The 54,378-nt window shown below is 68.0% G+C and carries 55 protein-coding genes, 2 tRNA genes and 4 pseudogenes; 29 read left to right on the top strand and 32 right to left on the bottom strand.

What is annotated here, in order from left to right:
• Positions 1-17: 17 nt before the first annotated feature.
• Positions 18-90 (bottom strand) — tRNA-Lys (locus ACZZ93_RS16305).
• A 131-nt stretch (positions 91-221) separates the two neighbouring features.
• A complete protein-coding gene (locus tag ACZZ93_RS16310; RefSeq protein ID WP_187250574.1) occupies positions 222-884 on the bottom strand; it encodes a fasciclin domain-containing protein in 663 nt (220 codons plus the stop codon).
• A 224-nt stretch (positions 885-1,108) separates the two neighbouring features.
• Here ACZZ93_RS16310 and sigK point away from each other — a divergent pair, with 224 nt between their 5' ends.
• The 4 genes and pseudogenes from sigK to ACZZ93_RS16330 all read left to right on the top strand — a co-directional run bounded on the left by sigK (position 1,109) and on the right by ACZZ93_RS16330 (position 4,261).
• On the top strand, positions 1,109-1,708 hold the full coding sequence (gene sigK, locus ACZZ93_RS16315) for an ECF RNA polymerase sigma factor SigK (protein ID WP_171821930.1): 600 nt from the start codon (positions 1,109-1,111) through the stop codon (positions 1,706-1,708).
• Positions 1,705-2,514 carry an anti-sigma factor gene (locus ACZZ93_RS16320; RefSeq protein ID WP_463511580.1) on the top strand — a complete coding sequence of 270 codons (810 nt, stop codon included), beginning with the start codon at positions 1,705-1,707 and terminating at the stop codon, positions 2,512-2,514. The genes sigK and ACZZ93_RS16320 overlap by 4 nt, the downstream gene beginning before the upstream one ends.
• 28 nt (positions 2,515-2,542) lie before the next feature.
• Positions 2,543-3,171, top strand: a pseudogene (locus ACZZ93_RS16325) (DNA-directed RNA polymerase subunit beta).
• Positions 3,172-3,376: 205 nt separating this feature from the next.
• Positions 3,377-4,261, top strand: coding sequence for an aminotransferase class IV (locus ACZZ93_RS16330; RefSeq protein WP_463511581.1), 885 nt, complete (start codon positions 3,377-3,379; stop codon positions 4,259-4,261).
• 161 nt (positions 4,262-4,422) lie between these two features.
• Here ACZZ93_RS16330 and ACZZ93_RS16335 read toward each other — a convergent pair whose 3' ends face one another.
• The 8 genes from ACZZ93_RS16335 to ACZZ93_RS16370 all read right to left on the bottom strand — a co-directional run bounded on the left by ACZZ93_RS16335 (position 4,423) and on the right by ACZZ93_RS16370 (position 13,675).
• Complete coding sequence (locus tag ACZZ93_RS16335; RefSeq protein WP_230100380.1) at positions 4,423-4,872, bottom strand: DUF559 domain-containing protein; 450 nt, start codon at positions 4,870-4,872, stop codon at positions 4,423-4,425.
• Between the two features lie 603 nt (positions 4,873-5,475).
• Entirely contained in the window at positions 5,476-6,255 is a 780-nt protein-coding gene (gene pstB, locus ACZZ93_RS16340; protein WP_045254296.1) for a phosphate ABC transporter ATP-binding protein PstB, read from the bottom strand.
• Positions 6,256-6,292: 37 nt separating this feature from the next.
• The gene (gene pstA / locus ACZZ93_RS16345) at positions 6,293-7,402 is read right to left on the bottom strand and encodes a phosphate ABC transporter permease PstA (RefSeq protein ID WP_053097332.1); all 1,110 of its coding nucleotides are present in this window, start codon (positions 7,400-7,402) and stop codon (positions 6,293-6,295) included.
• 1 nt (position 7,403) lies between these two features.
• Positions 7,404-8,372 (bottom strand): phosphate ABC transporter permease subunit PstC, encoded by a 969-nt coding sequence (gene pstC, locus ACZZ93_RS16350; protein ID WP_053097329.1) that lies wholly within the window; start codon positions 8,370-8,372, stop codon positions 7,404-7,406.
• Positions 8,373-8,501: 129 nt separating this feature from the next.
• Positions 8,502-9,605, bottom strand: a complete 1,104-nt coding sequence (pstS, locus tag ACZZ93_RS16355) for a phosphate ABC transporter substrate-binding protein PstS (RefSeq protein WP_053097327.1) — start codon at positions 9,603-9,605, stop codon at positions 8,502-8,504.
• A gap of 192 nt (positions 9,606-9,797) precedes the next feature.
• Complete coding sequence (locus ACZZ93_RS16360; RefSeq protein WP_463511582.1) at positions 9,798-10,775, bottom strand: NUDIX hydrolase; 978 nt, start codon at positions 10,773-10,775, stop codon at positions 9,798-9,800.
• On the bottom strand, positions 10,772-12,937 hold the full coding sequence (locus tag ACZZ93_RS16365; protein WP_463511583.1) for an RNA degradosome polyphosphate kinase: 2,166 nt from the start codon (positions 12,935-12,937) through the stop codon (positions 10,772-10,774). The genes ACZZ93_RS16360 and ACZZ93_RS16365 overlap by 4 nt, the downstream gene beginning before the upstream one ends.
• A 54-nt stretch (positions 12,938-12,991) precedes the next feature.
• A complete protein-coding gene (locus ACZZ93_RS16370) occupies positions 12,992-13,675 on the bottom strand; it encodes a winged helix-turn-helix transcriptional regulator (protein WP_053097321.1) in 684 nt (227 codons plus the stop codon).
• Positions 13,676-13,747: 72 nt separating this feature from the next.
• On the opposite strand from ACZZ93_RS16370, the gene ACZZ93_RS16375 reads away from it, so the two are divergent.
• The 3 genes from ACZZ93_RS16375 (at position 13,748) to ygfZ (ending at position 15,925) form a co-directional block, all read left to right on the top strand.
• Positions 13,748-14,035, top strand: coding sequence for a hypothetical protein (locus ACZZ93_RS16375; RefSeq protein ID WP_053099202.1), 288 nt, complete (start codon positions 13,748-13,750; stop codon positions 14,033-14,035).
• Positions 14,036-14,199: 164 nt separating this feature from the next.
• On the top strand, positions 14,200-14,802 hold the full coding sequence (locus ACZZ93_RS16380; RefSeq protein WP_053097319.1) for a nitrobindin family protein: 603 nt from the start codon (positions 14,200-14,202) through the stop codon (positions 14,800-14,802).
• Position 14,803: 1 nt separating this feature from the next.
• Positions 14,804-15,925, top strand: coding sequence for a CAF17-like 4Fe-4S cluster assembly/insertion protein YgfZ (gene ygfZ, locus ACZZ93_RS16385; protein ID WP_463511584.1), 1,122 nt, complete (start codon positions 14,804-14,806; stop codon positions 15,923-15,925).
• Between the two features lie 22 nt (positions 15,926-15,947).
• Here the strand turns inward: ygfZ and ACZZ93_RS16390 are convergent, their stop codons facing one another.
• Complete coding sequence (locus tag ACZZ93_RS16390; protein WP_463511585.1) at positions 15,948-16,772, bottom strand: methyltransferase domain-containing protein; 825 nt, start codon at positions 16,770-16,772, stop codon at positions 15,948-15,950.
• 60 nt (positions 16,773-16,832) lie between these two features.
• Here ACZZ93_RS16390 and ACZZ93_RS16395 point away from each other — a divergent pair, with 60 nt between their 5' ends.
• Positions 16,833-17,582: a phosphoglyceromutase gene (locus ACZZ93_RS16395; protein WP_187250566.1), complete on the top strand. Its 750-nt coding sequence runs from the start codon at positions 16,833-16,835 to the stop codon at positions 17,580-17,582.
• A 61-nt stretch (positions 17,583-17,643) separates the two neighbouring features.
• Here ACZZ93_RS16395 and phoU read toward each other — a convergent pair whose 3' ends face one another.
• Positions 17,644-18,342 (bottom strand): phosphate signaling complex protein PhoU, encoded by a 699-nt coding sequence (phoU, locus tag ACZZ93_RS16400; RefSeq protein WP_053097311.1) that lies wholly within the window; start codon positions 18,340-18,342, stop codon positions 17,644-17,646.
• Between the two features lie 668 nt (positions 18,343-19,010).
• Between phoU and ACZZ93_RS16405 the strand changes: the two are divergent.
• Positions 19,011-19,616 (top strand): annotated as a pseudogene (locus tag ACZZ93_RS16405) (sensor histidine kinase); the annotation flags it as partial.
• Positions 19,617-19,776: 160 nt separating this feature from the next.
• Complete coding sequence (locus ACZZ93_RS16410) at positions 19,777-20,460, top strand: response regulator transcription factor (RefSeq protein ID WP_053097307.1); 684 nt, start codon at positions 19,777-19,779, stop codon at positions 20,458-20,460.
• Between the two features lie 91 nt (positions 20,461-20,551).
• On the opposite strand, the gene ACZZ93_RS16415 is transcribed toward ACZZ93_RS16410, so the two are convergent.
• Complete coding sequence (locus ACZZ93_RS16415; protein ID WP_083569359.1) at positions 20,552-21,088, bottom strand: DNA modification methylase; 537 nt, start codon at positions 21,086-21,088, stop codon at positions 20,552-20,554.
• 136 nt (positions 21,089-21,224) lie between these two features.
• On the opposite strand from ACZZ93_RS16415, the gene ACZZ93_RS16420 reads away from it, so the two are divergent.
• The 6 genes and pseudogenes from ACZZ93_RS16420 (at position 21,225) to ACZZ93_RS16445 (ending at position 26,777) form a co-directional block, all read left to right on the top strand.
• Positions 21,225-21,707 (top strand): CarD family transcriptional regulator, encoded by a 483-nt coding sequence (locus tag ACZZ93_RS16420; RefSeq protein WP_053097304.1) that lies wholly within the window; start codon positions 21,225-21,227, stop codon positions 21,705-21,707.
• A gap of 72 nt (positions 21,708-21,779) precedes the next feature.
• The gene (gene ispD / locus ACZZ93_RS16425) at positions 21,780-22,979 is read left to right on the top strand and encodes a 2-C-methyl-D-erythritol 4-phosphate cytidylyltransferase (protein WP_463511762.1); all 1,200 of its coding nucleotides are present in this window, start codon (positions 21,780-21,782) and stop codon (positions 22,977-22,979) included.
• A 91-nt stretch (positions 22,980-23,070) separates the two neighbouring features.
• Positions 23,071-23,661: a short chain dehydrogenase gene (locus ACZZ93_RS16430; protein WP_056279884.1), complete on the top strand. Its 591-nt coding sequence runs from the start codon at positions 23,071-23,073 to the stop codon at positions 23,659-23,661.
• A gap of 61 nt (positions 23,662-23,722) precedes the next feature.
• Positions 23,723-25,125 (top strand): annotated as a pseudogene (gene cysS, locus ACZZ93_RS16435) (cysteine--tRNA ligase).
• Positions 25,118-26,125: a 23S rRNA (guanosine(2251)-2'-O)-methyltransferase RlmB gene (gene rlmB, locus ACZZ93_RS16440; protein ID WP_463511586.1), complete on the top strand. Its 1,008-nt coding sequence runs from the start codon at positions 25,118-25,120 to the stop codon at positions 26,123-26,125. Before cysS ends, rlmB begins: the two are co-directional and overlap by 8 nt.
• A 10-nt stretch (positions 26,126-26,135) precedes the next feature.
• Positions 26,136-26,777, top strand: a complete 642-nt coding sequence (locus ACZZ93_RS16445) for an NAD(P)-dependent oxidoreductase (protein ID WP_363521387.1) — start codon at positions 26,136-26,138, stop codon at positions 26,775-26,777.
• A gap of 2 nt (positions 26,778-26,779) precedes the next feature.
• Here the strand turns inward: ACZZ93_RS16445 and ACZZ93_RS16450 are convergent.
• Positions 26,780-28,082, bottom strand: a pseudogene (locus ACZZ93_RS16450) (DUF4032 domain-containing protein).
• 80 nt (positions 28,083-28,162) lie between these two features.
• Positions 28,163-29,266 (bottom strand): ABC transporter ATP-binding protein, encoded by a 1,104-nt coding sequence (locus tag ACZZ93_RS16455; protein ID WP_053097292.1) that lies wholly within the window; start codon positions 29,264-29,266, stop codon positions 28,163-28,165.
• Between the two features lie 229 nt (positions 29,267-29,495).
• Here ACZZ93_RS16455 and ACZZ93_RS16460 point away from each other — a divergent pair, with 229 nt between their 5' ends.
• On the top strand, positions 29,496-30,464 hold the full coding sequence (locus tag ACZZ93_RS16460) for a DsbA family protein (protein ID WP_463507718.1): 969 nt from the start codon (positions 29,496-29,498) through the stop codon (positions 30,462-30,464).
• A gap of 42 nt (positions 30,465-30,506) precedes the next feature.
• Positions 30,507-30,579 (top strand) — tRNA-Thr (locus ACZZ93_RS16465).
• Positions 30,580-30,651: 72 nt separating this feature from the next.
• On the opposite strand, the gene ACZZ93_RS16470 is transcribed toward ACZZ93_RS16465, so the two are convergent.
• Positions 30,652-31,758: a tyrosine-type recombinase/integrase gene (locus tag ACZZ93_RS16470; RefSeq protein ID WP_463499693.1), complete on the bottom strand. Its 1,107-nt coding sequence runs from the start codon at positions 31,756-31,758 to the stop codon at positions 30,652-30,654.
• Positions 31,759-31,925: 167 nt separating this feature from the next.
• On the opposite strand from ACZZ93_RS16470, the gene ACZZ93_RS16475 reads away from it, so the two are divergent.
• Together ACZZ93_RS16475 and ACZZ93_RS16480 are read left to right on the top strand one after the other, a co-directional pair.
• Positions 31,926-32,354, top strand: coding sequence for a hypothetical protein (locus ACZZ93_RS16475; protein ID WP_400341901.1), 429 nt, complete (start codon positions 31,926-31,928; stop codon positions 32,352-32,354).
• A gap of 9 nt (positions 32,355-32,363) precedes the next feature.
• A complete protein-coding gene (locus ACZZ93_RS16480) occupies positions 32,364-32,624 on the top strand; it encodes a hypothetical protein (protein ID WP_053097287.1) in 261 nt (86 codons plus the stop codon).
• A 71-nt stretch (positions 32,625-32,695) separates the two neighbouring features.
• Here ACZZ93_RS16480 and ACZZ93_RS16485 read toward each other — a convergent pair whose 3' ends face one another.
• Entirely contained in the window at positions 32,696-34,003 is a 1,308-nt protein-coding gene (locus ACZZ93_RS16485) for a hypothetical protein (protein WP_463499699.1), read from the bottom strand.
• 22 nt (positions 34,004-34,025) lie between these two features.
• Positions 34,026-34,349 carry a hypothetical protein gene (locus tag ACZZ93_RS16490; protein WP_053097283.1) on the bottom strand — a complete coding sequence of 108 codons (324 nt, stop codon included), beginning with the start codon at positions 34,347-34,349 and terminating at the stop codon, positions 34,026-34,028.
• Positions 34,350-34,418: 69 nt separating this feature from the next.
• Between ACZZ93_RS16490 and ACZZ93_RS16495 the strand changes: the two genes are divergently transcribed.
• Together ACZZ93_RS16495 and ACZZ93_RS16500 are read left to right on the top strand one after the other, a co-directional pair.
• On the top strand, positions 34,419-34,610 hold the full coding sequence (locus ACZZ93_RS16495) for a DUF3263 domain-containing protein (protein WP_463499701.1): 192 nt from the start codon (positions 34,419-34,421) through the stop codon (positions 34,608-34,610).
• 307 nt (positions 34,611-34,917) lie between these two features.
• Positions 34,918-35,871 carry an aldo/keto reductase gene (locus ACZZ93_RS16500; RefSeq protein ID WP_463499704.1) on the top strand — a complete coding sequence of 318 codons (954 nt, stop codon included), beginning with the start codon at positions 34,918-34,920 and terminating at the stop codon, positions 35,869-35,871.
• 26 nt (positions 35,872-35,897) lie between these two features.
• Here the strand turns inward: ACZZ93_RS16500 and ACZZ93_RS16505 are convergent, their stop codons facing one another.
• From ACZZ93_RS16505 to ACZZ93_RS16530, 6 genes are all read right to left on the bottom strand, one after another.
• Positions 35,898-36,590: a response regulator gene (locus ACZZ93_RS16505; RefSeq protein ID WP_463499706.1), complete on the bottom strand. Its 693-nt coding sequence runs from the start codon at positions 36,588-36,590 to the stop codon at positions 35,898-35,900.
• Positions 36,587-37,750: a sensor histidine kinase gene (locus ACZZ93_RS16510; RefSeq protein ID WP_463511587.1), complete on the bottom strand. Its 1,164-nt coding sequence runs from the start codon at positions 37,748-37,750 to the stop codon at positions 36,587-36,589. Before ACZZ93_RS16510 ends, ACZZ93_RS16505 begins: the two co-directional genes overlap by 4 nt.
• Positions 37,751-37,891: 141 nt before the next feature.
• The gene (locus ACZZ93_RS16515; protein WP_053097273.1) at positions 37,892-38,701 is read right to left on the bottom strand and encodes an ABC transporter permease; all 810 of its coding nucleotides are present in this window, start codon (positions 38,699-38,701) and stop codon (positions 37,892-37,894) included.
• Positions 38,698-39,609, bottom strand: a complete 912-nt coding sequence (locus ACZZ93_RS16520) for an ABC transporter ATP-binding protein (protein ID WP_053097271.1) — start codon at positions 39,607-39,609, stop codon at positions 38,698-38,700. Before ACZZ93_RS16520 ends, ACZZ93_RS16515 begins: the two co-directional genes overlap by 4 nt.
• A 103-nt stretch (positions 39,610-39,712) precedes the next feature.
• The gene (locus tag ACZZ93_RS16525) at positions 39,713-40,096 is read right to left on the bottom strand and encodes an MmcQ/YjbR family DNA-binding protein (RefSeq protein ID WP_056279896.1); all 384 of its coding nucleotides are present in this window, start codon (positions 40,094-40,096) and stop codon (positions 39,713-39,715) included.
• Positions 40,097-40,100: 4 nt separating this feature from the next.
• Positions 40,101-40,754: an SOS response-associated peptidase family protein gene (locus ACZZ93_RS16530; protein WP_056279898.1), complete on the bottom strand. Its 654-nt coding sequence runs from the start codon at positions 40,752-40,754 to the stop codon at positions 40,101-40,103.
• Between the two features lie 75 nt (positions 40,755-40,829).
• Between ACZZ93_RS16530 and ACZZ93_RS16535 the strand changes: the two genes are divergently transcribed.
• Positions 40,830-41,771, top strand: coding sequence for a DMT family transporter (locus tag ACZZ93_RS16535; protein ID WP_463511588.1), 942 nt, complete (start codon positions 40,830-40,832; stop codon positions 41,769-41,771).
• Between the two features lie 5 nt (positions 41,772-41,776).
• On the opposite strand, the gene ACZZ93_RS16540 is transcribed toward ACZZ93_RS16535, so the two are convergent.
• Both ACZZ93_RS16540 and msrB read right to left on the bottom strand, forming a co-directional pair.
• Positions 41,777-42,325 carry a nitroreductase family protein gene (locus tag ACZZ93_RS16540; protein WP_053097263.1) on the bottom strand — a complete coding sequence of 183 codons (549 nt, stop codon included), beginning with the start codon at positions 42,323-42,325 and terminating at the stop codon, positions 41,777-41,779.
• Positions 42,322-42,726 carry a peptide-methionine (R)-S-oxide reductase MsrB gene (gene msrB / locus ACZZ93_RS16545; RefSeq protein ID WP_285364169.1) on the bottom strand — a complete coding sequence of 135 codons (405 nt, stop codon included), beginning with the start codon at positions 42,724-42,726 and terminating at the stop codon, positions 42,322-42,324. The genes ACZZ93_RS16540 and msrB overlap by 4 nt, the downstream gene beginning before the upstream one ends.
• Before the next feature lie 69 nt (positions 42,727-42,795).
• On the opposite strand from msrB, the gene ACZZ93_RS16550 reads away from it, so the two are divergent.
• The 4 genes from ACZZ93_RS16550 to groL all read left to right on the top strand — a co-directional run bounded on the left by ACZZ93_RS16550 (position 42,796) and on the right by groL (position 46,444).
• Positions 42,796-43,788 (top strand): DUF2332 domain-containing protein, encoded by a 993-nt coding sequence (locus ACZZ93_RS16550; RefSeq protein ID WP_053097259.1) that lies wholly within the window; start codon positions 42,796-42,798, stop codon positions 43,786-43,788.
• A gap of 9 nt (positions 43,789-43,797) precedes the next feature.
• Positions 43,798-44,055: a DUF3263 domain-containing protein gene (locus tag ACZZ93_RS16555; RefSeq protein WP_053097256.1), complete on the top strand. Its 258-nt coding sequence runs from the start codon at positions 43,798-43,800 to the stop codon at positions 44,053-44,055.
• A gap of 69 nt (positions 44,056-44,124) precedes the next feature.
• Positions 44,125-44,703, top strand: coding sequence for a LytR C-terminal domain-containing protein (locus ACZZ93_RS16560; RefSeq protein ID WP_230100374.1), 579 nt, complete (start codon positions 44,125-44,127; stop codon positions 44,701-44,703).
• 121 nt (positions 44,704-44,824) lie between these two features.
• A complete protein-coding gene (gene groL, locus ACZZ93_RS16565; protein WP_053097253.1) occupies positions 44,825-46,444 on the top strand; it encodes a chaperonin GroEL in 1,620 nt (539 codons plus the stop codon).
• 75 nt (positions 46,445-46,519) lie between these two features.
• Here groL and ACZZ93_RS16570 read toward each other — a convergent pair whose 3' ends face one another.
• The 6 genes from ACZZ93_RS16570 to ACZZ93_RS16595 all read right to left on the bottom strand — a co-directional run bounded on the left by ACZZ93_RS16570 (position 46,520) and on the right by ACZZ93_RS16595 (position 53,122).
• Positions 46,520-46,807, bottom strand: a complete 288-nt coding sequence (locus tag ACZZ93_RS16570) for a WXG100 family type VII secretion target (RefSeq protein ID WP_056279906.1) — start codon at positions 46,805-46,807, stop codon at positions 46,520-46,522.
• Positions 46,808-46,932: 125 nt separating this feature from the next.
• Entirely contained in the window at positions 46,933-48,630 is a 1,698-nt protein-coding gene (locus tag ACZZ93_RS16575) for a sensor histidine kinase (protein ID WP_463499709.1), read from the bottom strand.
• Positions 48,631-48,686: 56 nt separating this feature from the next.
• Entirely contained in the window at positions 48,687-49,373 is a 687-nt protein-coding gene (locus tag ACZZ93_RS16580; RefSeq protein ID WP_053097249.1) for a response regulator transcription factor, read from the bottom strand.
• Between the two features lie 101 nt (positions 49,374-49,474).
• Positions 49,475-51,115, bottom strand: coding sequence for a DNA repair helicase XPB (locus ACZZ93_RS16585; RefSeq protein WP_056279908.1), 1,641 nt, complete (start codon positions 51,113-51,115; stop codon positions 49,475-49,477).
• A gap of 11 nt (positions 51,116-51,126) precedes the next feature.
• Positions 51,127-52,836, bottom strand: coding sequence for a helicase-associated domain-containing protein (locus ACZZ93_RS16590; RefSeq protein ID WP_463511589.1), 1,710 nt, complete (start codon positions 52,834-52,836; stop codon positions 51,127-51,129).
• Positions 52,837-52,846: 10 nt separating this feature from the next.
• Positions 52,847-53,122 (bottom strand): hypothetical protein, encoded by a 276-nt coding sequence (locus ACZZ93_RS16595; protein ID WP_053097244.1) that lies wholly within the window; start codon positions 53,120-53,122, stop codon positions 52,847-52,849.
• 139 nt (positions 53,123-53,261) lie between these two features.
• Between ACZZ93_RS16595 and ACZZ93_RS16600 the strand changes: the two genes are divergently transcribed.
• Both ACZZ93_RS16600 and ACZZ93_RS16605 read left to right on the top strand, forming a co-directional pair.
• Positions 53,262-53,642, top strand: coding sequence for a cold-shock protein (locus tag ACZZ93_RS16600; protein ID WP_053097241.1), 381 nt, complete (start codon positions 53,262-53,264; stop codon positions 53,640-53,642).
• A complete protein-coding gene (locus ACZZ93_RS16605) occupies positions 53,626-54,345 on the top strand; it encodes a DUF3027 domain-containing protein (protein ID WP_463499714.1) in 720 nt (239 codons plus the stop codon). The genes ACZZ93_RS16600 and ACZZ93_RS16605 overlap by 17 nt, the downstream gene beginning before the upstream one ends.
• Positions 54,346-54,378 lie beyond the last annotated feature (33 nt).

The raw sequence follows: 54,378 nt of genomic DNA on the forward strand, positions 1-54,378 counted from the left end.
GCCGACGGTGATAACGGTGGGCCCCGTGGGGCTCGAACCCACGACCCGCGGATTAAAAGTCCGATGCTCTGCCAACTGAGCTAGAGGCCCGCCCCTCCAGTCTAGGGCGCAAAGAAGGAGCCGCTGACGACGATGTCGTCAGCGGCTCCTTGCACCATCCCACCGACCTCCCCCGAGAGGTGAGATGGCTTACCGAGTGTCCGCCTCGGCGTTCCCGGGCCTTACTCGGCCGGGGGCATCAGAACCGTGTCCACGAGGTACACGGTGGCGTTCGCGGTCTGGACTCCACCGCAGATGACGGTCGCGTCGTTGACCATCAGGTCGTCGCCGCTGCCGGTGACCTCGACGTCTGCACCCTGCACGGTGGCGTGCGTTCCGACGATCTCATCGGGGGTCAGCTGTCCGGGGATCACGTGGTACGTCAGAATCGAGCTCAGCGTGGCGCTGTCCGTCTTGAGAGCCTCGATGGTGGCCGGGTCGATCTTCGCGAAGGCGTCATCGACCGGAGCGAAGACGGTGAACTCGTCGCCGTTGAGCGTGTCGACGAGGTCGACGTCGGGGTTCAGCTGTCCGCTGACTGCCGCCACCAGCGTGGTGAGCAGCGGGTTGTTCGATGCGGCGGTGGCGACCGGGTCGAGAGCCATGCCCTCGACGGAGCCTGCGCCGTCCGGCACAGCCTCTGCGTATGCGGCGCAGCCGGGGCCGACCAGGTTGGCGGCCGGGTCCATCGTCTCGGTCTCGGGAGCCATCGTCTCGGACGACTCGGGGGCCGTCGACTCTGCCGGCTCTTCGGTGGTGCCGCCCATGGAACATGCGGAGAGCAGGAATGCGCTCGCAAGGCCGAGGGTGATGGCTGCGGTGACCTTCTTCTTGGTGCTGAACATCTCAAGCTCCTTCAGAACACTGCCACGGCCTCTCCGTGGCGTTGACAGTCGTTCGGAGCCCCGTCGGGATCGGATGGGAGAAATCGCAAAGTTTTTTTCGAGTCGTCGAAATCCAATCCGTTCCGGGGGTCGGCCGCGAACATCATTCGACGAACCGCACTTAAGAGGACTCATTTCCGTCACTTTCGGGTGGCGGCTGCACGGGAAAGCGGGGTGGATGCGGCATGCTGTTAGAGATGGTCATCGACGGAATGGACGTACCGGAAGACGGTACGGCTCGGGATGCTGTCGCTGACCTGCTTCTGCGCATCGGCGACGGTGACCAGCGCGCGTTCGCGGAGCTCTACGACAGTCTGTCGTCCCGCGTCTTCGGCCTCATCCTCAGGGTTCTCGTCAATCGCTCGCAGAGCGAAGAGGTGCTTCAGGAAGTCTTCTTGGAGATCTGGCAATCCGCTACGAAGTTCGCTCCGAACAAGGGACAGGGAAGAACCTGGGTGATGACGATCGCGCACCGTCGTGCGGTCGACCGGGTTCGGGCGTCCCAGTCCAGTGCGGACCGAGACGTGCGAGCCGGGTTCAGGGACATCGGAGTCGCGCACGACAGTGTCGCGGAGACGGTGGAGCTGGGCATCGAGGGCGAGAAGGTCGTTCACGCACTCTCGGGCCTTCCTGAGGCTCAGCGCGAAGCTCTCGTCCTGGCCTACTACGGCGGTTACAGTCAAAACGAAGTGGCAGTGCTCGTCGGGGCACCGCTGGGGACGATCAAGACACGGATGCGAGATGGGCTCTCGCGTCTGAGGACAGCTATGGGGGTGACGGCATGAACGAGCAGGAATTCGCAGAACTCGCGGCAGGAGCGGCACTCGACGCGCTGTCGCCCGATGACCAGCAGCGCTATCACGCCGCTCTCGCAGCGCATCCCGAGTGGCAGAGCATCGTCGATGCGGATGCCGACAGCGCAGGATTCCTCGCCGACGGCGCAGCTCCGGTGGTTCCGTCGCCCGACATCCGCGCGACGCTGCTCGCACGGATCGCGGAGACACCGCAGAACGGCGACATCGTGATCGCCGATTCGACCCCTGACGCCCTGGCGGACGAGACGTCGGATGCCGCGCCTGCGGAGGACTCCGCTCCGACCGCTCTCGGTGGGGAAGCCGCGCCGAAGGCTCCGGCACACCGCCTCCGCTTCCTCTTCGCGCTCGCCGCGTGCCTCGCACTGCTCGTCGGTGTGGGAGCGGGCGCTGTCGCGATCAACACGTACATCAACCGTCCGGCCAGCGTCGTCGCTCTCGAGGACATCCAGTCGGCCGATGATGCTCAGCAGGCCAGCGTCTCTCTCGAGAGCGGTGGCACTGCGACCGCGCACTGGTCGGCGTCTCTCGGCAAGTCCGTGCTCGTGACCGACGGCATCCCGTCGCTCGCCGAGGGGGAGACCTACGAGCTCTGGTACGTCCGAGGCGACACCCCGGTGCCGGCAGGCGTGTTCGCGGCCGAAGACGGCGAAGCGACGGCAGTGCTCGCCGGAGAGATGCAGGCGGGCGACGTGATCGCGGTCACGGTGGAGCAGGACGGCGGTTCGCCCTCCGGCCTGCCGACGACCGACCCCGTCGTCGTGATTCCGACAGCCTGACCTCCCGGATCGCGCGTACCCTGGACTGATGCCTGAGCAGTTCTCCCGTCCGGTGCGCCGGCCCACCAGCGCCTTCGACAACATCGTCGGCAGTCACGATCCCGCCGAGGAGACGCGCATCGCGCACGCGACGGCATCCGCTCTGCTGACCCGTGTCCGTGCCGACGAGAGCGGTGTGAGCGCTGACAGACTCGTCGCCTTCACCGATGAGCACGGCATCGACGAGATCGCCGAGCTCTGGTCGAAGGCACCGTCCCGCACCCTGCCGGGCGCCCTCTGGCGGCTCTACATCCTGCAGCTGGCGATCCACGGCGACCCGCAGACCGCTGCCCTGCTCTACGAGCGCGGCAGGGTGGAACTGGCGTCGGTGGATGCCGTGATCGCCGGGGCGCCGGTGCCGGCGAACCCCGATGAGCTCGTCGCGCTGATCGACACGATCCTCCGTGGCGCGTTCCGGGGGACTTCGCGGTCGCCCTCGACCGAGCGGCGGCGTTCTGCCGGGTCCAGGCCTCGGGAGCGACGCACACAGCGGACGACTACGAGCCGACCGAGCCGTCGCGCGCCAGTGAGCTCACCACCCGCGCCCTGCGGCTGAGCAGCTATGCGCAGGACCTCTCGGCCTCTGCTGTGCTGTGGCGGTCCGGAGCCCTGGCCTGAGCGGACGCGTCCGGGGAGCGCAAGCCCTCGCGGACTCGCGACGGGTACGACCCGCGCCCGGGCATGAAAAGACCGGGCCGCAAAAACGCCTCTCGGCGGAAGGCCGCTCGCAGCGGCAAAAATTGGAGCCCGGGGTTATGCGGCCCGGCCACTCCATTGTAACAAGATCATGCTGCAGCTATTCCCGGGGCCCTAGGCTCGGATCATGACACGGCGCTTTGCTCTGATGATCGATCCTGCGGCGGCTGACGTCGACCGTTCCGACTTCGCAGAGACTTTCACTCTCGTCGATGCGGCCGCTCCGGCGCTCAGCGTGGGGGAGCTGAGCACGCAGCGCGGCGACGGAGTGTTCGAGTCGATCGGCGTGATCGACGGTCATGCGCAGGAGGTCGTGCCGCATCTCGAGAGGTTGGCTCACTCGGCGCAGCTGTGCGATCTGCCGCTTCCCAACCAGGCGCAGTGGCACCAGGCGATCGAGCGGGCCGCCGCACACTGCGAGCGGGGCGAGTACGTCATCAAGCTCATCCTCAGCCGAGGCGTCGAGCACGGCCCCACGCCGACGGCCTGGGTCACGGCGGCGCCGGCATCCGACTTCTCGACTGTGCGGGAACAGGGAGTCCGCGTCGTCACCCTCGACCGCGGATACGACCTCGACGTGGCCGAGAAAGCACCGTGGCTGCTGCTGGGCGCCAAGACGCTCTCCTACGCCGTGAACATGGCGGCGCTTCGCGAGGCGCATCGACGAGGAGCCGACGACGCCATCTTCCTATCGCGTGACGGCTTCGTGCTCGAGGCGCCGACCGCGTCGCTGATCCTGCGTGTCGGGGATCGCTTCGTGACACCGGCCCCGAACGGCGGCATCCTGCACGGCACGACGCAGCTGAGCGTCTACGACTACCTGGCCGGGAAGGGGCTCGTCGCAGAATACAGCCGAGTGCCGGCATCCGACCTTCCCCGGGCGGATGCCGCATGGCTGGTCTCGAGCGTCCGCCTCGCCGCCCCGATCACCGCCGTCGACGGAGTCGACATCCCGGTCGATCACGCCCTGACGGCCGAGCTGAACGACTACCTCCTCTCGCCCCGCGACTGAGGTGCCCCGCGACTGAGGTGCCGTGCGCCTGGCCCGACCGCCCGCTACGGGCACAACTTCGGAGCTCTCGACCGACCCGCCGCGCGCAGTCACCCGGATCGGCGCGTCGTCGACCGGCATCCGAAGTTGTGCCCGTAAATGGGGCGCTGATCCGAGAATGATCAGGGCCTGAGCGCCATCATTCCGACAATCGCTCGCTCGACGAGATCCCAGTCATGTATGACCATCGCATAGTCGAACCGAAGTGTGGCGTGCCCCCACGCTGCGGCCGTGGCGTCCCGGGTGAGATCGCGGTGTCGATGCGACTGTCCCTCATGATTCGCCTTGCCATCCGTCTCGATGAGAAGCCAATCATCGATCATGAGATCGACGATGCCGCTCGCGACGAACCGCACTTGGCAGCGGACGAACCATCCGTACTTGCGGAGTCGCAGCCGAACGAGTGACTCCAGGCCGCTGTCGGCATCCGCGCGGGAGAAGTCGATCAGGTCTCGTCCAAAGGTATCGACGTGCAGCCGCAGCCATCGCAGCCCATCGCCGTCGATCAGGCCGAGGCGGCGCGCGGACTCGAGCGCGACGAAGAACGCCTCGCCGCCGCGGCAGTGGAGCATCTGCAGCAGTATCCGAGGTGCCGAAGGGAGCCCGAACGTTCGCGAGGAAGCGCCTGAATCCCAATGACGGATGCAGGTGCACTCACGGCTGACGCCTGGGTGATGGTGTCTGTCTGCGCGAAGCCAGACGTGCAGAGCTGGATCCTCGAGAACCCAGATGCCGAGGTGCCGTGCTGCGCTGGCGCATCCCAGAGAGCCTCCATGCTCAGCAGCCTCGACGGCGCTCGCGCAGGCCGTGTCGGCAGCGTAGACCCCCCGTCGGATTCGACGGAGCTGCCCGCGCCGCACGTGAGCGTCGAGAGCCCGGCGTGAGCTTCTCGCCCGAAGGTCGCGCCAGGTCCAGATCTCGATCGATGATGAGCTGCACATCAGAGGAGCATCCGCGATCCCGATGCTCGTTCTCGACCATGATGCCGGCATCTGTGGACGCAATTCGTCCTGGCTCGTCTCTGCAGGATGAGTGCCGCGGTCTGGCCCCGGGCACCGATTCGGACTAAAACGACGAAACGCCGTGGGACCAGAGGGTCGCACGGCGTTTCGGACCAGCAGCTCCGAAGCTGTGCCCGCGAAGAACGGGCGCCCGGTCGAAGCTGAGGCGGATGCTTATCCGAAGCGACCCGAGACGTAGTCCTCGGTGGCCTGGACAGACGGAGTGGTGAACATCGTGCGGGTGTCGTCGTACTCGATGAGCTTGCCCGGCTTGCCGGTGCCCGCGATGTTGAAGAACGCCGTCTTGTCGGACACGCGGCTCGCCTGCTGCATGTTGTGCGTCACGATGACGACCGTGTACTGGGTCTTGATCTCGGCGATGAGCTCCTCGATCGCGAAGGTCGAGATCGGGTCGAGCGCCGAGCAGGGCTCGTCCATGAGGATCACGTCGGGGGAGACGGCGATGGCACGCGCGATGCAGAGACGCTGCTGCTGACCGCCGGACAGGCCGGAGCCCGGGCGGTCGAGGCGGTCCTTGACCTCGTTCCAGAGGTTCGCCCCACGCAGCGACTTCTCGACCAGGGCATCCTGGTCGCTCTTGGCCATGCGCGTGTTGTTGAGCTTGACGCCCGCGAGCACATTCTCCTTGATCGACATGGTCGGGAACGGGTTCGGGCGCTGGAAGACCATGCCGACCTGGCGGCGCACGAGCACGGGGTCGACCCCGGTGCCGTAGAGGTTCTTGCCGTCGATCAGCACCTCGCCCTCGACGCGCGCGCCGGGGATGACCTCATGCATGCGGTTCAGGGTGCGCAGGAACGTGGACTTGCCGCAGCCCGAGGGGCCGATGAAGGCCGTGACGGTGTTGGGCTTGATGTCGATGCTGACGCCTTCGACCGCGAGGAAGTCGCTGTAGTAGACGTTGAGGTCGTTGACTTCGATGCTCTTGGACACGTGAAATCCTTCTTCTTCTTCAGTCGGGTATGACGGCTCAGCGGCCGTTGATCTTGGGGGCGAACACCTTGGCGATGACGCGAGCCAGGAGGTTCAGCACCATCACGATGACGATCAGGGTGAGGGCGGCTGCCCAGGCCCGCTCGAGGTAGGCATCGACGGGGATGCCGGGGTATTTGGCCTGCATGTACGAGAACACCGGCAGTGTGGCCATCTGGCCGCTGAACATGTTCAGGTTCATGCCCTGCACGATTCCGACGGTGAGCAGCAGCGGGGCGGTCTCGCCGATCACTCGGGAGATGGCCAGCATGATGCTCGTCAGGATTCCGGCGATCGCGGTGGGCAGCACGACCTTGAGGATGGTGAGCCACTTCGGCACGCCGAGTGCGTAGGCCGCCTCGCGGAGCTCGTTCGGCACGATGCGCAGCAGCTCTTCCGAGCCGCGCACGACGACCGGGATCATCAGCACCGAGAGCGCGAGCGAACCCATGATGCCCATTCGCGTGCCCGGTCCGACGATGATCGAGAAGACCGAGTAGATGAAGAGACCGGCGACGATCGACGGGATGCCGGTCATGACGTCGACGAGGAAGGTGATGCCGCGCGCGAGCTTGCGGCCTTCGCCGTACTCGACGAGGTAGATCGAGGTCATCAGGCCGATCGGCACCGAGATGATCGTCGCGCCGAGGGTGATGAGCAGCGTGCCCCAGATGGCGTGCACCGCGCCGCCGCCCTCGCCGACGATATTGCGCATCGAGAAGCTGAAGAACTCTCCGTCGAACCGCATGAGGCCGTTGACGACCACGGTGTAGAGCAGCGAGATCAGGGGCAGGAGCGCGACCACGAAGGCGCCGGAGACCAGCGCCGTCATGAGACGGTCGATCGCGTGGCGACGGCTCTCGACCACGGTGGAGATCACCATGATGAGCACCATGTAGAACAGCAGGCCGACGACGAGCGTCAGCGCGATGTTGAAGTCGGCGGGGTCGTTGCCCACGTTCATGAAGGCGAAGATCGTCGCCGACACGACGAATGCGACCAGCAGCAGTGCCCAGGGGGCCCACTTGGGCAGGTGGCCGGCCGAGGTGATGTGCGTCGGGGCGACGACGGACGCGGGCGACGGTGAGGGCGTGAGAGTGGCGGTCATGTCAGTTGGCTCCCGAGAACTCGGCGCGGCGCGAGACGATCCAGCGGGCCACGAAGTTGACCGCGAAGGTGACGATGAAGAGGATCAGACCCGCGGCGATCAGCGTGTTGACGCCTTCGTCGTGGGCCTCGGGGAACCGCAGCGCGATGATCGCAGGGATCGTCGTGGGGTTCTCCGGGTTGATCAGGTTGAAGGTGACGATGCCGAGCGGCGAGAGCACGAGGGTCACTGCCATCGTCTCGCCGAGTGCGCGACCGAGACCGAGCATCGCGCCCGACACCATTCCGCTGCGTGCGAAGGGGAGCACGGCCATCCGGACCATCTCCCAGCGCGTGGCTCCCAGCGCGAGGGCCGCCTCTTCGTGAAGCTTCGGCGTCTGCAGGAAGACCTCGCGGCAGATCGCGGTCATGATCGGCAGGATCATCACCGCGAGCACCAGGGAGGCGGTGAGGATCGTCTTGCCGGTTCCGGAGGGCGTTCCGCTGAAGAGCGGGATGAAGCCGAGGTTCGTGTTCAGCCACTTGTAGAAGGGCACGAGCATCGGCGCGAAGGTGAGCGCTCCCCAGAGGCCGAAGACGACCGAGGGCACGGCGGCCAGCAGGTCGATGATGTAGCCGAGGACGCCGGCGAGGCGGCGAGGGGCGTAGTGCGAGATGAAGAGCGCGATGCCGATGGCGATCGGGGCGGCGATGACGAGGGCGATGAAGCTCGACCACAGCGTTCCGAAGACGAACGGCCACACCCACGACAGGAACGACTGCCCTTCGAGGATGTGGTTGTTGGAGGTGTCGGACGACAGCGCGGGGATCGCCTGCACGATGAGGAAGACGGCCACCGCGGCGAGGGTGACGAGGATGATGATTCCCGCCGCCAGCGCGGTGCCCGAGAAGACGAGGTCGCCGCGGCGGCGGGGAGCGGTGCGCGTCCCGGTGGAACGGGTGGTATCGGGACCCGTTGAGGTTGTGGTCATCGGAGCGACTCCAGGCTCTGAGGGACGTTCGGGGTTTTCATGCGGGTGCCCCCGCGGTGTCGGTCGAGTCCTACGACCGACACCACGGGGGCGTCGGGACCGGGGCTCAGCGGTGTGCTGAGCCGTCGATCACTCCGTGACGATCGCGTCGATCGCCGTGTTGATCTGCTCGCGCAGGCTGTCCGAGATCGGGGCGCTGCCCGCGGCCTCTGCTGCAGCGTCCTGGCCCTCGGCCGATGCGACGTACTGGAAGTACGCCTTCACGAGACCGGCGGTCTCGGCGTCGTCGTACTCGACGCAGCCGATGAGGTACGAGACGAGTGCGATCGGGTACGAGCCGGCGGGCGCTGCGGCCGGGTCGACGGCGTACGCGAGGTCGTGGTCGGAGCGACCCTCCTCGAGCGGGGATGCCTCGACGAGCGCTGCGGCTGCCTCGGCGGAGTACGCGACGTACTCGCCCTCGACCTCGACGGCGACCTGGCCCAGGTCAGCGGTGCGCGATGCGTCGGCGAAGCCGATGTAGCCGACACCGTTGGTGATCGCGTCGACGACGCCCGAGGTGCCGTCGCCGGCCTCACCGGTCGACAGCGGCCACTCGTCGCTGGCCTCGTAGGTCCACACGTCGGGGGCGACGGCGCTGAGGTACTTGGTGAAGGTCTCCTGCGTGCCCGACGCGTCTGCGCGGTGCACGGGGACGATCGCCTGGTCGGGAAGCTCCACGCCCTCGTTCTGCGAGGCGATGGCGGCGTCGTTCCAGTTGGTGATGGCGCCGGAGAAGATCTTCGCGATGGTCTGGCCGTCGAGGTTCAGCTCGTCGATGCCCTCGAGGTTGAACGCGACGGCGACGGGCGAGATGTAGACGGGGATCTCGACGATGTCGTCGGAGGTGCAGGAGCCGAAGCCGCCTGCAGCGAGCTCGTCGGCGTCGAACGCGCGGTCGGAGCCGATGAAGTTTGAGGAGCCGGCGATGAAGTTCTCGCGGCCGGTGCCCGAACCGGTGGCGGTGTAGTTCACCGTCGTGTCGGGGTTGGCGGTCTGGAATGCGGCGACCCAGGACTGCTGCGCGGCCTCCTGCGAGGAGGCGCCGGTGGCCTCGATCGTGCCGGAGAGCGTGGACTCGCTCGGGGCGTCGGTGGAGCCGCCGGTTCCGCCTTCGTTCGCGGCACAGCCGGCGAGTGCGAGAGCGGCAACGGCGCCGACGGCGCCGATACGTGCGATTCGGGAGATCTTCACTGTGGATCCTTCGATCTTTGATGGGTGGGGCCCGGTGCAGGGCACACAGTGACGCTATGTGCGGCGGTTAACGAGACTCTCCCGCGCAGGTGAACGGGAGGTGAACGGCACGCGTCTCTCTGGGGCATGTGAAAGGCCGCACCCGGAACCGGGTGCGGCCTTCCCACGGCTCGCAGCGCGAGCCGGTCGGTGTCACGCCTTGGGGATGTGCGTCTCGATCGCGATGATCCCCGACCCCGGATTCGACGCCGAGAGGTGGACGACCGAGAAGGCGGCCGGTTCGAGGTCGGCTGCGCTGCTCACATACGAGCCGCGGACGGTGCCGGTCGCCAGCGCGATCTCCGTCAGGATTCCGGGGAGGACCGGGCCATGGCTGCACAGCACCGCGGGCTTGCCGGAGCGCACGCGCCGGCCGACCACGGAACGCAGATCGTCGTCGCCGTCCTCCCACGCATCCTGACTGATCTTCGGGGTGGTGACGGTCTTGCGGTCGAGGGCTTTCGCGAGGGGCGCCACGGTCTGCATGCAGCGCACGGCATCGCTCGTGATGATCTTGCGCACACCGAAGGCCCGCAGCGGACCGACGATCGACTTCGCCTGCTGCTCGCCGCGGTCTGTCAGAGGCCGTGCAGCATCCGCCCCGTCCCAGTCCGAGCGCGAGACCGCCTTCGCATGACGCAGAGCGATGATCGGGAAGGTGCGCAGCACGCCGTCGTCGACGAGCTGCGTGAAGAAGTCGAGGATCTCGATGTCGACGGGGTAGCTCAGCCGGGCGCGGGCCTTCTTGACGCTCACCCATTCGAGGGCGGCGATCTCGCGATTGGGCACGAACGTCGAGGCGCGGATCGCGTCGGCCGTCGCCTCGGCCGCCCAGTAGTGCACGACCTTCTGCTTGCTCGACGGCAGGTGGTACCGACTGACGCCGACGGGCACGCCGAGGGAGACGCGGATGCCGGTCTCCTCATGCACCTCGCGCACCGCGGTCTCGGCGAGCATCTCGCCGGGATCCACCTTGCCCTTGGGGAGGGTGACGTCGCGGTACTTCGTGCGATGGATCAGGAGGATGCGCAGCTTGCCGTCGATGAGCCTCCACACGACCGCGCCGGCCGCATACACGGCCTTGTCCGTCCATTTCGACCGTGCGGTCTGGGTGCTCGTGTGCGCGCTCATCGAACCGCCCGTGCTCGACGACGCCGCTGGATCAACCCCATGGTCTTGTCCTGCAGGTCGACGAGGGGCTTGCCTGCGGCATCCTCGGCGTGGCGGGTCCAGACGCCGTCGGCTCCGAGGTGCCACGACGTGGTTCCCGGGTCCATGGCGAGATCGAAGAAATCGAGCAGATCCTTCATGTGGACCGGGTCGGTGACGCGCACCAGCGCCTCGACGCGGCGGTCGAGGTTGCGATGCATCATGTCGGCGCTGCCGATGTAGACCTGGGCATCGCCGTCGTTGTGGAATGCGAAGATGCGCGAGTGCTCGAGGTAACGGCCGAGGATGCTGCGGACGGTGATGTTGTCGCTGATGCCCTCGAGGTCGGTGCGCAGGCTGCAGATCCCTCGGACCCACACGTCGACCTTCACGCCGGCGGCGCTGGCGCGGTACAGAGCGTCGATGACCTCTTCGTCGACCATCGAGTTCACCTTGATGCGGATGCCGGCGGGCTTGCCGTCCTCGGCATTGCGGCGCTCGTGGTCGATCTGGCGCACCAGTCCCTTGCGCAGGTGGAGCGGCGCCACGAGCAGACGCTTGAACTTCTTCTCGATCGCGTAGCCGCTGAGCTCGTTGAACAGACGCGTGAGGTCCTTGCCCACCTGGGCGTCGGTGGTGAACAGCCCGAAGTCCTCGTAGATGCGGCTGGTCTTCGGGTTGTAGTTGCCCGTGCCGATGTGCGAGTAGTGGCGCAGCACGCCTTCCTCCTCGCGGATGACGAGGGCGAGCTTGCAGTGGGTCTTGAGTCCGACGAGGCCGTAGACGACGTGGACTCCCGCCTTCTCGAGCTTGCGCGCCCAGACGATGTTGTTGGCCTCGTCGAAGCGCGCCTTGACCTCGACCAGCGCCAGCACCTGCTTGCCGGACTCGGCGGCGTTGATCAGCGCCTCGACGATCGGGCTGTCACCCGAGGTGCGATAGAGCGTCTGCTTGATGGCCAGCACGTGCGGGTCGCGCGCCGCCTGCTCGAGGAACGCCACGACGCTGGTGGTGAACGACTCGTACGGGTGGTGCACGAGCACGTCCGACTTGCGGATCGCCTTGAAGATGTCGGCCCGCGTGTTGCTGCCGGTGGGCTGGAAGGCGACCGCGGTGGTGGGCAGATGCGGCGGGTAGCGGAGATCGGGTCGGTCGATGCGCGACAGGTCGAACAGGCCGCGCAGATCGAGCGGCCCGGGCAGCCGGTAGATCTCCTGGTCGGTGATCTCGAGCTCGCGCACGAGGAGGTCCATCGTGACCTCGTCCATGTCGTCCGTGATCTCGAGGCGGATGGGCGGGCCGAAGCGGCGCCGCAGCAGCTCGGCCTCGAGCGCCTGGATGAGGTTCTCGCTCTCGTCCTCCTCGATCTCCACGTCCTCGTTGCGGGTCAGGCGGAAGGCGTGGTGATCGAGGACCTCCATACCGGGGAAGAGGTCGCCGAGGTGGTTGGCGATCAGTTCCTCGAGCGTCAGGAAGCGCTTGATCTCGCCGGTTCCGGGCACCTCGACGAAGCGGGGAAGCATGGGCGGCACCTTGAGACGGGCGAACTCCTGGCGGCCGGTGCGGGCGTTGCGGATGCGGATGGCGAGGTTGAGCGACAGTCCCGAGATGTACGGGAAGGGGTGCGCGGGGTCGACCGCGAGCGGCATGAGGACGGGGAAGACCTGCGCGCCGAAGTACTCGGAGAGCTTGGACCGCTCGTCGTCGCTGAGCTCGGACCATTCGGTGATCTCGATGCCGGATTCGGCGAGAGCCGGTCGCACCAGCGACTTCCACGCGTCGGCGTGGCGCAGCTGCAGCGCGTGCGCCTCGCGAGCGATGTCGGCGAGGGCGTCGGCGGGGGAGCGGCCGATGTTGGTGGGCACGGCCAGGCCGGTCACGATGCGACGCTTGAGCCCGGCGACGCGGACCATGAAGAACTCATCGAGGTTGCTCGCGAAGATGGCGAGGAAGTTCGCGCGCTCGAGTTCGGGGAGTGAGGGATCCTCCGCCAGCTCGAGCACGCGCTGGTTGAACGCGAGCCAGCTCAGCTCACGATCGAGGTAGCGGTGGTCGGGGAGGAGCGCGTCCGGGGACTCGATGGCATCGAAGTCGTCATCTTCAGCGTCACCGAGACCTGCGTCGGCGAGTGCGGGATCGATCATGGGGTACATCTAAGCACCGTGAGGTGTCGCGCGCGTGAACTGACCTCTCGTGCGTCAGCGCGCAGCGGCGACCGGCTCCTCGTCGTAGACGTTGAATCGGTAGCCGACGTTGCGCACCGTGCCGATGATCTGCTCCTGGTCGCCCAGCTTCGCCCGCAGTCGACGGACGTGCACGTCGACCGTTCTGGTGCCGCCGAAGTAGTCGTATCCCCACACCTCGCTGAGCAGCTGCTCGCGGGTGAACACGCGAGAGGGGTGCGTGGCGAGGAAGTGCAGCAGCTGGAACTCCTTGTAGGTGAGGTCCAACGGGCGTCCGCGGAGCTTCGCCGAATAGGACTGCTCGTCGATCGTGACGCCCGACGCCTGTACGCGGGTCGGTTCGGCGACCTCGTCACGGCGTGCGAGTGCGAGCCTGACCCGCGCGTCGGTCTCGGCCGGCCCCGCAGTCGACAGCAGCACGTCGTCGATGCCCCACTCGCCCGAGAGGGCGCTCATGCCGCCCTCGGTGACGACGAGCAGCAGCGGGGCGTCCTGCCCTGTGGCCCGCAGCAGGCGGCAGAGGGACTTCGCCCCGACGAGATCGAGACGACCGTCGACGATCACGATGTCGTACTCGGGGGCGCTCACGAGTTGGGCGGGCTCGGCCGGGATCTGACGCACTCGATGGCTGAGGAGCTCGAGTGCGGGCAGGACCTGCTCCGAGACCGGAGCATTGGTCAACACCAGGACCTGGGCCACACGCACTCCTTCCGGACGGCGGGGTACGCCGTGCCGCAATGATACCGGGCGCTGATGGGTGACAATGGAGTCATGACGGATCCAGCGCTCGCACCGCGTAATGCTTTCGTCGGCGTGCTCATCGTCTGGGCCGTCGCCTTGGTGGCCGCTGTCGGCGTGGGCATCTTCGTCGCCGAGGAGTGGCGGGTGCCGTGGCTGCTCGTCGCGTTCGGCGCGATCGTGCTCCTCTCCTTCGCCGTGCAGCTGCAGTACGGGCGCACACAGGGCTTCATCTTCCGTGTGGGCGCCAGCACGATCGGCGCGCTGCTGCTGATGGGCGTGATCTCCGTCGGCTTCGGCCTGGCCGCACTCCTCACCTGATCCGCAGACGAGACACCGGGTCTACCGCAGGGTAAAGTGGTGGCCATGGATCTCATGGCGCTCGAACTCTTCTTCATCGGCCTCTTGGGCCTGGCGAGCCTCGCGATCGCCTTCGTCTCGGTCGTCGTGCTGAGAAACCTCTTCCGCGGCCAGCGCTGAGCATCGTGCTCGAGCTCCCCACCGATCTCCCCGCCGACCTCGCGCCGCTCTCGTGGCTCATCGGCGTCTGGGAGGGAACCGGCGTCATCGACTATCCGGTCGGCGACGAGCGTCTACAGGGTGAGTTCACGCATCGCGTGAGCTTCAGCCACGACGGCGGTCCGTTCCTCAACTACTCGGCCACTGCGACGTTCACCGGCGACGACCAGGCGGTCTCCCTCCCGCTCGTCGCCGAGACCGGTTTCTGGAGACTCAGCCGTCCGGCCACCGCCGCCGATCCCGGCCCCGGGCTGCTGCCGCCGCTGACCGAGCCGGTCACGCGCGGCGTCGACGACGTCGAGCAACTGCGCGCGGCATCGGGCGGATTCCCGATCGAGGTCTCTCTCGCACACGCCGACGGGACGCTCGAGCTCTACCTCGGCGAGATCAACGGTCCGCGCATCGACATCGCCTCCGACGCGATCGTCCGCGGTGCGGGTGCCAAGGAGTACGGCGCCGCGACGCGCATGTACGGACTCGTCGACAACCACCTGCTCTGGGCCTGGGACATCGCGGCTCTCGGCACTCCTATGCGGGCGCACGCGTCGGCACGATTGGCCAAGGTCTGACATGACCGGTTTCTCCGGCATCCCCGGCGCGGTGACCGGCGACGGCGGGATCGCCCACTTCGGCGACGCGTTCCGTGAGCAGCGTCGCCTCGCCTCAGGCGGGGCGATCGTGCCGCTCGACGACCGGACGGTCATCGAGGTCGCGGGCCCCGAACGACTCGGATGGTTGGATTCCATCACCTCGCAGTCCGTCGGTCGGCTCGCGCCCGGCGAGAGCACCGAGATGCTCGTGCTCGATCCCCAGGGGCGCGTCGAGCACGCCGCCGGCGTCCTCGACGACGGGGCATCGACCTGGCTCATCGCGGATGCCGGCGACGCCGAGGCGTTGGCGACCTGGCTGACGCGGATGAAGTTCCGCACACAGGCCACCGTCGCCGTGCGTCCCGATCTCGCGCTGCTCGGCTTCGTCGACGGAGGCGCGGCGGCTGAGCATGCGGCAGCTGCGGCATCCGCTCCTGCGGGCGCACCGCTGATCTGGACCGATCCGTGGCAGCGCGTGAGCGCGGGCGGTCACCAGTACGCCGAGGTCCTCGATCACCCGGGTGCAGACCTCGCCTGGAAGGTGGCCATCGCGACCGCCGAGGCAGCAGATGCGCTGGCAGCGACGCTCTCACCGGAAGAGGTCGCCGGACTCCTCGCCGCCGAGGCACTGCGCATCGCCGCCTGGCGACCGCGGTGGTCGGCCGAGGTCGACGAGCGCTCGCTGCCGCACGAGTCCGACTGGATCCGCACCGCCGTGCACCTCAACAAGGGCTGCTACCGCGGACAGGAGACCGTCGCGAAGGTCCACAACCTGGGTCACCCGCCGCGCAGGCTCGCGGCACTGCACCTCGACGGCAGCGAGGCCGTGCTGCCCGCGGTCGGCGATGCGGTGCTCGCGGGCGACGACGAGGTCGGTCACATCACGTCGGTCGCCCGGCACCATGAAGACGGACCCATCGCGCTCGCGATCCTGTCGCGTCGCACGCCGGTCGGCGATCTCGTCGTCCGCGCCGAGGGGGCCGACATCGCCGCGACGCAGCAGGTGATCGTGCCGGCGGATGCCGGTGCCACGGCCGACATCCCTCGTATCACCCGACTGTCCCGACGCCCGAGCGCACCGGATCCGCGCCAGGCGGGCTGACTCGCGGGGCGAGCAGTGCCCTTCACGGGAGCGGCGCGACCGCATCCCAGGGGAGCGTGAGCTCACCGAGTCGCCACCGGCTCTTGACGCCGAGCACGGGCCAGCCCTGCTCGCGCAGAGCGGCGACCGCGCCCAGGAATCTCTGCGTCGCTCCGAAGGTCGACAACGGCGCCGCACGGCTCCACTCGCGATCGAGGTCGACGAGCAGGGCGTGCACGCGCTCGCCGGGCACGTTGCGGTGGATCAGCGCTTTCGGCAGCCGCTCCGCGACGATGCTCGGATGCTCGAGATCCGCGAGACGCAGCGAGATCGTGAACCGGAGCGGCGATCCGGTCGGGTCGACGTCGACCCAGCTCGACACCCGACCGATCTCGTCGCAGGTGCCCTCGACGAGCAGGCCCTCGGGAGCGAGGCGCCCGGCCATCGTGCTCCAGGCCGCGGCGACATCGGACTCGTCGTACTGGCGGAGCACGTTCATCGCGCGGATCACCGCGGGGCGCCGCCCGGCAGGCAGAGGCACCTCGAATCCACCGCGAGCGAAGGAGACGCGCAGATCGGGCGAGAAGGCGGTGTTCCCTGCCTGCACCTCGACCAGCTGCTGAGTCGCGGTCGCGACTCTGACCGGATCGATCTCGAGGCCGCGCACCTCGGCATCCGCTCGCACGCGCTGCAGTCGGGTGGCGAGCTCGAAGGCGGTCACCCCGCTGGCGCCGTAGCCGAGGTCGATGACGAACGGATCCGCGGCGCGGCGGAACGCGGGGCTCACCGCGATCCAGCGGTCGTTGCGGCGCAGCCTGTTCGTCCCGGTGGTGCCGCGGGTCGGCCGACCGAGGGGAGATGACGCCATGCGTCAATCCTCGCAGGGCATGGGCGTGGACGCGTCCGGCTGCGCCGATAAACTGGGGCCATGACTTCGAAGCGCACCCTGATCCTGCTCCGTCACGGCCGGAGCGAGTGGAACGAACTGAACCTCTTCACCGGATGGGTGGACGTCCGCCTGAACGAGCAGGGCCGGAACGAGGCCCGCCGAGGCGGCGAGCTCCTGGCGGAGGCGGGCATCCTGCCCGACGTGCTGCACACCTCGCTGCTCAGCCGTGCGATCCAGACCGCGAACATCGCGCTCGACGCGGCCGACCGTCTGTGGATCCCGGTCACGCGCTCGTGGCGCCTCAACGAGCGTCACTACGGCGCTCTGCAGGGCAAGGACAAGGCGCAGACGCTCGAGGAGTTCGGTCCGGAGCAGTTCCAGCTGTGGCGCCGTTCGTTCGACGTGCCGCCGCCCGTGCTCGACGACGACAGCGAGTTCAGCCAGGTGAATGACGTGCGCTACGCCGACATCGACGGCGAGGTGCCGCGGACGGAGTCGCTGAAGCTCGTCATCGATCGCCTGCTGCCGTACTGGGACGACGCGATCGTCCCCGACCTCGAAGCAGGCAAGACGGTCCTCGTCACCGCGCACGGCAACTCGCTGCGCGGCCTCGTGAAGCACCTCGAGGGCATCAGCGACGATGACATCGCCGAGCTGAACATCCCCACCGGCATCCCGCTCGTGTACGAGCTCGACGAGAACAACGTCCCCACCGGTCCCGGCCGCTACCTCGACCCCGAGGCTGCCGCCGCCGGTGCTGCCGCCGTGGCAGCGCAGGGCAAGAAGTAACACCGCAGACGAAGGGGGCGGATGCTGACAGCATCCGCCCCCTTCGTCGTGTCATCGGCGCTCAGGCGTGGCCGAGCTCCTGCTGCTGCTCGACCGCGAGGGCGATGTCCTCCTCCTCGATGCGCCAGTCGCCGGTCGCCAGGTAGATGACCTTCTTGGCGACCGCGACCGCGTGGTCTGCGAAGCGCTCGTGGTAGCGGCTGGCGAGAGTCGCGTCGACGGTCGCCGTGGCCTCGCCCTTCCAGTTGTCGCTGAGCACCTTCTCGAAGACGCTGGCGTGCAGCTCGTCGATGTCGTCGTCGGTGTTGCGGATGGTGTCGGCCAGCTTCAGGTCCTGGGTTCGCAGCAGCTCGGAGAGCGTGCGCGAGATCTCGACGTCCAGCTCGCCCATCTTCGTGAAGGTGCCCTTGAGGCCCTTCGGGATCGCGCGCTCGGGGAAGCGCAGGCGCGCGAGCTGGGCGATGTGCTCGGACATGTCGCCCATGCGCTCGAGCGAGGCGCTCACGCGCAGTGCGGTGACGACGACGCGCAGGTCTCGCGCGACCGGCTGCTGGCGGGCGAGGATCTCGATGGCCTGCTCGTCGAGCGCCACGGCCAGCGCATCGATCTTGGCGTCATCGGCGATGACCTCTTCGGCCAGCTCGACATCGCTCGTGGCGAAGGAGCGGGTGGCCTTGTCGATGGAGACCGTGACGAGGTCGGCGATCTCCACGAGCTGGGACTGCAGGTCCTCGAGGGACTGATGGAAGACTTCGCGCATGTCGGCGCAACCTTTCGTTCGGGTCTCGGCTGTGGTGTCAACGCGAGACGGCCGGGCCGCTCGCACGAGAGGAGAGCACAGCGCTCCCGCACAGGCCCGAAAGCGATTGTCTGCTCCGAAGGTTAACGAACGGTGCCCAGCACGTGAATAGTACTTCTCGCCGTGGCTCAGGGGCGGGCGAACCCGCCGATCCGCGGGTGAACGCACTCTACGCTGGGGTTATGACCTTGCCGCAGATCGCGCTGCTCGCGTTGGCCGTCGGCCTCGTGATCGGCGTCGGCCTCTCCCTTCTCGTGGCCTGGGCATACCGTGCGCGGGCGCGCGTGGCCGATGAGACCTCGCTCGTGGTCCCGGAGGGTGTGACCGCCGTGCTCGGCAGCATGGACGATGCGGCATGCGTGGTCGACTCGTCCGGACTCGTGCTCGCCGTCTCGAAGGCGGCGACCAGGTTCGGCATCGAGGTGGGCGCACCCCTGGAGAACCCCGAGCTGCGTCAGCTCGTGCGTGGCGGACGCATCGAAGGCAGTTCGGCGACCGAGTCGCTGCGCATCACGCGCGGCGGGCTCAGCCTCGATCCACGGCTCGTGTCGGCTCGGGCGAGCGCCATCAGTCCGCGCATGACGCTGCTGATCATCCGCGACGTCACGGAGCAGGAGCGCCTCGATCAGATGCGCCGAGACTTCGTGGCGAACACCAGTCACGAGCTCAAGACCCCTGTGGGAGCCGTCACTCTGCTTGCCGAGGCCATCGAATCGGCGGCCGACGACCCTGCTCAGGTGCGCCACTTCGCGACCCGGATCTCGGCCGAAGCCGCACGTCTCGGTCAGCTGACCGGTCGGATCATGAGTCTCTCGAGACTGCAGACCGACGATGCGCTGTCCGATGTGCGGCCCGTCTCGATCGACGAGGTTCTCGCCACCGCGCTCGAGGCGCATGTCGTGCAGGCCGACTCCGCCGGGGTCGAACTCGCCCGCGGCGGCGATCGCGGAGTCTGGGTGCGCGGCGACTCGCAGATCCTCATCGAGGCCTTCGGCAACCTCATCGCCAACGCGATCGTCTACTCCCCGAAGGGATCGCGCGTCGGCATCGGTGTGAAGGCCGATGAAGGGGTGGTCGAAGTGGCGGTCTCGGACCAGGGCATCGGGATCGCGGAGGCGGATCGGGAGCGGATCTTCGAGCGCTTCTACCGGGCGGACGAGGCGCGGTCCCGCCGCACCGGCGGAACGGGGCTCGGACTCTCGATCGTCAAGCATGCGACACAGCGCCACGGCGGCGAAGTACGCCTCTGGTCGCGCCCCGGACGAGGCTCGACCTTCACCATCAGGCTTCCGAGGATCGACGCTCCCCGAGCATCGACAAGGACCAGAAGAACAAGAAGAAGCGCGAGCGCAAAGCGGCCAAGGCCGCGGCTCGCGTCCGAAACGGAGAGAACGCATGACCCGCATCCTTCTCGTCGAAGACGAGCCCGACCTCGCCGACCCGCTCGCCTACCTCCTGCGCCGAGAGGGGTACGAGGTCGAGATCGCCGAGGACGGTCCAGGGGCGCTGGCCGCCTTCCGCGAGCGTGGCGCCGACGTCGTGCTCCTCGACCTGATGCTGCCCGGCATGCCGGGCACCGAGGTGTGCCGGCAGATCCGCTCGACCTCGGCGGTGCCGATCATCATGGTCACGGCCAAGGACTCGGAGGTGGACATCGTCGTCGGACTCGAGCTCGGCGCCGACGACTACGTCACAAAGCCGTACTCTTCCCGCGAGCTGCTCGCCCGGATGCGCGCGGTCCTTCGTCGCGTGGTGCAGGCCGACAGCGAGCTCGACGAGCGCGTGCTCGACGGGGGACGCGTCTCGCTCGACATCGATCGCCACACCGTCTCGGTCGCCGGACAGCAGATCAACATGCCTCTGAAGGAATTCGAGCTCCTCGAGGTGCTGATGCGCAATTCAGGTCGAGTGCTCACGCGCGGTCAGCTGATCGACCGCGTGTGGGGGAGCGACTACTTCGGAGACACGAAGACGCTCGACGTGCACATCAAGCGGATCCGCTCCCGCATCGAAGAGAACCCGGGGGAGCCCGTCATGCTCGTCACGGTTCGCGGTCTCGGGTACCGCTTCGAGGGCTGACGCAGTCGTCGGACGGCACGCCCGCCCCCATGACGGAGAAGAGGCCGGCACCCCGCAGGGTGTCGGCCTCTTCGTCAGCGTGTGCGCCGGCTCACTCCGCCGGAGCGGGGGCAGCCGTGTCCGTGGGGGCCGGCTCGGGCGTCGGCGTCGACTCCTGCTCCGTGGGCACGAGGTCGGCGTAGTACGGCAGAGTGCCGTCGAGAACGGGAACCTGAGTCTTCGTGCCGGCACCGTCGCCCGACTGGAAGTGGATCTCGATGGTCGCGCCGGGCATGGTGTCGAGTCCGTCGATGCGCAGCGGCTCCTCGTCGGCACCGAAGCTGACGGTCTTGCCCGCGGGCACGGAGACGGTGAACGGCTCATCGGAGCCCGACACGGTCATCGTGAGCGTCGCCTTGTCGGCGGTCGGGTTGACCACGGCGCCGATGAAGTTGCCGACCGATCCGTCTTCGTTCGCGACGATGAAGGCATTGCGCACGTCGATGGGGCCGTCGGAGTCCGAGACGTTGACGCCGTCGGAGGCGGAGTATTCGATCGTCGTCGCCTGCGGCGAGATGAACGTGCAGCCCGTCGCGCCCAGAAGAACGAGGGCGCTGATGGCGGCAGACGCAACAAGGCGCGATTTCACGGGTCCTCCTGAGGTACGACGGGATATCCGCGTCCCATTCTATGCGCATGCGGGGCACCGCCCGAGGACGCGGCGGCGCGAACCTTAGCGCATGTCCCCTGTGGTATCCTTGAGGTTGCCGAAAGGACAAGTTTTTATGCTTTTTGAGGTTGGCGAAACTGTCGTCTATCCGCACCATGGCGCTGCGACCATCATCGAGGTCAAGGAGCGCATCATCAAGGGTGAGGCGAAGAAATACCTGAAGCTCAACGTGACCCAGGGGGACCTCATCATCGAGGTGCCTGCGGAGAACGTCGATCTGGTCGGGGTCCGCGATGTCATCGGCCGGGAGGGGCTCGACAACGTGTTCGAGGTGCTCCGCGCTCCGTTCACCGAAGAGCCCACGAACTGGTCTCGTCGTTACAAGGCGAACCTCGAGAAGCTCGCCTCCGGCGATGTGATCAAGGTGAGCGAGGTCGTCCGCGACCTGTGGCGTCGGGATCAGGACCGCGGTCTGTCGGCCGGTGAGAAGCGGATGCTGGCGAAGGCTCGTCAGATCCTCATCTCGGAGCTGGCTCTGGCGGAGAAGACCGACGAGGACAAGGCGAGCGCGCTGCTCGACGAGGTCCTCGCTTCCTGAGCGGATCGAGACAAGGCGGGTGCTTCGGCATCCGCCTTTTTCGTGCGCGCCGGTAACGTGAACCTGGTGAGCATGCTTCCCGTCCCTGACACCGCGATCATCGTCGTCGCCGCCGGCTCCGGCACGCGACTGGATGCCGGAGCGCCCAAGGCGTTCGTCGGCATCGACAGCCATTCGATCCTCCGCCACGCGCTCGACGGCGTCTTCGCGGCGGCGCCCGCGCAGGTCATCGTGGTCGCCCCCGCAGGGTTCGAGGGCGACGCGGAGACCGAGGTGCGTGCTGCGGCCGGCGATCGCGTCGACCTCGGCAGGGTCGTGACGGGCGGAGAGACCAGGCAGCAGTCGGTCGCCGCCGGTCTGAAGGCCCTGTGGGGAGACATCACGCGAGTTCTCGTGCATGACGCGGCGCGCGCGCTGACCCCGCCGGAGGTGATCGACGCCGTGGCCCGGGCGATCGACGGCGAGACAGGGGTCATCCCGACGCTCCCCGTCGTCGACACGCTCAAGCGGGTCGACGGAGACGCGGTCATCGCGCCGGTGGATCGCTCCGAGCTCGCGGCAGCGCAGACGCCGCAGGGCTTTCCGCGCGCCCTTCTCGAGGCCGCCTACGATGCTGCGAGCGGCTCGGACGTCGAGTACACCGATGATGCGGCGTTGTTCGCCGCCGCCGGACATCTCGTGCGTCAGATCCCGGGTTCGCCCAGCGGATTCAAGATCACCACGCCCGCCGACCTCGAGCGCGCCCGCCAGCTGCTGGCGGCTCTCGCCATTCCGGCACCCGAGCTCGCCCCGACGTGGACGGGACCCCGGGTCGGCCTCGGCACCGACGTGCATGCATTCGGCGGAGACGGGAACCTGTGGCTCGCCGGCCTGCAGTGGCCGGGGGAGCCGGCGCTCTCCGGGCACTCCGACGGCGACGCCGTCGCTCACGCGATCGTGGACGCGCTGCTCGGCGCTGCAGGGCTCGGAGACATCGGCGAGCACTTCGGCACCGCACACCCCGAGTACGCCGGCGCACACGCGGACGTCTTCCTCGCCCGCACCCGGGAGATCCTCGCCGAGGCCGGCTTCGCGATCGGCAATGTCTCGGCGCAGTTCCAAAGCAATCGACCGCGCTTCAGCACGCGACGCGCGGAGGCGGAGCAGGTCCTGTCCACCGCGCTCGGTGGCGCGCCGGTCTCCGTCACGGCGACCACGACCGACGGACTCGGGTTTCCCGGGCGAGGCGAGGGGATCGCGGTGACGGCAGTCGCGATGGTGCATGCGGTCTGACAGGCGTCGCGGATTGCGCGGGAATGTCTCAGCATCCGCGCTCGTTGTCGGAGAACGTCGTGCGATCGTCGCGCGATCCGGAGGAGGCAGCATGAGGATCCTGGTCATCGGAGCCAGTGGACAGGTCGGCCGCACGGCCGTCGACGCGTTGGCCGGACACGAGGTCATCTCGGCGTCGCGCAGCAGCGAGCCGTCCGTCGATGTCACCGACTCGGCGTCGGTGGAGCACCTCTTCGCCTCGGTCGGACAGATCGATGCCGTGATCGTCGCCGTGGGAGAGGTGCCCTTCCGCTCGCTCGACGAGCTGAGCCGGAGCGACTACGAAGCGGCTTTCCGCGGCAAGGTGCTGTCGCAGCTCGACGTCGTGCGCATCGGCACGTCGTATGTGCGCGACGGCGGCTCGATCACGCTGACCTCCGGCATCCTCTCGCGCGAGCCGATCGCCACCGGCGCCGCGGCGTCGCTCGCGAACGGAGCCATCGAGTCCTTCGTCGTCGCCGCGGCGACCGAGCTGCCCCGCGGCATCCGCATCAACGCCGTGAGCCCGTCGGTGCTCGCGGATGCGCCGTCGTATCACTCGTCGTTCCCCGGCTTCGTGCCCGTGTCGTCGCACCGCGTGGGGCAGGCCTTCGCGAAGAGCGTGCTCGGCGTGCAGACCGGGCAGGTCTACCCGGTCGACTGAGCGGCGGCAGGGCCGGGGTCACACCCAGTCTTCGGATTGCGCCGCCCGGTAAGCTTGTGCGGTGACTCTCCGCCTCTACGACACCCGTGCACAGCAGCTGCGCGACTTCGTGCCTCTCGATCCCGAGAACATCACGATGTACGTCTGTGGAGCCACCGTGCAGTCCGGCCCTCACATCGGTCACGTCCGAGCGGCGCTGAGCTTCGACCTCCTGCGGCGCTGGCTGACTCACCGCTACGGCCGCGTCACGTTCGTGCGCAACATCACCGACATCGACGACAAGGTGCTCGTCAACGCGACGGACGTCGAGCCGTGGTGGGCGCTCGCATACCGCATGGAGCAGGAGTTCACCGCAGCGTATGCCGGCATCGGCATCCTGTCCCCGACTTATGAGCCGCGCGCGACGGCGTCCGTCCCGCAGATGCAGGAGCTGATCGCGATCCTCATCGAGCGCGGCCACGCGTACCCTGCACCGGACGGTTCCGGCGACGTCTACTTCGACGTCCGCTCCTGGACGGAGTACGGGTCGCTGACGAACCAGTCCGTCGACGCGATGGAGGCGGCGGAGGATGCCGACCCTCGCGGCAAGCGCAACCCGCAGGACTTCGCGCTGTGGAAGGGTGCCAAGCCCGACGAGCAGGCGGATGCCGTGTGGCAGTCGCCCTGGGGCGCAGGTCGCCCCGGCTGGCACATCGAATGCTCGGCGATGTCCAAGCGCTACCTCGGATCCGAGTTCGACATCCACGGCGGAGGCCTCGACCTGCGCTTCCCCCATCATGAGAACGAGCTCGCCCAGTCGACCGCGGCCGGAGACGGCTTCGCACGCTACTGGGTGCACAACGGCCTCGTGACGGTCGGCGGACAGAAGATGTCGAAGTCTCTGGGCAACTTCACCCTGGCGAGCGATGTGCTCTCGGAGCGGGATCCGCAGGTGGTGCGCTACGCACTCGCCGCCGCGCACTATCGCTCGAGCCTCGACCTCTCGGAGTCGTCGTGGACCGAGGCAGAGGCGGCACTCGGCCGCATCCGCACGTTCGTCGAGCGCGCTGAACGCATGCTTCCGAAGACCTTCGGCTGGGGGAGCGCACGCCGCTGCCCGAGGCGTTCGCCACCGCGATGGATGACGACCTCGGCATCCCGCAGGCGCTCGGAGTCCTGCACGACACCGTGCGCGCGGGCAATGCGGCACTCGACGCCGGTGATGCCGACGGCGCCGGGACGGCGAGGAGCGAGGTGCTCGCGATGCTCGACGTCCTCGGATTCGAGCGCGTGGGTGTCGCGTCGACGGGCGATGCGCAGGCCTCTGCTCTCGACGCGCTCGTGCAGACGATGATCACCCAGCGCGCGCAGGCGCGCGCTGACAAGGACTGGGCGGCGGCCGATCGCATCCGTGATGCGATCGCCGCGGCAGGAATCACGCTGGAGGACTCTCCGGCCGGAACTCATTGGAGTATCGATGGCTAAGCCACAGCGCCCCGGCGCAAGCAACGGCAAGAAGAAGGGCCCCACCAAGGGCACCGGCGGACTCGGACGCAAGTCCCTCGAGGGCCGCGGACCGACCCCGAAGGCGGAGGACCGCGCCTGGCACCCGGCCGGCAAGCGCAAGGCCGCGGCCGAGCGCTATGCGGCATCGGGCGGAAAGGGCAAGCCGGGGCATCGTCAGACGTCCGGCGGCAACCCGAACCGCTCGGCCCGCGCGAAGGACAACACCACCGAGGTCGAGGTCGTCACCGGCCGCAACTCGGTGCTCGAGGCTCTTCGGGCGAAGATCCCCGCGTCGGCGTTCTACATCGCGCAGCGCGTCGAGATGGACGACCGCGTCAAGGAGATGCTGTCGATCGCCACCCACCGCGGTATCCCGGTGCTCGAGGTCACGCGTCAGGAGCTCGACCGCATGGCCGGCTTCGACGGAGTCCACCAGGGCGTCGCCGTCAAGGTGCCGCCGTACGAGTACGCGCACCCGCAGGACCTCCTCGAGGCCGTCATCGACAAGGGCGAGGTCCCGCTGTTCGTCGCCCTCGACGGCATCACCGACCCCCGCAACCTCGGCGCGATCATCCGCTCGACCGGTGCGTTCGGCGGACACGGCATCATCCTGCCGCAGCGTCGTTCGGCCGGTGTGAACTCGGCAGCCTGGAAGACGAGTGCCGGTGCTGCGGCACGCGTGCCGGTCGCACTGGCGACCAACCTCACCACGCAGCTCAAGGAGTTCAAGAAGCAGGGCGTGTTCGTGCTCGGCCTCGACGGCGACGGCGACGTCCTGCTGCCCGAGCTGCAGCTGGCCGACCGCCCCGTCGTGATCGTGACCGGTTCAGAGGGCAAGGGCCTCTCGCGTCTGGTCGCCGAGACCTGCGATCAGATCGTGTCGATCCCGATCTCGGCCGTGACCGAATCGCTCAACGCCGGCATCGCGACCTCGGTCGCGCTCTACCAGGTGTCGTCCATCCGTAACGCGAAGAAGTAGGGGAGAAGTCATGGCTCGGATCGTCGTGCTCGGAGGAACCGGCTACGCCGGACGCCACATCGTGTCCGAGGCGGTGAGCCGCGGCCATGACGTGATAGCGATCTCACGCAGCACGCCGACCGATGCTGTCGACGGCGCCTCGTACGTGCAGGGCTCGGCGCTGGACGCCTCGTCGCTCGCGAACGCCTTCGACGGAGCGGATGCCGTCGTCTCGGCCCTCTCGCCGCGTGGCGACATGGCGGACCGCGTGCTCGAGGCGCTGACGAACGTCATTGCGGAGCTCGCCGATACGAGCACCCGTCTCGGCGTGGTCGGCGGCGCCGGTGGAAGCCTGGTCGCCCCGGATGGCCCGCGCCTCTTCGACCTCGACTTCCCTGAGGAGTATAAGCACGAGGCACAGGTCGGCATCGACTCGCTCGCACTGCTCCAGAGCACGGACCGGTCGCTGGACTGGTTCTTCATCCACCCGGCCGAGGTCTTCGGACCCTGGGCCGAGGGTGAGCGCACCGGTCACTATCGCGATGGTGGAGATGTGCTCGTGCGTGACGCCGAGGGCAAGTCCTTCATCTCGGGGGCGGACTTCGCGGTCGCGGTGGTCGACGAGATCGAGCGCCCGGTGCACCGTCGCGGACGCTTCACGGTCGGGTACTGACCTCAGACGAGGTCGCGCCAGTCGACCTCGTCGTCGTCATCGGCGACGGAGTGCGTGCCTGTGATGACGGGCAGGCTCATCGTCTCGGTGGGCGGGCCCATGATGGTCGCCTCGTCGCGGCGGTGGCGCAGCACCTCGTTGATGTAGCTCGTGAGGACCTCGGCGAGCGGGACTGAGCGTCCCTGCGCCTGAGAGAGATACCACCGGTGCTCGAGCACCTGGTGGAACACCTCTGCGGGTTCGAGCTTGGCGCGCAGCTCCCAGGGGATCGCACGCACAACGGGCTCGAACACGCGGGTCAGCCATTCGTGCGCGTACATCTCCTCGTCGACCCACTGCTTGGTCGAACGGGCACGGAACTCGTCGAGATCGTTGAGCAGGCGGCGGGCCTGGTTCTCCTCGACGTCCAGGCCCGTGAGGCGGATCAGGCGGCGCTGGTGGTGTCCGGCATCCACCACCTTCGGCTGGATCTCGACGACCGTGCCGTCGGAGGTCGTCGACATCGACATCTCGTCGATGTCGAATCCGAGGGCGTTGAGGCGTTCGACGCGCTCCGTGATGCGCCAGGTCTCCGCCGCGGCGAAGGACTCCTGCACCGTCAGCTCCGCCCACAGCGAGTGGTACGACGAGACGATGCCGTCGGCGATCGCGACCGCGTCGACGCCGTGCTCGAGCCGTCCGCCGGCCGCGAGATCCATGATCTCCCCGGCGATGTTGGTGCGGGCGAGGTCGAGGTCGTAGAGGCGCTGCCCGTCGGTGAGCCCCTCCTCGTGCAGTTCACCGGTCTCGGCGTCGACGAGGTAGGCCGCGAAAGCGCCGGCGTCCCGGCGGAAGAGCGTGTTCGAGAGCGAGACGTCACCCCAGTAGAAGCCGACGTTGTGCAAGCGCACCAGGAGCACCGCGAGGGCGTCGACCAGGCGATTCGCCGTGTCGGGGCGCAGCACCCGGGTGAAGAGGGCGCGATACGGCATGGAGAAGCGCAGGTGCGAGGTGACGAGCGCGGCGGGGAGCGGTTCGCCGGCGGCATCCGATCGCCCCGCGATCACGGCGACGCGGTCGACGCAGGGCACATCGAGCCTGGCCAGGTTGCCGAGCATCTCGTACTCGCGCCTCGCCATCTCATCGGTCGTCTCTTTGACCGCGACGACCTTGCCCGAGAGGTCGGCGAAGCGCACCAGATGCCGTGACAGCCCCTTGGGAAGCGACACGATCTGTTCGGACGGCCACTTGCCGAGGGGGTCGACCAGGGAGGGCGAGCAGGGCCGGGTCGATCGAGCTCGCCGTGATCCGCAGCGCATCCTGCATGTCTCTCCAGTGGGTCGGGGCGGAAAAGAAGAAGCGGCGCGGGCGACCGAAGTCAGCCCGCGCCGCGTCAGTGGGTCCGATCAGGCGGAGACGATCGGCTTGTCGTTCAGACGAACGCCCGACTCGATGTCGAACGCGTGCACGTGGCCCGCGTTCGCCGCGAGGGTGACGGTCTCACCGGCGTTGGGGTGGCTGCGACCGTCGACACGTGCGACCAGGTCGGCGCGCTTGCCGTTGATCTCGGTGTGACCGTAGAGGTAGCCGTCAGCGCCGAGCTCCTCGACGAGGTCGACGACGACCGAGAGGCCCTTGCCGTCGGCGGGGCCGACGGTGATGTCCTCGGGGCGGACGCCGACGGTGACCTGCGAGCCGTTGGCGCGGCCCACGGTGTCGCGGTCGAGCGGGACGACCTCGGTGCCGAAGCGCACGCCGCCGTCTGCCAGGTCTGCGCTGAACAGGTTCATCGCGGGCGAGCCGATGAACCCGGCGACGAAGACGTTCTCGGGCTTCTCGTACAGGTCACGCGGCGAACCGACCTGCTGGAGGAGTCCGTCCTTCAGCACGGCGATGCGGTCGCCCATGGTCAGAGCCTCGGTCTGGTCGTGCGTGACGTAGACCGTGGTGACGCCGAGGCGGCGCTGCAGCGACGCGATCTGCGTGCGCGTCTGGACGCGGAGCTTGGCGTCGAGGTTCGACAGCGGCTCGTCCATGAGGAAGACCTGGGGCTGACGGACGATCGCGCGACCCATCGCGACACGCTGACGCTGACCACCCGAGAGGGCCTTCGGCTTGCGGGTCAGGTACTCCTCGAGGTCGAGCAGCTTCGCGGCCTCGAGCACGCGGCTGGCGCGCTCTTCCTTGCCGACGCCGGCGATCTTGAGCGCGAAGCCCATGTTCTCGGCGACCGTCATGTGCGGGTACAGCGCGTAGTTCTGGAACACCATCGCGATGTCGCGGTCCTTCGGCGGCACGTCGGTGACGTCGCGGTCACCGATGAGGATGCGGCCGGCGTTGACCTCTTCGAGGCCGGCGAGCATACGCAGCGATGTGGACTTTCCGCAGCCGGAGGGGCCGACGAGAACGAGGAACTCGCCGTCAGCGACCTCGAGGTTGAGCTTGTCGACAGCCGGGCGGGTTCCGCCGGGGTAGAGGCGGGTGGCCTCGTCGAAAGTCACAGATGCCATTGTGTTTCTCCTTCACCGGCAGGTACGTGCCGGACGATCCGTAGTGATAGAGCGGCGGAGTGATCCGCCGTGACCCCTCATCGGGTCGGGATCAGTATGGCAGATGCCCGTGCATCTGGGTATTTCTCAGCCTGGCTGGTTAACATCGATCTCGGCCGCTTAACGCGGCGTTCGCCGCCCGAGTGGCGTCCGGGGCCACCCTGCCCCCCTGAGACTGTCTAGAGGAACGATGTCGAGCGACGAGACGCCGAACGTCCCCAGCCCTCGCAATTCGCGTGAGGTCGTGCGGGAGAAGGCACAGAAGGTGCATGCCCAGCAGTCGAGGGCGCGCGTGATGCGACGAATCATCCTCGGCGCGATCGCCGTCGTCGCCGTCGGCGCCATCGGCACCGCGATCACGCTCGCCGTCTCTGCACAGGTCTCGAAGCCGCAGCTCACCCCGGGCGGGATGAGCGACGACGGCATCCTCGTCTCCGACATCAGCGCGTCCGCGATGTCCGACGAGACGGTCGCGCCTCCGAGCCCGGAGGAGACCGAGGCGGGTGGCGAGACGACGCCGACCCCGGAGCCCACCACGTCGAGCACGGTCGACATCCACATCTACGTCGACTACCTGTCGCCGGATGCCGGTGAATTCGAGCGTGCCAACGCGCGCCAGCTCGTCAACTGGATCTCGGAGGGTGCGGCGACGGTCACCTACCACCCGGTCGCGCTGCTCACCGCGAGCTCGAACGGCACCAAGTACTCCCTGCGTTCGGCGGCGGCCGCGGCCTGTGTCGCTACGCACTCGCCGGCACAGTTCTACGCGTTCAACCACGACCTGCTCGATGACCAGCCCGAGGTGAACACCGACGGCTTCTCCGATTCTCAGCTGGCCGACATCGCCGGCGCGGTCGGCTCGGACAACGTCAAGAGCGTCCGGTCGTGCATCGAGGATCAGGACTACGTCACCTGGGCGAAGGAAGCCACGTCCCGTGCGCTGGAGGGCCCGCTCGTCGGTTCGGACGACCTCGTGCTGACTGCCGCGCCCATGATCGTCGTGAACGGCGAGGCCTACGTCGGCGCCCTCGACGACCCGAGCGAGTTCTCCCAGTTCGTGCTCACGGTCGCAAGTGACGCGTACTACGCCACCGAGACTCCGACTCCCGCGCCGACCGAGACCACGGAGCCTGCACCTGCGGAGACCCCGGCGCCGTAGTTCGTCGGTGCCCGCCGCCCATCGCTAAGCTGGGTGGTGTCCGCCGACTTGGCGCAATTGGTAGCGCACCGTACTTGTAATACGGGGGTTGCAGGTTCAAGTCCTGTAGTCGGCACAAGAAATCCCAGTTCATAGCGAAGAAAACCGCCCCGGTTCCGTTTCGGAATCGGGGCGGTTCGTTGTTTACTCATGGTTTTCGGACGAACAACTTCGACAGAACAAGTCCGGCAGCCGGGCCGCGGTGCACCTCGTCGGCGTAGTGCTTCAGCGTCGTGCGCTCCGACTCGTGGCCGAGCTGATCCTTTGCCGCTTCGACGCCGAGCTCGTCGCGCAGCACGGTCGCGACGGTCTTGCGGAAGCTCTTCGGCGTCGTGCCCTTCCAGTCCGTGTCGCGCAGCGCGTCGCGCCAGGAGGTCCGATAGTTGTTCGGGTGACGGAACGTCCCCACGCTGGACGCGAAGACGAACGCCGAATAGGACGCCACGCGCCGACGCATCAGCATGTCGACGAGATGATCGGGCAGCTCGAGCTCGCGGTATCCGGCGTCCGTCTTCGTGAACTCCTGGACGAAGAACTTCCCGTCACGGTCCTGCGCGATCGTGCGCCGGATCGTGGCGAGCTTCGCGTCGAGGTCGAGCTGATCCCACTGCAGCGCGAGCAGCTCGCCGGTACGGACTCCGGTGCCGATGATCATGTCCGTCGTGTCGAGCAGCTCACTCGCGCGCGGCCGCCGGCGTCGCCGGTCGTCGGCGGGCCTCCGCTCGGTTCCGGCGTCCCACTCCTCGAAGCGGGCACGCATCGCCCGCACGACCTCGAGGTTCGGGGCGGCGCGCCTGGTCGTGCGCTTCCGCTTCTCCGGTGCTGGAACGTCGGTCATCGGGTTCGGGCGCACGGCGCCGTGGCGCGCAGCGAGCGTGAACATACCGCGCAGCACGACGTGCGTCGTAGTCGCGGTGCCGGGGCCCGAGGACTTCGTGAGCGCGGTGATGAATCGGTCGAGCCGCGGCACGCTGATCTCACTGAGCCGCACCGCGCCGAGGCCGGGGGAGATGTGCTTCTCGATCGCGTTCTTGTAGATCCGAATCGATCCCTCGGCGAGCCGCGCCTTCGAGTCGAGCCACATCGTCGCGAGGTCGCTCACGGTCGAGGCTGACGTGAGCATCTCGCTCGCCGGCGCGAGACGCTTCTTCAGCGCCTTGATCAGCATGCGCTCTGCCTCCGGGGCGGTGCGCCCCTGTCGCTGCATCAAACGGGTGACGCCATCGGAGTCCCGGTAGTAGGCGATCGCGATCATCGTTTCCCCGTCGCCGGAGCAAATCGCGCAGCAGGAAGCGCCGTCGTGGTTCGTGTCGGTGATCCTGCTCCTGCCGCTGCCGCTGCCTCTCTTCCGTCTGGACCTGCTCGCGACCGAGTGGGCCGACCGACGGGCGGTGGAGAGGCGGAAGCCGTTGGAGGTCGCGCGTGACTGATACCGGCATCATCGTCTCCGTCATCGCGCTGCTGTCGGGGGTGCTACTCGCGCTGATCGCGTTCTGGCGGTTTCGACGCAAGGACCGCGCCGACGCTCAGCAGGTCGAGGAAGGCACGATCTCCGGCCGATTCAAGGACGCCGACGCGCTCATGCGGTACATCGACGAGCGCGTCGACGAGCGCACCGCTCAGCTGGTTACGCAGCTTGAGGAGATGCGGGAGAAGCTCAAGACCGTCGGCGCCGAGTCGCACGAGATGCATGACGCTGTCCGAGCCCGCGAGACACAGCTCTGGCTCTGGAATCACCGCGGCCGCCCCGGCGACCTTCCCATGCTCCCCGAGCCCATCCTTCGACGCCTCGGCCTCGGCCACATGGTCGGCGACGACTGGCCCACTCAACCCCTCAACCCCAAGACCTAGGAGGTCACCATGAGCACGCCCACACAGACGCCGAACGTCGTCGTCCAGAACCCCACCGTCCGCAAGGCCGCTGGCATCGTCCTCGGCGCCGCTGGCATCATCCTCGGCACGGCAGTTGTCGTCGACGGCGCGACGGCCGCGTTCGACATCACCGAGATCACGACCCCGATCACCGCCGGCTACCTCTACCTGTCGAGCCTGTTCGGCCTCGCGGTGACCGTGCCGAACGTGCCGACTCCGCGCGCGCTTCTGCGCCGCGATCTTCGCTGAGCCCTGCACGGACACAGAAGACCCCCACCTAGCCTTCGGGCCGGGTGGGGGTCTTTCGTCGTTGTGGTGCGTTAGATCGCGGCGACTCTGTTGAGGAATCTCTCGACCGTCTGCCCCACGACTACGTCAGGCTTCAACTGATCGACTAGATCCCAGTCGAAGTCGGGCCCCCAGTGGAAGTGGAATTCGCTGAAGAGGTGCTTTCCCCACCAGGAGAGGTATCCGGCGAAGTCACCGGTTCCGAAGAAGGAGTTGCCGAAGATGAGCACCTTGAGCGGGCTCGGCGCGGTGCTGTTGGTCCACCTGAAACGCCGGCCCCTCATTCCGCCATCGGCAGGGAAGTGGTTCTCGATCATCGTGATGCCGTCCGCGTAGGCGGCAAGTTCATCGTCGCTCGGTTCGACGATCCGTGAGTAGAGAGGCAACTTGAAACGGCCGGTGAGGTCACCGACTGCATACCGGAACTGGTACATGCGAACGGCGTCGACGATGGGCACGAGCTGGGAGTCGATTTGCGCGGCGAGGGCGGAGAACATTCGCTGAGCGCCGACGGCTGAGAAGTGCGTGTCCGCCATCAGGAATGGATCGTCGACGTCGCTCCACTGCTCGAAGGGGGACAGGCCGCTGACGTAGAAGTCGGCGTCGCGCAGCCTGCTCTCGATCTCTTGGAGCACGGGGCTCGGACCCTCAATGTCGACAGGGGCATCGTCGCGCAGGACGGTCAGCTTCTCCGGGATGATGGTCTGCACGAAGCGCGTCCCACGTGCCTCGCAGCCTTCTCCTCGCTGGGCGAGCACATCCATCCACCGGTCAACTCGCGACATGAGTGCATCGTCGACAGGCTCGGCGTACAGCGACAGCAGGGAGTTGCTGCCCTCGGTGAGGAAGAGATGCCCGCGCAGACCGATGACCGCTGACCCATCCATCGACGGCAACCCGGCCGGCATGAGCATGGGGGACAGGTTGCCCGCCTCGACCTGGTGCTTCACCGCGTTCCGCTCTTCCGAAGACCAGAGGGTCGTCGACGACGACGACTCACCATTCAGTTCTTCGACGGCGGTCTTCTTCAGAGTGGCTAGACCGTCGGCTCCGAGGCTCAGAGCTGCTTCTCGACCATCACTCAGAGCCTTGACCTGGAACCGTCCGGATACGACATCGAGAGCGGTGAAGGCACGGGAGCACTCGAGGGAGAACCACGCATCTTGGGTCGTGATCTTCTGCAGGTCGTTACGAGTTGCGCTCGGTCTCGTTTCCCCGACGATCTCGCCGTCGAAGGTCGCGACCACGCGCACATCCCGGTTGTCTTCCGCCTCTTCGTCGTACACCCAGCCCCTGATGGTCTGCTTGCCGAAGTCGAAGCGTTCCGCGTATCCCCTCATTAGGCCAACTGTAGCGAACGGGTCACCTGCCGCGTTCTGGCCACGACGCACCTGCGTGCGCGGTCGGCGTCCGGTGGTCGGGCTGCGCGCGGCGGTTCGCGCCGATCGCGATCCACGGCTCGAGTCCGGGCAGCTCGCGCAGTGCGGTGCACAGGGTGATGATGTGGGCCTCTTCGAAGAACCCGACCCAGAGGCCGACGGACTCGGTGAGGATATCGAGCCGGTCGCCGGCAGTCGCGTAGAGCTCGGCGATCACAGGGCCCGGGTCGCTGGTGTACCTGTTGGGTGAGCAGATGGCGTCGAGTTCGATGCTGAGCATCACGTCGGGGGAGAGCCTTCGAGGCATGGCCGGGTGTCCTTCCTCCGGCCGAGATGATGAGTCTACGTCGCCGTGCCGACGTCGGTGGTTGGAGGGATGATCGGAACCGTGACGCCTGCTGACATCCTCGCTTTCGAGGCCGCCAACCCGCACCACACGCCGACCCGAGCCGAGCGCATCCGCCGCGAGCTCGGCATCACCCCGATCAGATACTTCGTGCTGCTCAGGCGTGCCGCCAGCTCGGCCGAGGGGATGGCAGCCGACGCGATCACCGCTCGGCGCCCGTGAACAGATGGCGATCCGCGCTGCTGCGCGGGCGCGCAGGACCGCGGCGTAACCCCTCGCTGATGCTCGTCGTATCCATGGTTTAGTCATGGTTTTCGAGGCGTACCAACCTGTACATGGTTGTACTGACCACGCGGAATCGCGCAGAGAGTCCAGAAAAGTACACGCATGGACACCGCATCCTTCAAACGGGGGTTGCAGGTTCGAGTCCTGTAGTCGGCACCGTCCAGCGGATCGCATCCGCGCCTCCCTCGACGACACAGATCGTCACACGGGAAATAGTGCGAGCAGAGCACACGTTCTCCCCGGTATGACTCGTATCGGAAACAGTGACCTAGACGTCTTCCCGCTCTCGCTCGGAGGCAACGTGTTCGGCTGGACAGCCGACCGTGATGCCTCGTTCGCCGTGCTCGACGCCTTCGTGGCGGGTGGTGGCGATTTCATCGACACCGCAGACGGGTACAGCTCGTGGGTGCCGGGCAACTCGGGCGGCGAGAGCGAGACGATCATCGGTGAGTGGCTCGCGTCACGCAAGCCCGAAGGCGTCATCGTGGCGACCAAGGTGAGCCAGCACCCGGAGTTCTCCGGGCTGTCGGCGTCGAACGTGCGCAGGGCCGCCGAGGCATCGCTCGCCCGACTGGGCGTCGACGCCATCGATCTCTACTACGCGCACTTCGACGATGAGACCGTGCCGCTGGAGGAGACGGTCACCGCATTCGGCGAGCTCGTCTCAGACGGCCTCGTACGCAACGTCGCGGTGTCGAACTACACTGCGCAGCGCATCCGCGAGTGGGTGGAGATCGCCCGTCGCACGGGATCGGCGTCGCCCGTCGCCGTGCAGCCCCACTACAACCTCGTTCACCGCAACGACGTCGAGGAGACGATCATCCCGGTGGCGCAGGAGTTCGGTCTGAGCCTGGTGCCCTACTACTCGCTCGCGAGCGGATTCCTCACCGGCAAGTACCGTTCGGCGGCCGTCGAGGGTCAGACCTCGCCGCGCGCCTCCGGTGCGGCCAAATACGCGACGGAGGCGGGGCTGCGCATCATCGACGCTCTCGAGGAGATCGGCGACGCCCACGGCGCCTCGATCGCGGCGACCTCGTTGGCGTGGCTGCGTGCTCAGCCGACGGTCGCCGCCCCGATCGCGAGTGCGCGGACGGTCGAGCAGGTTCCTGACCTTCTCGCCGGAGCGCGATTGGAACTGCGCGAGGACGAGATCGAGACGCTGAACCGCGTCTCCGAGTGGACACCGGCGAAGGCCTGAGGCTGTCGGCCTGTCCTCCGCCCTTGCTAAGAGCCCGAGGACAGGCCGCCGTCGACCAGACCCATCCTGTGAGCCAGGATGACCAGGTGGATGCGGTCGCGGGATCCCAGCTTCGACAGGATCCTGCCGACATGCGTCTTCACGGTGGATTCGCTGACGAACAGCGCCTGAGCGATCTCCGCGTTCGTGAGGCCGCGCGCGATCTCGACGAAGACGTCGCGCTCGCGGTCGGTGAGGTCTGCCGTCAGGTCCTCGGTCGCAGTGGCGGACGCTGCCGGTGTCGCGCCGAGCGTCGGGGTCACATGCTCCAGCAGCATCCGCGTGACCCGCGGTGAGAGGGCCGCGTCACCGCGGTGGATGGCTCGGATCGCCGAGATCATCTCGTGCCTCTGCGCGTCCTTCAGGAGGAATCCGCTCGCGCCGGCGCGAATCGCGCCGAAGGCGTACTCGTCGAGATCGAACGTCGTGAGCACCAGAACACGGGTGTCCGGATTCTCGCGGACGATGGCCTCGGTCGCCGCGATCCCGTCGAGCCCCGGCATCCGGATGTCCATCAGCACGAGGTCGGGACGGAGTCCGGACGCCTGGACGATCGCGTCATGCCCGTCCGCGGCCTCGCCGACCACGACCATGTCGGCCTCGGCGTCGAGCACCATCCGGAAGCCGACGCGGATGAGAGCCTGGTCGTCGACGAGGAGAAGCCTGATCGGCTCGGTCATGGTGCATCCTTCGGTTCGAGGTCAGCAGGATCGGCGGGCGACACAGGCAGCTCGGCGCGCAGCATCCACCGACCGCGTTCGACGGGTTCAGAGGTGATCGTGCCGCCCGAATGCGCGGCACGTTCCACGAGCCCGCGCAGGCCGAACCCGGTCGTGCCGACAGGGCCGGAGACGCCGTCGTTGAGGATCTCGACGATCACCGAATCCGAGGCGTAGATCAGCCTGACCTCGATCGACGTCGCCATCGGCGCGTGCCTCATGGCGTTCGTGACGCCTTCCTGCACGATGCGGCCGAGCGCATGCGACAGAGCGGTGGAGATCGAGGCGGTGCCTGTGACGGAGAGCGTCACCGGAAAACCGGCGCGCTGCGCCACTGCGACCGTCTCCTGCGGCGGCGTTGGCTCGAGAGGTGCCAGGGGGAGTGGCGAATCATCGGCGCGGAGGACTCCGAGCATCGCGCGCATCTCGGTGAGCGCGCTGCGAGCCGTCTCGGCGGCGGAGGACGCCGCCGTTCGTGCCTGCACGGGATCCGGTGTCGCGGCTGCGCCCTCGGACAGGGCGACGATCACCGTGAGCGAGTGCGAGACGATGTCGTGCATCTCGCGGGCGATGCGGGCGCGTTCGCCTGCTGCGGCCAGCTGGGCCTGCTGATCGCGTTCCACGAGCAGCTGGCGGGAGCGGTCGATCACCGCAGCCAGGTAGCGTTTGCGTCCTCCGACATTCACACCGATCAAAGTGCCGATGAGTCCGAGGACCAGCGACATCACGACGGCGTTCGCGGCGATCTGCAGAGTGATGACGCCGGTGAGGGTGAGCGCACCGGCGAGCGCCGCGAGCGATGCGATCGCGATGCCGAAGCCGGTCCACGCCGCCCGCGACGAGCGGTACACGGCGAGCGAGTAGCAGCTGACCAGCAGGACAGGAGCGCCGATCGGCTGAAGCGCGAAGAGGAACAGGGCTTCGAGTGCGAAAGATGCCACGAACGGCACCAGCGGGTGTCTGCGCCGCCAGAGCAGAGTCGCGCAGGTGCCGACCACCGCGGCGGGGACCAGGATCGCCACGCCGATGGCGAGGGGCATCGGAAGATCGCGGGTGATCGCACCAGCGGGAACGAGGGAGAGGAGCAGGCACAGGATCGTGATGACGACGTCGGCGACCACCGGATGCCGCGCCCAGAAACGGCGTAGGACGCCGGGGGACGCGGCAGCCGCAGCCCCTCGTCCTCGCGGACTGAGGTGCTGCGGCTGATCGGGGTGGTCACCGGCCGACTCTACGCGGATCGGTCATCGGTCGGCTCTCGGTCACGCGTCGCGGGTGCGGAGCACGCCCCAGGCGGCGAGCATGCCCGCAGCCACCCAGCCGGCCAGCGTGAGATACGCGACCGGGCCCTCGAGGGCGGCTCCCTCGGGAAGGATCGCACTCTGAGCGGCGGCGACCGGCAGGTAGTTCGCGGTCTCGAGGAGCCACGTCCACGCGTCGCCGGCGATCGTGAAGAAGCTCGCGACGATCGGCAGGACGAACAGCAGGCCGACGGTCGCGGCGATGGCTCCGGCGCCCGAGCGCAGGATGAAGCCGAATGCGACGCCGATGAGAGCGAAGACGGACATGGCAAGCGACGACACGACGATCGGAAGGAGCGATGCCGCCGGATCGGACCAGTCGATGCTCTGATCGCGCGACGCGACGACCGCGGAGACGGCGACAGCTGCGGCTGAGAAGATCACCAGAGACGACACGAACAGGAAGACCGCGATCACGACGGCCTTGGCGGCGAGCACGGAGCCGCGCTTCGGGTTGGCTGCCAGCGTCGAGCGGATCATTCCGGTCGAGTATTCACCCGTCACGGAGATCGCACCGAGGATGCCCGCGAGCAGCATCGTGAACTGGATCGGCATGACCACGGCCTGAATGGGGTCGAAGCCCGGCAGGTCGATCGCCTGAGCGATGAGCACCGCGATGCCGACGGTGAGCACTGCGGCGATGCCGATGGACCACCAGGTGGAGCGAAGCGTGGAGAGCTTGATCCACTCGCCGCGGATCGCGCGGACGAACGTGAGGCGGTGTCCGGTGTCGACGTGCTGGCGCGTGCGGGCAGGAGCCTGGACGGTCATGAGATCTCCTTCGTGCGGTACTCGACCGAGTCGCCGGTGAGCGCCAGATAGGCGTCTTCGAGCGACCCGGTGGTCGGGGTGAGCTCGTGCAGGGGGATGCCGTGTCGAGCGGCGAGGTCGCCGATGCGGGAGGCCGGCAGGCCGACGATGTCGAGAAGGTCGGGAGCCGAGCTCACGATCTCGACCGACGGACCGCCGACCGCTGTGGCCAGATCCGCTGCGCGGGGCGTGCGGACGCGCACGGTGTTCGTCGTCCAGGCGCGGACAAGCTCTTCGAGCGGAGCGTCGGCGAGCACTCTGCCCCGGCCCATCACGATCACGTGATCGGCGGTCTGCGCCATCTCGCTCATCAGGTGGCTGGACAGCAGGACCGTGCGCCCCTCGGACGCCGCATGGCGCACGAACTGTCGCACCCATCGCACCCCCTCGGGGTCGAGGCCGTTGACAGGCTCATCGAGGATCAGCGTGTGCGGATCCCCGAGCAGGGCCGAGGCGATTCCGAGCCGCTGCCCCATGCCGAGTGAGAACTTCCCGGCGCGCTTGCGGGCGACGGGCGCGATGCCCGCCAGGTCGATGACCTCGTCGACGCGCGACGCGGGGATGCCGTGGGTCGCCGCCATCGCACGCAGATGATTGCGAGCGGTGCGGCCGGTGTGCACCGCCTTCGCGTCGAGAAGCACCCCCACCTCCGTGAGCGGGGCGCGAAGCTTCCGGTACTCCCGGCCGGCGACGGTCGCGATGCCGGACGTCGGTCGGTCGAGGCCGACGATCATGCGCATCGTGGTGGATTTTCCTGCGCCGTTCGGACCGAGGAACCCGGTGACCGTGCCCGGCTTGACCGTGAACGACACGTCCTGGACGGCTGTCTTGTCTCCGAATCTCTTCGTGAGGCCTTCTGCTGTGATCATGTCTACGACGCTATCGACGGCGCCGCAGCCCGCGCGTCCTCCCTGGGTACCGTTCCCCGGAGGCAGCGGGTCATCCTCACGGTGGATGGCCGGTGCGGAATCGTCAGGACGAGGGGCGCCCGAACAGGTCGGGATCCACGGGCCGCTGGGCGCGTGGGAGCTTCTCGACCACCAGACGGTACGACTCCGTGACCAGCTCGGACACGAGTTCCTCGTCGAGTGACGGCCCCGGCATGAGGGTGATCCAGTGCTTCTTGTTCATGTGGTACCCCGGGACGATGTCGGCGAAGGTCTCGCGCAATGCGACCGAGTCGTCGGGGTGCGACTTGAGCGTGACCCTCCCGGTCTGGTCGAGAGGGATCAGCAGGAACACGCGTCCGCGCACCTTGTACACGTCCCACTCGGGACCGAACGGGTTCTCCCGCGCCGCGCCCGGCAGCTCCTCTGCACGCTCCGCCGCGGTGGCGACGAGATTCGTCGAATCCATGAGCTCAGAACAGCCGATCCGCGCCCTTGTCGCTCGCGCGCGGCGCGGCGTGCACGCGCTCGTCGAGCGTCGCAGCGGCGAGCAGCGCCTCGTCGATGATGTCCTTCGTGGGCTCGGCGGTGAGCCACTCCTCACTCAGGGACGCGGGGATCAGCAGCGGCATCCGGTCGTGCACGTCCGCGAGGTGCGGAGGAGCCGGGCGCATCACGATCGAGTAGCAGGTGAAGGACTCGCCGTCGGCGGTGCGACCTCTCTGGGTGACCGCGGCCATCCCGAAGAGGGCCCCCTCGTCGACGAGGAACTCGTGCCACACGCGCTCGGGCTTCTTCATCTCGTACCAGCTGGTCGCAGGGACGAGCGCGCGACTCTTCAATCCGCCGGGGCGCTCCTGCAGCCGCTCGGAGCGGGTGTTGATCGACGGGAACTTCGACGGCTCCCCGTTGATGAGGAATCCCCACCACGCCGGCTCGAGCGTCGGAGCGGTGTCGGGCTGGACGACGATCGGATTGAGATTGCGGAGGTTCTTGCCGGTGGGGCGAACGGTCTCGCGGGCATTCTGCTCAGCCCACTCCCGGAGACCGTCGAGCACGGCCTCGTCGGCCGCTGCGAGGAGTTCGGTGTCGGTGAACCGGGGGTCAAGTCCGTAGCTCGCGCACATGCCGTCAGGGTACGCCCGGCCACGGACATCGTGCACGCTGCGGGAGGAGGATCCTCGCTCGGCTAGGGTCGACGGGTGACTCAGGTTCGTCGTCTCTCCCCGCCCCTCGCGCTCGGCGGAGCAGTCGCGATCGGCGTCATGACGGCTGTCCAGGCCCGGATCAACGGAGTGCTGGGCGTCGAGATCGACAACGGCAGCGCGGCCGGTCTCATCTCGTTCTCCGTGGGACTCGCAGCCCTGGCGGTCGTGATCGTCTGCCTTCCCTCGGCTCGTCGAGGCGTCGGACGACTGCGCAGCGGCATCCGCGATCGGACCATCCCGTTCTGGATGCTGCTCGGCGGCGCCTGCGGCGCACTCACCGTATCGACCCAGGGGATCACCGCCGGCGTGCTCGGCGTCTCGCTGTTCACGGTCGGCGTGGTGGCGGGACAGACGCTGCACGGCCTCGTCCTCGACAGGATCGGGTTCGGCCCGGCGGGAGTCGTCGCGATCACGCCGGGACGCGTGGCGGGCGGCGCGTTCGCGCTCGCCGCAGTGGGCATCTCCCTGAGCGGGGACGTGCTGGCCACCGCACCGCTCTGGATGCTGCTGCTGCCGTTCGCCGCGGGTGTCGGCATCGCCTGGCAGGCAGCGACCAACGGCAGGCTGGCTCAGCGCGTGAGGTCGCCCCTCGCGGCCACCTTCATGAGCTTCATCGCCGGCACCGTCGCGCTGCTGGCCGCCGCGGGCATCAGCATCGCCGTGCGAGGGGTGCCCGATGCGCTGCCGACCGAGCCGTGGCTGTACCTCGGAGGATTCCTCGGCGCGGCGTACATCCTGCTCGGCGCCTTCATCGTCGCGCATACCGGCGTGCTGCTGATGGGCCTCGGCTCGGTGCTCGGTCAGCTCGCCACGTCGGTGATCATCGACCTCATCTGGCCCGCGGCCGCGGGGCCGGCGCTCTGGCAGATCGTCGGCATGGTGATCGTCGCCGTGGCATCCGTGGTCGTCGCACTCCCGCGGCGCCGACGCAGCTGAGCGCCCTACTTCTTCTTCGGCTGCGGCATCCGCGTCACGAGTGCCCGGGCGTCGACCGGCTTGCGGCGTCCCGGCTTCTTGCCCTGCGGCTTGCCGCCGACATACAGCCAGCCGAGCAGCTCTTCGTTCTTGCCGATGCCGTGAGCCTTCGCGATGGCCTTCGAGCGCGTGTACCGACCGGTGCGCCACAGCACACCCCAGCCGGCCTCGTCGAGCAGCAGGCTGAGCATGTGGGCGACGCCTGACGCGACCGCCTCCTGCTCCCACCGGGGAACCTTGTCGCTCTTGCGATAGCTGGCGACCACGGCGATCAGCAGCGGAGCGCGAAGAGGCTTGGTCGACGGGGACTTGTCACCCTCCGCCTTCGCGATCGCCGCGCCGAGCACCTCGCGGTCGGACCCGCGGAGCTCGATGAGACGCCACGGGCGCAGCGACGAATGATCGGCCACACGACCCGCTGCGGCGACGAGCGTCAGCAGCTCATCGCGCGACGGCGCGTCGTCGGTGACCTTCGACCAGGACTGCCGTGCGCGGACCGCCTCGAGGGCGTTCACGACTCTTCGGGTGTGAAGTTCAGGGCGATCGAGTTCATGCAGTAGCGGTCGCCGGTGGGCGTGCCGAATCCGTCGGGGAAGACGTGACCCAGGTGAGAGCCGCAGCTCGCGCAGCGCACCTCGGTGCGCACCATGCCGAGCGTCGTGTCCTCGATGAGCTGCACCGCGTCGGGGCGGATCGACTCGTAGAAGCTCGGCCAGCCGCATCCGGAGTCGAACTTCGTGCCGCTCTTGAACAGCTCGGCACCGCAGGCGCCGCAGGTGTAGAGGCCCGCTCGGCCCTCGTCGAGAAGCTCGCCCGTCCAGGCGCGCTCGGTGGCGGCTTCGCGCAGCACGGCGTACTGCTCCTCGCCGAGCTCCTCGCGCCACTCTTCTTCGGTCTTGTCCACGCTGTACGACATCGGTCCTCCTGGGGGTCTGATCCATTCTCTCGCGTTCAGAGGCGCTCGGCGCCACGAGACAATGGATCCATGACGGATGCCGTGCAGCAGCGCTACGCGCGTTTCGCCGAGCAGGAGGCGCCGGGGCGCAGCGACCTGTATGTCGAGTGGGCCGACGGTGTCGCCGCCGACTCCGAGGTCCAGGGCGTGCTCGCGCGGATTCCGGAGAACAGACGGCAGCCCCCGCTCGTGTTCGCGGTGACACGGATGCTGGGCGCCGGCCTCGTCGGCTACGGCGCCTGGCGGTCATTCGTGATCGCGCGCGCCGATGAGATCGTGGCCGAGTGCAGCGGCCGGCGCCTGCAGACGAACGAACCTCTGCGTCTCGCGCCACTTCTGCCTGCGCTGTCGGAGATCGACGGCCCGATCGCGCTGCTCGAGGTCGGAGCCTCCGCAGGACTGTGCCTCTATCCGGACAGGTACTCGTATCGCTTCGTGGGCGCGGACGGGCGGCTGCGCGCGTCGCTCGACCCCGCGGACGGCCCCTCCACCGTGATCCTCGAGAGCCGTGTCGACGGAGCCCTTCCGCCGATGCGGATGCCCGATGTGGTGTGGCGAGCGGGCATCGACCTCGCGCCGCTCGACGCGCGAGACGAGCGTGACCGGCGCTGGCTGCTGGGTCTGGTGTGGCCGGGGGAGGAGGGGCGCGAGCAACGGGTGTCGGCGGCGCTCGACATCGCGGCATCCGCCCCTCCCCACCTCGTCGCAGGCGACGCGCTCGAGCAGATCGACGAGCTCGCCGCCGAGGCGCCCCGCGACGCCGCCCTCGTCGTCACGACTCCCGGCGTGCTGGTGCACATTCCCCGGGAGGCCCGTGAAGCCCTCGTCGACCGCATCCGGGGACTCGGCGCGCGCTGGCTGACCATCGACCCTCCCGCGCTCCTCGACGCCTGGGATCCGCCCGTCGTCGCAGCGGAGTGGCCCGGTTTCGTCGTGGCGCTCGACGGGCAGGTGCGCGCAGCCGCCGACCCACTCGGGCGATGGTGGGAGTGGCGTGCCGGAATCGGCGGGGCGGCGACCTAATCTGATCTCATGCTGGGAGAGCTGAGCGAGCGCGATCGTGCGATCCTCGCGCTGGAGACCGCGTGGCCGCGGCACGGCGGCGCGAAGGAGGAGACCATCCGCGCCCAGCTGGGTATGAGCGCCGCGCGCTACTACCAGCTCCTCGGACGTCTGATCGAGTCGGAGGCCGCCCTCGAGTACGACCCGATGCTGGTGCGTCGGCTGCGGCGCATCCGCGACTCGAGATCATTCCAGAGAGCCGCTCGCACGCCCGGTTTCGTCGGCTGACTCGCGCGTCCGCCACGCGCCGACGGCGCTCGATGCGGATACAGAGGTCGGTGCCGTTAGCATCGAGGGGTGTCAAAGCCCAGCCGAGATCGATTCGACGACGTCCCCCGATCATCCGGACGCGTCGGAGCGCATCGCGCCGAAGCCCCGGGGATGAACGGCTGGGTCGTGCTCCTCTGGTCTTTCGTGGCCGCTCTGGTTCTCATCATCGGCGGCATCTTCGGCTCGCTGGTGGTTATGGGGCGCATCAGCCTCTTCCCGGAGGCCGTCCCCACGGCCAGTCCTGCACCCGTCGAGACCGGAGTCGTCGACGTCACCTACTCGGTGATGATCCTCAACGCATCCCCGGACGAGGGGCTCGACGAGCAGATGCGCGACGTCCTGATCAACAACGGCTGGGCAGCGGACGTCGTGTTCGCGACCGACAGCGCGAGCCAGGACTTCTCGACGACGACGGTCTACTACGTCGCCGACGAGGACGAGCTCGCGGCCATCGGCCTCGCGAACCTCATCGGCGGAGCGCAGGTGGAGCAGAGCGATTTCTACACCGATCTGAACGACACCGGCGCGAAGCAACTCACGGTGGTCATCGGACTCGATCGCGCGACCACCGCTCCCGAGACTCCCGCAGACACCCCTGCCCCGTAGAGCGCCGCGCGGTCCTCCCCGCAGCTTGCACTCGATGGGGTCGAGTGCCAGAATGGCGTTAGCACTCTCTCACTCTGAGTGCTAAACCCAACGTCTACGTCCAGGAGGGACGACAAAACTCATGGCAAAGATCATCGCTTTCGATGAGGAGGCCCGCCGCGGCCTCGAGCGCGGCCTCAACATTCTCGCCGACGCCGTCAAGGTGACGCTCGGCCCGCGCGGTCGCAACGTCGTGCTGGAGAAGAAGTGGGGCGCCCCCACGATCACGAACGACGGCGTCTCCATCGCCAAGGAGATCGAGCTCGACGACCCGTACGAGAAGATCGGTGCGGAGCTCGTCAAGGAGGTCGCCAAGAAGACCGACGACGTCGCCGGTGACGGAACCACCACCGCCACGGTGCTCGCCCAGGCTCTGGTCCGCGAGGGTCTGCGCAACGTCGCAGCCGGCGCAGACCCGATCTCGCTGAAGCGCGGCATCGAGAAGGCCGTCGCGGCCATCACCGAGGAGCTCCTCGCCAGCGCGAAGGAGATCGACTCCAAGGAGCAGATCGCTGCGACCGCTTCGATCTCGGCTGCTGACCCCGCCATCGGCGAGCTCATCGCCGAGGCGATCGACAAGGTCGGCAAGGAGGGCGTCGTCACCGTCGAGGAGTCGCAGACCTTCGGCACCGAGCTCGAGCTCACCGAGGGCATGCGCTTCGACAAGGGCTACCTGAACCCGTACTTCGTGACGGACCCGGAGCGCCAGGAGGCTGTCTTCGAAGACGCCTACATCCTCATCGCGAACCAGAAGATCTCGAACATCAAGGACCTTCTGCCCATCGTCGACAAGGTGATCCAGGACGGCAAGGAGCTCGTCATCATCGCTGAGGACGTCGAGGGCGAGGCTCTCGCGACTCTCGTGCTCAACAAGCTCAAGGGCATCTTCAAGTCGGTCGCCGTCAAGGCACCCGGCTTCGGCGACCGCCGCAAGGCGCAGCTGCAGGACATCGCGATCCTCACCGGTGGTCAGGTCATCACCGAAGAGGTCGGCCTGAAGCTCGAGAACGCCACGCTCGACCTGCTGGGTCGCGCTCGCAAGGTCATCGTCACCAAGGACGAGACCACGATCGTCGAGGGTGCCGGAGAGGCAGACCAGATCGAGGGTCGCGTCACGCAGATCCGTCGCGAGATCGAGAACACCGACAGCGACTACGACCGCGAGAAGCTGCAGGAGCGCCTCGCCAAGCTTGCAGGTGGCGTCGCCGTCATCAAGGCGGGCGCGGCAACCGAGGTCGAGCTCAAGGAGCGCAAGCACCGCATCGAGGACGCCGTCCGCAACGCGAAGGCAGCCGTCGAGGAGGGCATCGTCCCCGGTGGTGGCGTCGCGCTGATCCAGTCCGGCACCAAGGCTCTCGACGCTCTCTCGCTCTCGGGCGACGAGGCGACCGGTGCGAACATCGTTCGCGTCGCGATCGAGGCTCCGCTGAAGCAGATCGCCCTCAACGCCGGCCTCGAGCCGGGTGTGGTCGCGAACAAGGTCTCCGAGCTTCCCTCGGGTCAGGGCCTCAACGCGGCTACCGGTGAGTACGTCGACATGTTCGCAGCGGGCATCATCGACCCGGCGAAGGTGACCCGCTCGGCGCTGCAGAACGCAGCATCGATCGCGGCTCTCTTCCTCACCACCGAGGTCGTCGTGGCTGACAAGCCCGAGAAGGCTCCGGCCCCGATGGGTGACCCGTCTGGTGGCATGGACTTCTGATCCATCACTGCTGAACAGAAACGCCCCGACCTCGGTCGGGGCGTTTCTGCGTTCGCGGGCGGTCGAGCCCGTGAGTCAGCGGAACAGGCTCGCTGAGTACTGATCGGCATCCGCGTACTGCGTCGCCGCACTGCCCAGCGAGTGCCCGATGGACTCGAGCACCTGCTCGACGTGCAGCTGGGCTCCTCGCCACTCTTCAGCGCATGACTGGAACGCGGCTGAGGCGGTGCCGACCCACGATGCCTGCAGCTGCGTCAGCTGGGACATGAGCGTCGCAGACTCGGTCTGCAGACGCTCCATCGTGGCCAGTGCGGCTCCTTGGGCGGCACCTACTGCTTCGGTGTCGACGGTGATGACGGACATGGGAACTCCTCTCGTTCGGTTCTCCGACGGTAGGGGAGGGGCGACTGCCGGATGCCGATGCGGCGCGATCGCCCGCAGCCGCTGTGGAGAACCTGCGCGGAGGATTCTCCGTGCAGCAGGAGCCGTCAGATGTCGAGCGGCTCGATCGGCTGGGTGTCCTCGAGAAGATGCGCAGGTGTCGCGCGTGAAGGTGCGAGGGGGAGGGTGACGGTGAACGTCGCTCCGCCGCCGGGCGTCTCCGACACCGCGACGCTTCCGTGCAGCGCCTTCACGATGGACGAGACGATCGCGAGACCCAGGCCAGACCCTCCCGTCTCGCGAGCGCGCGAGGTGTCGGCGCGCCAGAAGCGCTCGAAGATCTGCTCGCGGATCTGCGGCGGGATCCCCTCACCGTGATCGACGATCGCGATGCTCCCCGTGCCTCGCACACGATCTGCGTCGACCACGATCTCGATCGGACTCTCCTCCGCCGAGAAGCGTCGCGCATTGCCCAGCAGGTTCGTGACGACCTGGCGGACCTTGTTCTCCTCGCCGAGCACGATCGGCGGCGTGCGCACGGGGATGTCCGCCGCTTCGGTGAAGTCGATCGCCGGCACGGCCGCACCGGAGTTCCGGGGGCGACGGCGCAGGCGCGCGAGCGTTCCGCGTGAGAGCCCACGGGGTGCTGGCGTCTCCGGAGCGGAGGGAGCGACGGGTGTAGAGCGCGTGGTGACATCGATCAGCGGAGCCTCGACGGTGCGATCGACCACGGTCACGGTGCGCGCCGGAGCCGCAGCGCGCAGGTCGAGAGCGGCGTCCCGCGCGATCGGTCGAAGATCGAGGGCTTCGATCTCGGGCTCCCGCTCCTCGTCGAGGCGCGCAAGAGCGAGGAGGTCCTCGACCAGGACGCCCATGCGGATCGCCTCCTTCTCGATCCGCTCCATCGCGCGTGCGGTGTCTTCCTCGCCCTTGATCGCGCCCATGCGGTAGAGCTCGGCGTATCCACGCACGCTCACCAGGGGAGTGCGCAGCTCGTGGCTGGCATCTCCGATGAAGCGCCGCATGTGCTGCACGGTGCGATCTCGCTGCGCGAGTGACGCGTCGACGCGGTCGAGCATCGTGTTGATCGCGCTGTTCAGGCGGCCGACCTCGGTCGTGGGCTCGAGATCGGTGAGACGCTGGGTGAAATCGCCGGCGGCGATCGACATGGCGGTCGACTCGACCTGCCCGAGTCGACGGAATGTCAGGGTCACCAGACCGCGGGTCAGCAGAGCGGCCAGGAAGATCGTGACGAACGCGACCGTGATGTAGATGCCGAAGTACTGGCTGATGATGCGATCCGCGTACTCGAGAGGCATCGCGACGATCTGGATACGCAGCGATCCGTCGCCCTCTCCGGGCACCCGCGCGACAGCGGCGCGGAAGCTCGACCCTTCGGTCCCCTCCATCGTGAACGGCGTGTCCTCGTTCGCCTGCACGTCGAGAGGCGAATAGGTCGCGGGGAAGAGGGGCTGTCCGTTGGCGGAGTTCCCGGTGGTCGTCTGCAGCACGCCCTCGGCGTCGTAGATCGCGACGAAGAAGTCTCGCGGCGAGTCGGTGGGGGTGTAGACGGTCTCGCCGTCCTCGACCGTCACCTCGAAGTAGCGGCTCGCGAGATCCGCCGACACCAGGGCCGGAAGCTGCGCATCGATGTTGCTGATGAGGGAGTTGCGCAGGATCGGCACGGTGCCGATGCCCGCAGCGAGAAGACCCAGCGCGAGCACCGCGACCGTGACGCCCGTCACCTTGGCGCGCAGGCTGATCGACCGCCACCACCGGGTGATCGCGTCAGGCTTGTGCGCCATGCGGACCTCCCTGGAGACGGATGCTGTGCGGCGTCAGCGTGCGGCGGTGTGCCGGACTACTTGCCGACCTTGAGCATGTATCCGAAGCCGCGCTTCGTCTGGATCACCGACTCCTCGGTGTGCGGGTCGATCTTGCGGCGGAGGTACGAGATGTAGCTCTCGACGATGCCGGCATCGCCGTTGAAGTCGTACTCCCACACGTGGTCGAGGATCTGGGCCTTCGACAGCACGCGATTCGGGTTCAGCATCAGATAGCGCAGCAGCTTGAACTCGGTCGGGCTCAGCTCGATCGACTCCTTGCCCACCTGCACGTCGTGGGTGTCCTGATCCATCGACAGCTCGCCGGCCCGGATGATCGACTCCTCGTCGGCCTGCATCGTGCGGCGAAGGATGGCCTGAGCGCGGGCGACGATCTCGTCGAGGCTGAACGGCTTGGTGACGTAGTCGTCGCCGCCGGCGTTGAGCCCCTCGATCTTGTCGTCCGTGCCGTCCTTCGCCGTGAGGAACAGGATCGGCGCAGTGAACCCGGCGCCGCGAAGACGCTTGGTCACGCTGAAGCCGTTCATGTCCGGAAGCATCACGTCGAGGATGATGAGGTCCGGCTCCTCCTCGAGCACCGCCGAGATCGTGGCGGCGCCGTTGGCGACGGTCTTCACCTGGAACCCGGCGAAGCTGAGACCCGTCGAGAGCAGGTCGCGGATGTTGGGTTCGTCGTCGACGACCAGGATGCGCGCATCAGTCATGTCCCCATTATGGTGACTTCGGCCATGCGGATGCTGACTATCCTTCGGAGCGGCGCTTTCGCCCTCCGCGTAGCGGCGCTGTTCCGAGGGAGTGAAGACGGTCAGGCCGCGATCGCGTCGGCATCCATGATCGTGTAGCTGTATCCCTGTTCGGCGAGGAACCGCTGGCGATTCTGGGCGTAGTCCTGGTCGATCGTGTCGCGTGCGACGAGCGTGTAGAAGCTCGCCGTGCGGCCCGACTGCTTGGGACGCAGGAGCCTGCCGAGGCGCTGAGCCTCCTCCTGGCGGGAACCGAACGAACCAGACACCTGAATGGCGACGGACGCCTCGGGGAGGTCGATCGAGAAGTTCGCGACCTTCGACACCACGAGCAGCGAGATCTCGCCCTCGCGGAACGCGCGGTAGAGCTCCTCACGCTCGTCGATGGGCGTCGCGCCGGTGATCTGCGGCGCGTTCAACGACTGCGACAGGGAGTCCAGCTGGTCGAGGTACTGACCGATCACGAGGATCCGCTCGTCCTTGTGCTTCGCGATGAGCTCGCGCACGGCGTCGATCTTCGCCGGGGCGGAGGCGGCGAGGCGGTAGCGCTCGTCGTCGGTCGCGGCGGCGTATTCGAGCCGGTCGTCCGGCGGGAGGTCGACCCGAACTTCGTAGCAGACGGCGGGGGAGATGAAACCCTGCGCCTCGATCTGCTTCCACGGGGCGTCGAACCGCTTGGGCCCGATCAGGCTGAACACGTCTCCCTCGCGTCCGTCCTCGCGGACCAGCGTGGCGGTGAGGCCGATCCGGCGACGCGCCTGGAGGTCGGCGGTCAGCTTGAACACCGGTGCGGGGAGCAGATGGACCTCGTCGTAGACGATGAGGCCCCAGTCGAGAGCATCCAGCAGGGCGAGGTGGGCGTACTCGCCCTTCCTCTTGGCCGTGAGGATCTGGTAGGTCGCGATCGTCACCGGCTTGACCTCTTTGGCCTGCCCCGAGTACTCGCCGATCTCCTCGGGCGTGAGGCTCGTGCGCTTGAGCAGTTCGTCGCGCCACTGCCGAGCCGAGACCGTGTTGGTGACGAGGATGAGGGTCGTGGTCTTCGTCGCGGCCATCGCGCCGGCGCCGACGATCGTCTTGCCGGCGCCGCAGGGGAGGACGACGACGCCCGAGCCGTCCTTCGAGAAGGCGTCGACGGCATCCTGCTGGTAGGGGCGGATCGCCCATCCGTCCTCTGCCAGTTCGATCTCGTGCGGGGTGCCGGGGGTGTAACCGGCGAGGTCTTCTGCAGGCCAGCCGATCTTCAGGAGCTCCTGCTTGATCTGACCGCGCGCCCAGGCATCGACGACGAACGTGTCGGGAGCCGGGTGGCCGATCAGCAGCGGCTGGATGCGCTTGTTGTTCGCCACCTGTGCGAGCACGGCGGGGTCGGTCGAACGCAGGATCAGGGTGCCCTCGTCGTCGCGTTCGATGACGAGGCGCCCATAGCGGTTCACGGTCTCGCGCAGGTCGACGGCCACCGACGGGGGCACGGGGAACCGGGACCAGCGGTCCAGCGTGTCGAGCATGTCCTCGGCGGTGTGCCCGGCGGCGCGGGCGTTCCACAGGCCGAGCCGCGTGATCCGGTAGGTGTGGATGTGCTCCGGCGCGCGTTCGAGCTCCGCGAAGATCGCCAGCTCGTGGCGGGCGCTCTCGGCATCGGCGTGGGCGACTTCGAGCAGCACGGTGCGATCGCTCTGGACGATCAGGGGGCCATCAGACATAGCTGTCCAGTTTACTGTGCGATCACGGTGGCGGCGCGGATGCTCGACACCGGAAGCGTGCGCTCGACGTCGGCTGCCCGGTCGCGCCCGCGCAGCCGGCCTCCGCCCAGCCCCGTCGCCTCGAGGATCAGCTCCCTGGTCGATCCGTCCGGCATGCCCACGCTGACCCGCAGCACGGCCTTCGCGCGCACGGCGGCCTCGAGCTCGCGGTCGAGCCAGGCCGCGTCGGCGTCGGGACCCTGGTGCGAGCGCAGCGCGGCGATGAGGCCCGAGTAGTCCGGCGCCGGGTCGGGCGTCGCCTCGGAGACCGGGTTCCGTTCGCCGGCCACCGCGTGTCCGTCTTCGTCGACGAGCGTCGCCGGGTAGCGGGCATCCGTGAGCGCCCAGTACACGGTGTCGCGCCCGACGCGGGTCGTGAGCGAGGCGACGTGCTTCGTGAGGGCGAGCGGCCGCAGCCCCTGGTCGACGGACATGGCCTCGATCAGATGCTGGTCGCTGCTCTCGATGCGCGTTCGCCCGGTCTCGGCGTCTGTCGACACCCGCACCAGGCCGTGCCGTTGGGCGGTCTGGGTGACGAGATACCGGAGCGGCTGGGGGATGCCGGTGAGCGAGAGCGACTCGAGGAACTCGAGGATCGACTGCTCCGTCTCGCCGGCGACGAGTGCGTGGGCGATCGATTCGGGAGTGAACCGATAGGTGGAGGCCTGAGCGGCGGACTCGCGCGCGGCGATCGTGCGCAGCCGCACGTCCAGACCGGGGGCCAGCGGGCCGGGGGAGATCGCGCTCAGATCGTTCTGGAGGAAGATGCGATCGACCTCGCTCGGGAGGAGTGCCGTGAGGGGAGTGGCATCGACGCTCGCGCCGCGCCGGATCGCCGCCGCCCATGCGGGCTCACGGCCCTCATCGGCGATGAGCCCGAGCAGGCGGGCGCGCTCCAGCAGAGCCGTGCTCTGCTCTGCCCAGGCAGGGTCCCAGGGGTGAGCGTCGGCCCAGTCGCTCGGGGGTATCCACCCGCCCTCCGTGGTGCGCAGACCGCGGGGGAGAGCGTCGCGGAAGCCTTCGACCAGGGTGCTCCACCGATCGGCCACGGACGATCGCAGCCATTCCTCGGTCTGTGGCGTCGTGCGCAGTCTGCGGGCGTCCGGTGCGACGAGGCGCGAGTCGACGGCGATGGCGATCAGCGCGTCGATCGATTCGGCCACGACGCCCGACTCGCCGAGCTGTCGCTTCTCGCCGGCGCTGACGTTGCCGCCGGCCAGCAGGGTGAAGGGCTTCTCGCGGGCGAGCAGGAGCAGATCGGCCAGGGCCGAGACGGTGGTGAAGGCGCGCTCGGCAGCGTGGGCCGTCTCGGTGTCGGTCGTGGGTTCCGGCACGGTGTCGCTGGGTGCACTCGGCTCCGCACGATCTGCGACGGCGGTGACCACCGGCGGGAAGGGCGCCCCGTCCGGGCGCAGCAGCGCGAGGCTTTCGAGGGTCTCGCGCTGCGCGGAGTGTTCCGACGCGGGACTCGCTGCGAACGCGAGAAGGGCTGCGGCCTCGTCGCGCGTCAGGGTGGGGAGGACCCGAGCGAGCGACGCGGGATCGAGAAGCGCTTCGGCGGCGTCGAAGAAGTCTTGCCAGTTGACGTCCGGGCGCACTCGCCGTGCCGTGAAGAGGGTGCTGAGCTGCTCGTCGCTCGCCGCGGACAGCCATTCGGCCAGCGGTCGGGCGTGCGTGCTCATGCCGGATACCTCAGGGCCGCGATGCCGCGCGCCCCTTGCGGATGAAGCTCATGGCGAGGAGCACGATGATCATGACGAAGGCGGCGGGGAGCCCCCAGTAGGGGATCGCGGCGATGAACGGCCATGCGCCTGAACCGAAGTCCTCCTGCTGCATGCCGACCGCTGTGCCGATGATGATCGCGAAGAAGCAGATGATGGACGCCGCAGCGAGTCCGAGTGCCGTGAACGCCAGAATGCGATCGATGCGGCGAACGGGAACCTCAGGTTCGGGACTCTTGGTGCTCATCCGTCTCAGCCTAGTCGTTGCGGGGTGGCACGGTTCCGCATCGTGACCTACGGATTCCGTGCCCGGCGACCGGTAGGCTGGGGGTGGCCGCACACGTGCGTCCCATCCAGCTCCACACCGACTCAGCGAGGTTTCTTCCATGCCCACCGGCAAGGTCAGGTTCTACGACGAAGACAAGGGTTTCGGCTTCATCGCCGCCGATGACGGCCAGGACGTCTTCCTGCACGCCTCCGCTCTGCCGGCCGGCGCCGCTGTGAAGGCGGGTGCACGCGTCGAGTTCGGTGTCGCCGACGGCAAGCGCGGCCTGCAGGCGCTGTCCGTCCGGGTGCTCGAAGCGCCGCCGAGCCTCGCGAAGGCGAAGCGCAAGCCCGCGGACGACATGGCGATCATCGTCGAGGATCTCGTGAAGCTCCTCGACGGAATGGGCGGCGACCTGCGTCGCGGCCGCTACCCCTCGTCTGCACAAGGCCGCAAGATCGCGGCAGTTCTGCGCAAGGTAGCCGATGACCTCGAAGCCTGAGGCGGACCAGCGTCTGATCGACGCTCACGATCTCGCGCTCGCCGCCCTGCACGAGATCACTCCGGCGTCGACCGTCGGACCCGCAGCCGACTATCTCCCCGAGGAGGACGGCTCGGTCTCGCTGCGCTTCGAGAACCGGCTCCCCGGATACCCCGGCTGGTTCTGGACCGTCACGGTCGCTCGCGTCGATGACGAGGAGCCGACGGTGCTCGAACTCGAGCTGCTGCCGGGCGACGGCGCCCTGCTCGCACCCGAATGGGTGCCGTGGGCTGAACGCCTCGCCGAGTACCGCGCCCACCAGGTGGAGCTCGCGGAGCAGGCGGCCGCGGCCGCCGCGGACGACGAGGATGCCGCATCGGTCGAGGACGACGACTCCGATGACGATCTCGACGGCGATGACCTCGACGACGATGACGACGATGAACTCGACGACGACGACGACGACGACGATGACGACATTGATGAGGACGAACTGGCCGCGGAGCCGCGAGAGCTGCACGCCGGTGACCTCGACGGAGTCGACATCGACGAGCTCGACGACTCCGCCGCCGCGGACGACGAGGATGACGATGACGAGGACGAGTCGGATGACGACGAGGACGACGTCTCCGACGAGGATGACGACTCCGACGACGAGGATGACGACTCCGACGACGAGGATGACGACTCCGACGACGACGAGGACTCCGACGACGAGGAATGATCGTCCACGGGACGAATGAGAAAAGGGGCCGCG

This window comes from Microbacterium sp. AC026 (genome assembly GCF_979258475.1).

What these genes read in the sequence shown, in the direction of transcription:
- ACZZ93_RS16310 (WP_187250574.1), bottom strand. Translation starts at nt 884, where the DNA reads ATGTTCAGCACCAAGAAGAAGGTCACCGCAGCCATCACCCTCGGCCTT.
- sigK (WP_171821930.1), top strand. Translation starts at nt 1,109, where the DNA reads ATGCTGTTAGAGATGGTCATCGACGGAATGGACGTACCGGAAGACGGT.
- ACZZ93_RS16320 (WP_463511580.1), top strand. Translation starts at nt 1,705, where the DNA reads ATGAACGAGCAGGAATTCGCAGAACTCGCGGCAGGAGCGGCACTCGAC.
- ACZZ93_RS16330 (WP_463511581.1), top strand. Translation starts at nt 3,377, where the DNA reads ATGACACGGCGCTTTGCTCTGATGATCGATCCTGCGGCGGCTGACGTC.
- ACZZ93_RS16335 (WP_230100380.1), bottom strand. Translation starts at nt 4,872, where the DNA reads ATGCTCCACTGCCGCGGCGGCGAGGCGTTCTTCGTCGCGCTCGAGTCC.
- pstA (WP_053097332.1), bottom strand. Translation starts at nt 7,402, where the DNA reads ATGACCGCCACTCTCACGCCCTCACCGTCGCCCGCGTCCGTCGTCGCC.
- pstC (WP_053097329.1), bottom strand. Translation starts at nt 8,372, where the DNA reads ATGACCACAACCTCAACGGGTCCCGATACCACCCGTTCCACCGGGACG.
- ACZZ93_RS16360 (WP_463511582.1), bottom strand. Translation starts at nt 10,775, where the DNA reads ATGAGCGCGCACACGAGCACCCAGACCGCACGGTCGAAATGGACGGAC.
- ACZZ93_RS16365 (WP_463511583.1), bottom strand. Translation starts at nt 12,937, where the DNA reads ATGATCGATCCCGCACTCGCCGACGCAGGTCTCGGTGACGCTGAAGAT.
- ACZZ93_RS16375 (WP_053099202.1), top strand. Translation starts at nt 13,748, where the DNA reads ATGACGGATCCAGCGCTCGCACCGCGTAATGCTTTCGTCGGCGTGCTC.
- ygfZ (WP_463511584.1), top strand. Translation starts at nt 14,804, where the DNA reads ATGACCGGTTTCTCCGGCATCCCCGGCGCGGTGACCGGCGACGGCGGG.
- ACZZ93_RS16390 (WP_463511585.1), bottom strand. Translation starts at nt 16,772, where the DNA reads ATGGCGTCATCTCCCCTCGGTCGGCCGACCCGCGGCACCACCGGGACG.
- ACZZ93_RS16395 (WP_187250566.1), top strand. Translation starts at nt 16,833, where the DNA reads ATGACTTCGAAGCGCACCCTGATCCTGCTCCGTCACGGCCGGAGCGAG.
- phoU (WP_053097311.1), bottom strand. Translation starts at nt 18,342, where the DNA reads ATGCGCGAAGTCTTCCATCAGTCCCTCGAGGACCTGCAGTCCCAGCTC.
- ACZZ93_RS16410 (WP_053097307.1), top strand. Translation starts at nt 19,777, where the DNA reads ATGACCCGCATCCTTCTCGTCGAAGACGAGCCCGACCTCGCCGACCCG.
- ACZZ93_RS16420 (WP_053097304.1), top strand. Translation starts at nt 21,225, where the DNA reads ATGCTTTTTGAGGTTGGCGAAACTGTCGTCTATCCGCACCATGGCGCT.
- ispD (WP_463511762.1), top strand. Translation starts at nt 21,780, where the DNA reads ATGCTTCCCGTCCCTGACACCGCGATCATCGTCGTCGCCGCCGGCTCC.
- ACZZ93_RS16430 (WP_056279884.1), top strand. Translation starts at nt 23,071, where the DNA reads ATGAGGATCCTGGTCATCGGAGCCAGTGGACAGGTCGGCCGCACGGCC.
- rlmB (WP_463511586.1), top strand. Translation starts at nt 25,118, where the DNA reads ATGGCTAAGCCACAGCGCCCCGGCGCAAGCAACGGCAAGAAGAAGGGC.
- ACZZ93_RS16445 (WP_363521387.1), top strand. Translation starts at nt 26,136, where the DNA reads ATGGCTCGGATCGTCGTGCTCGGAGGAACCGGCTACGCCGGACGCCAC.
- ACZZ93_RS16455 (WP_053097292.1), bottom strand. Translation starts at nt 29,266, where the DNA reads ATGGCATCTGTGACTTTCGACGAGGCCACCCGCCTCTACCCCGGCGGA.
- ACZZ93_RS16460 (WP_463507718.1), top strand. Translation starts at nt 29,496, where the DNA reads ATGTCGAGCGACGAGACGCCGAACGTCCCCAGCCCTCGCAATTCGCGT.
- ACZZ93_RS16470 (WP_463499693.1), bottom strand. Translation starts at nt 31,758, where the DNA reads ATGATCGCGATCGCCTACTACCGGGACTCCGATGGCGTCACCCGTTTG.
- ACZZ93_RS16480 (WP_053097287.1), top strand. Translation starts at nt 32,364, where the DNA reads ATGAGCACGCCCACACAGACGCCGAACGTCGTCGTCCAGAACCCCACC.
- ACZZ93_RS16485 (WP_463499699.1), bottom strand. Translation starts at nt 34,003, where the DNA reads ATGAGGGGATACGCGGAACGCTTCGACTTCGGCAAGCAGACCATCAGG.
- ACZZ93_RS16490 (WP_053097283.1), bottom strand. Translation starts at nt 34,349, where the DNA reads ATGCCTCGAAGGCTCTCCCCCGACGTGATGCTCAGCATCGAACTCGAC.
- ACZZ93_RS16495 (WP_463499701.1), top strand. Translation starts at nt 34,419, where the DNA reads ATGATCGGAACCGTGACGCCTGCTGACATCCTCGCTTTCGAGGCCGCC.
- ACZZ93_RS16500 (WP_463499704.1), top strand. Translation starts at nt 34,918, where the DNA reads ATGACTCGTATCGGAAACAGTGACCTAGACGTCTTCCCGCTCTCGCTC.
- ACZZ93_RS16505 (WP_463499706.1), bottom strand. Translation starts at nt 36,590, where the DNA reads ATGACCGAGCCGATCAGGCTTCTCCTCGTCGACGACCAGGCTCTCATC.
- ACZZ93_RS16515 (WP_053097273.1), bottom strand. Translation starts at nt 38,701, where the DNA reads ATGACCGTCCAGGCTCCTGCCCGCACGCGCCAGCACGTCGACACCGGA.
- ACZZ93_RS16520 (WP_053097271.1), bottom strand. Translation starts at nt 39,609, where the DNA reads ATGATCACAGCAGAAGGCCTCACGAAGAGATTCGGAGACAAGACAGCC.
- ACZZ93_RS16525 (WP_056279896.1), bottom strand. Translation starts at nt 40,096, where the DNA reads ATGGATTCGACGAATCTCGTCGCCACCGCGGCGGAGCGTGCAGAGGAG.
- ACZZ93_RS16530 (WP_056279898.1), bottom strand. Translation starts at nt 40,754, where the DNA reads ATGTGCGCGAGCTACGGACTTGACCCCCGGTTCACCGACACCGAACTC.
- msrB (WP_285364169.1), bottom strand. Translation starts at nt 42,726, where the DNA reads ATGTCGTACAGCGTGGACAAGACCGAAGAAGAGTGGCGCGAGGAGCTC.
- ACZZ93_RS16550 (WP_053097259.1), top strand. Translation starts at nt 42,796, where the DNA reads ATGACGGATGCCGTGCAGCAGCGCTACGCGCGTTTCGCCGAGCAGGAG.
- ACZZ93_RS16555 (WP_053097256.1), top strand. Translation starts at nt 43,798, where the DNA reads ATGCTGGGAGAGCTGAGCGAGCGCGATCGTGCGATCCTCGCGCTGGAG.
- groL (WP_053097253.1), top strand. Translation starts at nt 44,825, where the DNA reads ATGGCAAAGATCATCGCTTTCGATGAGGAGGCCCGCCGCGGCCTCGAG.
- ACZZ93_RS16570 (WP_056279906.1), bottom strand. Translation starts at nt 46,807, where the DNA reads ATGTCCGTCATCACCGTCGACACCGAAGCAGTAGGTGCCGCCCAAGGA.
- ACZZ93_RS16575 (WP_463499709.1), bottom strand. Translation starts at nt 48,630, where the DNA reads ATGGCGCACAAGCCTGACGCGATCACCCGGTGGTGGCGGTCGATCAGC.
- ACZZ93_RS16580 (WP_053097249.1), bottom strand. Translation starts at nt 49,373, where the DNA reads ATGACTGATGCGCGCATCCTGGTCGTCGACGACGAACCCAACATCCGC.
- ACZZ93_RS16585 (WP_056279908.1), bottom strand. Translation starts at nt 51,115, where the DNA reads ATGTCTGATGGCCCCCTGATCGTCCAGAGCGATCGCACCGTGCTGCTC.
- ACZZ93_RS16590 (WP_463511589.1), bottom strand. Translation starts at nt 52,836, where the DNA reads ATGAGCACGCACGCCCGACCGCTGGCCGAATGGCTGTCCGCGGCGAGC.
- ACZZ93_RS16595 (WP_053097244.1), bottom strand. Translation starts at nt 53,122, where the DNA reads ATGAGCACCAAGAGTCCCGAACCTGAGGTTCCCGTTCGCCGCATCGAT.
- ACZZ93_RS16600 (WP_053097241.1), top strand. Translation starts at nt 53,262, where the DNA reads ATGCCCACCGGCAAGGTCAGGTTCTACGACGAAGACAAGGGTTTCGGC.
- ACZZ93_RS16605 (WP_463499714.1), top strand. Translation starts at nt 53,626, where the DNA reads ATGACCTCGAAGCCTGAGGCGGACCAGCGTCTGATCGACGCTCACGAT.